Genomic DNA, 57,671 nt, shown 5'->3' with positions numbered 1-57,671 from the left:
GGATTTGTGGCCAGTCAATCCTACCGTTTGGCTTTCTATGGAAACGCATGTACATATGCGGTTTTTTTAATCCTGTTTCTGCGAATTGTGCAGGATCACCACCTGAAACGAACAGGAAAGGTTCAAGCGGAAGGGAACAGGCGAGGAACAACCGAAGGCAGAGAGCATCCCGGCGTAAACATCCGCGAGTGGGTGTCGTTCGGGATGCTGATTGCGGGCTTGATGCTGTTAGCGGTGACCTATACACAGTGGGCGACGACGCTTTCGACGTATGTCTATTCCCTCGGCATTCCTCTTTCATCGTACAGTATGTTGTGGACCGTCAACGGTTTGGTGATCGTGCTGTTTCAACCGGTTCTCACCTGGTTCATTCGAACCTTTTCGCTTTCGCTGAAGGCTCAAATCATCATTGGCGGTCTTTTCTTCACCCTCTCCATGTTGCTCATTTCGTCTTCCAGCGCCTATTGGGTATTCGTGTTGGGGATGGTGATCATTACCTGGGGTGAAATGCTGGTCTGGCCCGGCGTTCCGGCCATTGCTGCTGACATGGCTCCCGCGGGCAGGGAAGGCTTCTTTCAGGGGATTGCCACCACGGGACAATCGGTCGGCCGGATGGTGGGCCCGCTGTTGGGAAGCTTTCTCTATGAAACGTTTTCCCCGCAAACCATGCTGCTGGGGATGGTCGTCCTCACGCTGGTCGCAGCGATTTGCTTCAACGGTTTTGACCGAATTCAAAAAGGGAAGTCCGTGGTGACTCAAACCAAAAGCGCGGGTTAAGCTTAGAAACGAAAAAGCGGCCGGTCACGCAGACCGACCGCTTTCTTTTACCGTTTTTATACCCAGCGGAATGAGTCCGGCCCGGGAGCATCGTCCGTCGGGGGTCCGCCTGGCGGGAACCGGTCGTTCCCGTTCCGTTTCTTTCTTTTTCTTCGTCGCCGGATCAACACCACGACCGCGATGATCAATAAAATGAAACCGGCAATGATCAGGATTCCCCAGGTGATGGGGTTTGGAATCCGGATGGCCATATGGATCGGATTGTTCTCTCCGGGCTTCATTTTCCATGTCAGCGTTTTGCCCCCGTCCGATACAGCGGTGGCGTTATGTTCATCTACCTTGACCGGGAGGGTGAGGATCAAGTTTAAACGCATTTGATCCATAATCAACTGATTGAGGTCACCCCAACCATCCATTTTCTCATTCAGCCGGGTTAAATCAACATTGGTTTCAAAAAGCAATGTGGTGGTAAATAAGCTGTTTTCGACGCGAAACGGCTTGTCCAACCCTTGAAGAGGAGGCGCTTCGGCAACGAAGCGGGCATCTGTCCCCGATGTCGAGGCGGTTCCTCTGGTAAAGAATTGAAGGGCAGTGTTGGCCCCGTCTTGCAACTCTTTCCCGGGAGGTTCGTCCAAAACGCTTTCAACGTTTTTCACGGCCATCCAGCCCTTTTTTCCGCCTTGTTCAATCTCTTGCAGCTGATATCCTGCTTGCTGCAAGCGCTCCTTTAACTGGTCAAACTGGGGGAGAACCCATTCATTGGTCAGCACTTTGACTTCATAAGTACCCGAACCGTTCATGTTGATGGTAATGTGCATCGAGGCGTCGACACATCCGGTTAACAGAAGCGCCATAACCAGAGCAATCATCAAAGCCTTCCCTGTTTTTTTCCTATTTGTCATCGAGTGGGCAGCTCCTTTAACAGCCGTGATTTTCAATATCTAGTATAAAACAAATGGAGAGGGGAAGGAGGATGGATCTGTTCCCCGGCGAGATCGGACGGACACGAGAGTTCCACGGGTGTGGCTTGTCCAACCTGTCACTCCGGGCTTTACTCGCTACCGCAAGTTCATGCGAAATTCAAAAAAGCCCTCTCGTATGAGAGGGCCCCTGTTCAAGGTTGGTCGTTCAACACCCTGGTTAGACCGGACGCATTGGAACTGAGGTCAAAGAAGTATCTGCCGGTTCCGGAATAGGATTTGACGCGCAGTTTGTACGTTCCCGTTTTGGCGGGAGTAATGGTGATCGTTTCCTGACGTTCGATTCCTTCAGCTTTGGCAACTTCTGCTCCGCTTGGGTCATAAAGATAGACATCAAAGTCGGGGTCTGTCCAAAACCAGAATCCGGACCAATCCGGCATGATCATTGCGATGGAAACAGGAGCAGAGGTGGAGTTGACCTGGAAGGTCCATTCATCCTTATACCCTTCGGTCTGAATGGTGTCCTGGGCAAACAGATGATTGGGCAAGGCAGGGCCTGTACCGGTTAGGTTGCCGGAGACTTTCACGGCATCATATCCTTTTAAGTTCCCCCAGCCATAATCGACATCCTGTCCGGCCGGACCAAAATCGGTGGCAGTGGTAAACAGGTTGGACTTGACTTGATCCGGGGTGAGCGATGGGTTGGCATCCAGCATCAGGGCGACCGTTCCGGCGACAAACGGGGTCGCCATACTGGTTCCGCTGTAGGTGACATATTGAGTGGAACTGTTGGCTTTGGCGGCGGTGATGTTATATCCGGGAGCTGCGATGTCGGGTTTGATTCTGCCATCGGCAGTGGTTCCGCGGCTGGAGAAGGAAGCGATGTTAAATCCTTTTTCTCCCGGGTCAGCCATCGCTGCTACGGTCAGGCTTTTGGCAGCTGCACCGGGCGAGCCGATGGTTTGTTGCGCAGGTCCGCTGTTGCCTGCTGCCACGGCCACGACAATACCCGCATCATGAGCGCGGTTGGCAGCCTGAGAGGTGGCATCGCTTCCGTCAGAGCTTCCGGTCGTCCCCAAGCTCATGTTGATCACTTTGATTCCATACACATTTTTATTGGTTATACACCAGTCAATGCCCGCGGTCACATTGCTCATCGAACCGCTGCCCTGTGAGTCGAGCACTTTGACTCCGACAAGTGCCGCCCCGGGTGCGACTCCCTTGTAGGCAGCATTTGCATCACCGGTTCCCGCGGCAATCGAAGCAACGTGAGTTCCATGCCCTTGATCATCATAGGGAGTGGTTCGATTATTCACAAAATCTTTCCATCCGATCACTTTACCGCCATCCAAGTCTGCGTGCGTTGCATCAATTCCGGTGTCGATGACGGCAACGACGACATCATTTTTGGAATAGCTGGCAGGGGAGCCGTCGCGATCCCCGGTAACGCCGAAGTCCGTTCTCGATTTCGTTGTCCCATACCAGTAGTTGGCGGTTTGTGAGAAAGCGTAAACCGGTTCATCATATTCGATTTGCACGACATCAGGGGATGCTTCCAATGCTTGAATTTGCTGTTTGGTCAATTTGGCGGACATCAGCGGGAGGTTTTTGTAGACGTGTTGGGGGGTAAACGGTTGAAGCATGGCTTTTGCCTTCGTCAAGTTGGCTTGTTGGTTGAGGCTTTGGAAGGAAATGAGGACGGGTAATTTCTCGGAACTGCTCGCTTTTGACAGACGCTCATGTAAGTTGCTTAACAGTTTTGATCCTTTCACTTTGTGAATACGGTGCGTTTTCTCTTTCGCGGCTTGAGTTTTCACTGCCTTTCCGGAGGGCGGAGCGGCAAGGGCGACCGTGGCAAATCCGAAAAACAACGCAGTGGCCAGCGACAAAACCCGAATCATCCTCTTCATATACGTTCCCCCTGATTCAAATGGATTGATGTTAAATATAATAAATATAGTATAAATATTAATATTTTTCTGCTAATACGATCATAATATTCTCTTGCCCATTTCACAATAGTTCTTAGGACCTGTTTTTCTCTTGGATGAACCAAAGCTTTGCCCAAAATTTTAACTCGGTGGTTCCGGACGGAGATTCTCAACAGTAGAAAAACAGTTGAAGTAACCTTCATTCGCCGGGAAAACCGGTTGAAATAGGCTGAAGCCGGTGTGACAAGGAAAATAGGATGGAGTATAGAGAGGAGTAGGGGGAGGGGGGATTCTGGAGATCGTGACCAAAGCCGATCCAATTGGGGTTCAAGATTTTGGTTACTGAGTGGATGGAAGGCATAGGGAACCCTTTTCTTTGAAATCAAGAGTTAATTCGTTTAAAATAAGGTTTGTCTCGGAAAGGAATCGGACTTCGGATCCGTTGGAGTGTATTCACACTGTTCAGAAAAACGCTGGTTGGAGGGAATTATGAAGAGCCATATTGTTTTTGACTATTCAAGCGCCAAGGCCTTTTTGCGGGAAAATGAGCTGACACAGCTGGAGCCGGCGGTGCGCCTCGCGCATGAAATGTTACATAACAAAACAGGGGCGGGGGCCGATTTTCTCGGATGGGTGGACTTGCCGTCCCAGTACGATCGGGATGAGTTTGCCCGGATCAAGAAAGCGGCTGAGAAGATCCAGTCTGATTCGGATGCCCTGGTGGTCATCGGGATCGGCGGATCCTACTTGGGAGCGCGTGCCGCGATCGAAATGCTTTCCCATTCTTTCTATAACCAATTGCCCAAAGCAAAACGAAAAACACCGGAAATTTACTTCGTCGGCCATCACATCAGTTCCAATTATGTGGCCCACTTACTGGATCTCCTGGAAGACAAAAACTTCAGCGTCAATGTGATCTCCAAATCGGGCACGACGACCGAACCGGCCATCGCATTCCGCATTTTCCGCGATTATATGGAAAAGCGTTACGGGAAAGAAGAGACCCGACGCCGCATTTATGCGACGACGGACAAAGCCAAAGGAGCGCTCAGGAAGCTGGCGGATGAAGAAGGATATGAAACCTTTGTCATTCCCGATGATGTGGGCGGGCGCTATTCGGTCCTGACGGCGGTGGGCTTGCTGCCGATCGCTGTTGCCGGCATCGATATCGATCAAATGATGGCAGGGGCCCAAGCGGCATCTGAAGCGTATCGCATTCCCAGCTTGAGCGAAAATATGAGCTACCAATATGCCGCTGTGCGCAATGCTTTGTATCGGAAAGGAAAAACGACAGAGCTTTTGGTCAACTACGATCCTGCGCTCCAGTATTTCTCCGAATGGTGGAAGCAGTTGTTTGGCGAAAGCGAAGGAAAAGATCAGAAAGGCATATTCCCGGCATCTGTCAACTTCACTACCGATCTCCATTCGATGGGGCAATATATTCAGGAAGGACTCCGGAACATCTTTGAAACGGTTGTCTTTGTCGAGCGCTCTGAGAAGAAGGTTACGTTGCCGGCTGAAGAGGCCGATCTGGACGGCTTAAATTACCTGACCGGAAAAGACCTTGATTATATCAACACCAAAGCTTTTGAAGGAACCATGCTGGCCCATACGGACGGCGGGGTTCCCAACCTGGTCGTCAAGGTAAACGAACTGTCTCCTTACACATTTGGCTGGTTGGTTTATTTCTTTGAGAAGGCTTGCGGCATCAGCGGCTACCTGTTGGGAGTCAATCCGTTTGATCAGCCGGGAGTGGAGGCGTATAAGAAAAATATGTTTGCTCTCCTGGGCAAACCGGGATACGAAGCTGAAAGAGAACAATTGTTGCGCCGGCTCCAAAAATAAAAATCGCGGAAAAGCGGAAGTCCCATTGATTTCCTGTCCATTTCATGAAAATACCAATGAAAGCCCATGTGTTTCCCCTTCTCGGGGAATCATGGGCTTTTTTTGTTTGTGAAAAGATATAAGTCAGAGGGTGAATGGCAAGTTGTTTCCTTTTGCTGCGCTGCGGATTCTGCCGTCCGTCATGATCGCTTAACGAAAGTGCACTCATCACGTAAGTTTCATGCAATTCACTTGTCATATTGTCATGCTAGTATAGGGATAACCCAGCAGCCGGGAGGTGAACCCAAGGTGAGAAATTGCGCCATCTGCTTACTAGCCATGATGCTTCTATTGCAAGCTTGCGTTCCGCTGGACGAGATGATTTCTTCTCCGATGAAAAAACATGTTGCCATGAGCCGCATCAGCATCATGAAACAATTGGAGCAATCCGAACAGGAACAAGGACAGATCCGTTTGCTGGTTTTGGGGGATTCGGTCGCCTTGGGGAAAGGATCCACTCAGAATGGACGGGGATATGCCTGGTATGTGAGTAAATTTCTGGAGAGGCAACATCTCGATGTTCAATATATAAATCGGGCCGTCTCGGGACAAACGTCTGCCGATCTTCTTCATCGGTTACGAGTAGAGGAGAAGCTTCAACATGAAGTCGCGCAGGCAGATCTCATCTTAGTCACCATCGGAGGAAACGATTTGCTGCAAACCTTGCTGAAGGAAAAGAATCCGTGGAAGCTGGTGAAGCGCTTTCCGGCTATTCAAACCAGATACCGGGAAAATATGCATCAGATTCTGCAACTTCTTCACGCGCGGAACAGACATGCGGTCGTGATGCTGACTTCTTTGTATAACCCCGTTGATGCTGCATCCCCCTTTCACAATAAGGCGGATTGGTTGATCAGACGTTGGAACCATGGTTTGGAAGAAGTCGTATCTCCCTTCGATCAGACGATTGTGGTGAATTTAGAGGCGTTTCTTCCATCCTCTCAGCTGGCGGATCAAATTCATCCCAACGATCAGGGGTATCGCTGGATAGGGGCTAAATGTGTGCAGGCGTTAAAAACGAACACCATTCCCTCATCGACGGTTCAACCGGTGGTACACAGGAGGCAGCGGAGTGTCATTGATTTGTTGATGTTTTAAAGGGCGGTGCCTGGAAGACAAAAAATCCGGCCATATCAACCTGGTTGATCGCCGGATTTTTTGGCCGGTCCGTTTGACTCCGTTCACCCCTTGACGGTTATACAACAAGCTTCAACATTTCTTGTTTCATTTTCCGTATTTTTTGTGCTGCTTTCTCTTGATTCACGCCTGTTGCGCCGAAATAGAACTTGATTTTGGGTTCTGTTCCCGAGGGGCGAACCGCGATCCAGCTCCCGTCCGCCAGATGGATTTTCAGGACGTTGGCCGGCGGGAGTCCGTGCAGACCCGATTGATAATCTTCATTCAGCGACACTTTGATTCCGCCCACTTCTGTAAGCGGCTGCTCGCGAAGTTTGTTCATCCATGCATCCATCTTCTCTTTTCCTTCTTTTCCCTGAAAGGTGAAGGAGGTCAGGTCCTCTAGATAGGTGCCAAACTTGTCGAATAATTGTTGGAGCACATCTACGAGGGTAAGTCCTTGTCTTTTATAATAAGCAGCCATTTCACAGGCCATCATGGAAGCTTGAACGGCATCTTTATCCCGCACAAAATCTCCCAACAGGTAACCGTAACTCTCTTCATAGCCCATGACAAACGAATGACGGCCGCTGGTCTCATACTCCCTGATTTTCTCCGCAATATATTTAAAGCCGGTCAAAACATCCACCGTCTGTACGTCGTATTGGGAAGCGATCTGCCTTCCCAGCTCTGAAGTGACGATGGTCTTCAGCATGACACCGTTTTCCGGTAACGTACCCTGGAGCCGTTTTTGCTCCAGCGAATAGTAGAGGAGCAAAGCACCGATCTGGTTTCCGGTCAGGGCCACGTATTCATCTTCGTGCTTGACTATCACACCGACACGGTCGGCATCCGGGTCCGTTCCAATCAGAATGTCCGCATGGACTTGTTCCGCTAACCGAAGAGCCAGATCAAAAGCTTGCCTTTCTTCCGGGTTGGGCGAAGACACAGTGCGAAACTCCGGATCCGGTTGTTCCTGTTCCGGTACGACATGAACACGGGAAAAGCCGAGTTCTTTCAAGATCCTGCGAACAGGGATGTTTCCTGTGCCATGCAAGGGTGTGAACACGATGCCAAGCTGATCGCCCATTTCCTTGATCACTCCGGGGTGAAACGAGAGAGTGCGCAGCTTTTCTATGTATGCTTGATCGATCTCCTCACCGATCAGGTGAATCAGCCCTTTGGCCATTCCTTCATCGATGGACAAGACAGGAATGGACAATTCATCCTCGATCTGCTGAATTTCGTTTAAAATCCGGTTGGCCGGCTCAGGAAGCAATTGTGCGCCATCCGGGCCATATACCTTGTAGCCGTTGTATTCAGGCGGATTGTGGCTGGCTGTGATGACAATCCCGCCGGCGGCCTTCAGATGACGAACGGCAAATGAAAGCATCGGAGTGGGGCGCAGTTCCTTAAATAAATAAACACGGATGCCATAATAGGCCAGAACCCCCGCCGCTTCAGCAGCAAACTCCGGCGACTTGTGCCGTGAGTCGTAAGCGATGGCCACGCCTTGTCCGTGAGCTTGAGAATTGGTGTTCATTAAATATCGGGCGAAGCCGGCGGTTGCCCGTCGGACTGTATATTTATTCATCCGATTGGTGCCCGCTCCGATGATTCCTCTTAAGCCGGCCGTTCCAAAGGCGAGCGGCTGGTAAAACCGGTCCTCAATCTCTTTTTCATCTGTCAGGCTTTTTAATTCGGAAAGAATTTCGGGATCAATGAGCGGGTGATTGAGCCAGCGCAGGTAATCGTTCATGCCCTTCCCTCCACTTGGAAAAAGATGATGTTGAACCCACTGTTTTGATTATAACGTAAAACCCGGTCATGAAGAGGGTTTGAACCGCTATTTTACAAAATGGAAAGGAGTTGATCACCAACTGTACATATATACCAAAAAAGTCGGAACTTATTCATAAGAGAGCGCAATCTGACAAATACAAAAAGGTTTACACACAAATGAAAAAAGATTATGATTAATACATAATTAAATTATTTAATTAAGAGGAGGAGGACAGATGGAATTACGATATAACCCGTTGTTGGATGACTGGACGATGGTTGCTTCCAATCGCCAACATCGCCCCAACATGCCGAAAGACTATTGCCCGTTTTGTCCCGGTTCCGGCAAAGTGCCCGATCAATATGACGTATGGAAATACGACAATGATTTTCCCGCTTTGATGGAGCATCCTCCCGAGCCGGATCCGGTCGGGTCGGAATTGTATCGGACAAAGAAGGCTTATGGTAAATGCGAAGTCATTTTATACTCCCCGGAACATACCAAAACCCTTCCCGAGCTTTCCGTGGATCATATCGAGAAACTGGTGGATCTTTGGACCGAACGTTATGTCGAATTGAGCAAAAATCCTCGTCATCAATATGTGATGATCTTTGAAAACCGCGGGGAGGAATGCGGGGTCACCATGCCTCATCCGCACGGACAAATTTACGCGTATTCCCAAATGCCGCTCAAGATTCGCACCGAACTGGCGAACTGCAAAAAGTACTTTCAAGAGACGGGCAAGAATTTGTTTGAAGAGATGAACCGGGAAGAGCTGCGTTTTAAAGAGCGGGTGATTGCCGAAAATGATCATTTCTTAGCCTATATCCCTTTTTTTACTGATTATCCTTATGGATTGTTCATCGTCAGCAAGAGTCCCAAAACCGCTTTAAGCGATTTTAACCGTGCGGAAAAACGCAGCCTGGCGGAGATGCTCAAACGGATGACAGGGGCGATGGATACCTTGTTTGACCGGCTGTTCCCGTATATGATGGTGCTTCACCAGCGGCCGGTCAACGGGGAAAATGTAGAAGATTATTACCGCTTTCACATCGAGTTTTATCCCCCTCTGCGTGAACGGAATCGCATCAAATATTACGCCTCTTCGGAAATGGGAGCCTGGGCCGCCTGCAACCCGCTGGCGGTAGAAGAGACGGCGAAACGTTTGCGCGAAGCCTATCATCGGTATCTTAAAAAAGAGGAGCTGAATCAGTTTGATCAGGAAGCAGTCAGATCGGGAGCTGTTTGAAAAAACCTTCGGTGAAAGTGCGCAGGGTACGAGGCTCTTTTTTGCCCCCGGACGGGTGAACCTGATCGGTGAACATACGGATTACACCGGCGGTCTGGTTTTCCCTGCTGCCCTGAGCTTCGGTACCTGGGCGCGGGTACGCATGCGCCGGGACGGTCTGCTTCGCTTCGCTTCGACCTCCTTTGCCGGGCTGGTGGAATGTCAGATCGACTCGCTTACATACCGGATTGAAGATGGGTGGGCCAATTATCCCAAAGGCGTCATAAAGGAATTTCTGGATAAAGGGGTGCCTGTCACGGGATTGGACATCCTTTTCCAGGGAAATATTCCGCAGGGAGCCGGCCTCTCTTCTTCCGCATCGATCGAATTGGTGACAGCCGTGGCCTTGAATGAGATGTTCAACGCAGGATTCCCGATGCTCGAATTGGTACAATTGGCACGGCATGCGGAAAACCGGTTTGTCGGAGTCAACTGTGGCATCATGGACCAATTTGCAGTGGGAATGGGAAAAGCGGATCACGCTGTTTTGCTCAACTGCAACACCCTTTCTTTTTCGTATATCCCGCTCGTTTTGGGAGATTACCGGCTGGTGATCACCAATACGAACAAAGCGCGCTCTCTGGCAGAATCCAAATATAACGAGCGGAGAAGCGAAGTAGAGGAGGGGTTCCGGCTGATGTCCCCCTACCTGGACAAAGAAGAATGTTTGGGCCAAGTGGAACTTGCCGGTTGGGAGAAGGCACGCCATGCGCTTAACAGCGCCCCGGCTGTTGCCAGACGGGTGGAACATGTGGTCAAAGAGAATGCCAGAGTGCGGGAGTCCGCAGATGCCTTGCGCCTAGGTGATTTGCTCCGATTTGGAAAGCTAATGAACGAATCTCATGATTCATTGCGCGATTTGTATGAAGTGACCGGACATGAACTGGATACGTTGGTGAAGGTGGCCAGACAATCGGAGGGATGCATCGGATCGCGAATGACGGGAGCCGGCTTTGGCGGGTGCACGGTCAGTCTCGTTCATCGCGACCATGTGCAAGCATTTCAACATCAAGTAGCAAATGGCTATCACCGGGAGACGGGACTCACTCCTTCCTTTTATGTGGCGGAAATTGGAGACGGGGCCAGAGAGCTGGATGATTGAAAAGGAAGAGAGAAGAGTTGTGCAAATTTTTTCTACACAGAGGGATGAAACTATATTAAAATCAAAAAAGATGGACATATTTCAAAATGAGCGGGGTTGAAAGCGCTTCGGCAGAGGTGGGAAAGCATGAACTTTTGCATTAGGCAGAAAGGAGGTTCATATGCAAACAGGCAGTTTCCAATGGATGAAATCTTTGAATAAATCCACTATTCTCAATCTGGTTCGCTTAAAAGGTCCTATTTCCCGGGCGGAAATTGCCAAAATTACAAAATTAACTCCTCCAACGGTTACAAACATCGTCGCCGAATTGCTTGACTCAGAGCTGATCGTGGAAAGCGATCTGGGAGCATCGACCGGCGGCCGTAAACCGATCATGCTGAATATTAATTCATCCAGGTTTTATGTCATCGGCATTTACGCCAGAGCCAACAAAATCGATGCGGCAATTGCCAATATATGTGGAAAAATCATTTACCAACTGGAAGGAAATGTTCCGGAGTCACCGACAAAAGAACAATTTTTGGAAAGCCTGAAGGCAATGGTCGCCAAATGTGTCGAGTTGGCCCGGACCGACGGTCAGCCGGTTCTGGGCATCGGTGTGGGCATGCACGGGTTGGTCGATCCGCAGAAGGGAGAATCGATTTATGCCACCCATTTGAATTTGCGGCAAATACCGATCAAGCAGTTCCTTGAAACAGAGTTTAATATCCCGGTATTAGTGGAAAATGATGTCCGTGCTCTCGCGCTGGCTGAGAGTTGGTTTGGCCAGGGGCGCGATTTGGCCAATTTTATATGTGTCAATGTGAGTACAGGAGTTGGCGCCGGTATAATTTTAGATCATAAACTTTATCACGGCTCCTCCTTTGCTGCGGGAGAAGTCGGCCATATTCCCATCGATGTGGAGGGTCCCCAGTGCCGGTGCGGAAATTATGGTTGTCTGGAAGCATTCGCCAGCGGGCCCGGAATGGTGCTGAGAATGCAAAAGGCCATTCTCCTCGGAGAAAAGACAAGTGTATGGCAAAAAGCGAAGGGAGATCTCTCCCAAATTACAGGGGAAATGATTTATGAAGCGGCTTTGGAAGGAGACCGACCGGCCATGGAAGTTCTGGCGGACACCGGAAGGTATCTCGGCATTGGACTGGCTAACTTAATCAACCTTTTCAATCCATCGAAAATCATTTTGCACGGAGGAATTGCCCGTGCCGGATCCCTGGTGATCGATCCATTAAAAGAAGTTGTAATGGCCCGTGCTTTGACCGACTCTGTCAAACAGGTTTCAATCGTGACTTCCAATCTGGGAAAACAGGCGGCCGTAGTGGGAGCCTTTACACTGGTGTTAAAAAAATTGTTTACCCCCACCCCGGATTAAAAATGAAACCATCTTATGGTGGTTGAACATGACAATTCGATGATGACTCCCCATGATAATCATGGGGTTTTTTTCATGCCAGAACGATGTACGGATCGGGGGCGCTACGGACACCCGTACCCATATTCTGTTAAGCCCGGCCTCACATATAAAAATGAGAAAGGGGGAGAATTATTACTGCACCCAACCACAAAAGTGATACAGGCCAAATTCAACACGAAATGCGCAGATCGGTCGGATTATAACTGATCTCTGCGGCGCAAGGATGGGCAAGGATCTTCGGCATGAAAGCAGGTGATCAACGTTCCCGCCTTATCGGCTGTACTGGGAGATGGAACCCAATACCGTGGAAAGTCAAACACCATAATAAAAAAAGTTTTCTTGAATGATTCTAATTTTGAAAAAAACATTTGGATGGTTGGACATACTCTCCATGAGGGATTGTGAAAGATTGGTTAATTGGTTAAGTTTTATTTAATTGTAGAAAAAAATGGTGTTGACGCATAAATAACTCGGTGTTAAAATGACAACGGTTCTGAAAAAATCAACTAAATAGTCAGGGGAGGTAGAATTGTGCAACTATTTCGTACGAAAAACATTGCCGATCTGCTTCAAGAAGCCCAGGGCAAAAATAAATTAAAAAGAGACCTGTCTGCCTGGGATTTAACCTTGCTGGGGATCGGGGCGATCATCGGGACCGGGATCTTCGTTTTGACTGGAACGGGAGCGCTTACAGCAGGACCGGCACTCGTCATTTCATTTATCATTGCAGGATTAGCTGCTGCCTTCTCTGCTCTCGCTTACGCAGAGTTCGCTTCCATCGTTCCGGTATCCGGTTCTGTCTACACGTATAGTTACGCCACATTGGGTGAATTTATCGCTTGGATCATCGGATGGGATCTGGTGCTGGAATATCTGTTTGCGGTCAGCTCCGTATCCGTTGGTTGGTCCGGGTATTTCCAATCACTGTTAGCCGGATTTGGCATTCATTTGCCGACCGCGTTGACCGCTGCTCCGGGAGCCGTTCCAGGGGAGACAACCTATTTCAATCTTCCGGCGTTCCTGATCGTAATGGGAATTACCTTCCTGCTCGCACGGGGCATCACCGAGTCCAAAAAAGTGAACAACATCATGGTTATCATTAAAGTTCTCGTTGTGCTCTTGTTTATCGGTGTAGGGGTTGCTTATGTGAAGCCGGATAACTGGACGCCGTTTGCTCCGTTTGGTTCTACCGGGGTTTTTGCGGCTGCGGCCAGTGTCTTTTTTGCCTATGTTGGTTTTGACGCCGTCGCGGCAGCAGCGGAGGAAACCCGCAATCCGAAAAGGGACTTGCCGAGAGGATTGCTGTTCTCCTTGGGCATTTGTACCGCGCTCTATATTGTAGTGACGCTGATTATGACAGGAATTGTGCCTTATATGCAGTTTGCAAAAGACGTGTCCCACCCGGTGTCCCTCGCCCTGCAAATCGCGGGACAAAACTGGGTGGCAGGATTTGTCGACCTCGGTGCCATCCTGGGGATGACCACGGTCATGCTCGTCATGCTGTATGGACAAACACGCATCGCTTTCGCTATGTCTCGTGACGGCCTGATCCCCAAGAAGTTCTCCAATGTCCACCCGAAATATAAAACACCGTTTGGGACCACTTGGTTCTTGGGAATCGTTGCCGGTTTAATCGGGGCACTCATTCCGTTACAAAGGCTGGCCGAACTGGTCAACATTGGAACCTTGTTCGCCTTCACGCTGGTGTCGATCGGGGTGATCGTGCTCAGAAAAACGAGACCGGATTTGCCGCGGGTGTTCCGTTGTCCCGGAGTCCCGGTTATTCCGCTCTTGGCTGTAGCGTTCTGCTTGTTCCTGATGTCCAAGCTTCAACCCATTACCTGGACCGCATTCCTGATCTGGCTTGCGATTGGTGTTGTTGTCTACTTCACGTATGCAAGAAAGCATTCTGTCCTCAATCAGTCGGAAAATAAAGTCAACTGATATCATGAACAGAGCCCCGCTAACCAACGGATGTTTGGTTGAGCGGGGCTCTGTTTGGTTATTGTTGTCAGTGCTTCAGGTCCCTCACCTGGAGTCGGCGCGTCCGCATTTTTCTGGCAAGGGAATGGTGCGGTAAAAGGAACCGTAGCGGCTTTCACGTGCATGCGTTCCCCTTGTTTTTGTTCCCCGACTTTTCGTTTCCCCTTCAGTAGTTGTAATCAACGTGCTCAGTGACACCTCAATCAAAGGCCGGTGACGTACTATTTGGACAGGTTAATGATTTTTTCTGTAAATGTAGGTGCATTTTTTATCCTGTGAAATTTAAAGGAGTTATTATCGATCCGTTTAAAATGAAATAATTTTAATGGAAAAATGGTGTTAGAATGAACAGAAATCGTTTATTATTTTTAAAGCAGGTATAAACTTTTGTGTAAACCTTGAATTTTGGAAACGAGAGGAACACAATAATAGTATGGAAAAAAGAAACAAGCTCATGAGTATGACCGGATACGGTCGTGGAGAAATTGATAAGAACGGGATTCGTTATGTGACTGAGATTCGTTCTGTCAACCACCGTTTCTTGGAGATCGTCATCCGCCTGCCCCACGGATGGATGGGTTTGGAAGAGGCGATACGCAAACAGGTTCAACAGGTCGTCAAACGGGGCAGGGTCGATGTGTTTATTTCGTTGGAAGGCCAGCTTCAGCCGGAGCGAACAGTCCAAGTCGATTGGGGGTTAATCGAAAGTTTTATCCAAGTCGGCAGACAGGTGGAAGAAAGGCTGGGGATCGAGTCCCGCATCACGTTGGCGGACTTGATCAGCAAACCGGAGTTTTGGCTCATTGAAGAGCCGAAGTGGGAAGCGGATGACCACCGGGATGCCGTATTTCAGTCCGTTGAACGGGCTTGCCTGGATTTGAAAGAAATGCGGCAGCGGGAAGGTGAACATCTGGGAAACGATCTCATGCAGAGGGTGAAGGCCATCCTTGCTTTGGCGTCCAAAATGAAGGAGGAAGCGCCCCAGGCTGTCCGGCAAATGCAGAACCGCCTGCAGGACCGGATGAATGAACTGCTTCAAGGAAGGGAATACGATCCCGACCGACTGTTGATGGAAGTGGCTATTTTTGCCGATAAAGCGGATATCTCGGAAGAGCTTACCCGGTTGGAAAGTCATGCCAACCAATTTATGGATGCGCTTGGCTCCGCTGATCCCGTGGGAAGAAGGCTTGATTTTCTCATCCAGGAGATGAACCGTGAAGTCAACACCATCGGCTCCAAGGCAAATCTGAGGTCGATCAGTGCGCTGGTGGTCGATTGCAAGAGCGAGCTGGAAAAAATGAAAGAACAGGTGCAAAATATTGAGTAATCATTGATTCATCAGGGAAAACCGTCTAAAATAGCCTAGTAGGGTAAAAATGAAAAGAAACCGGGTATGAGCGATCATGATGATAGAATAATGGGCGAGGAGGTACTCGGATTTGGCTATTAAGTTAATCAATATCGGTTTTGGCAATATCGTCTCCGCGAATCGTATTGTTTCCATTGTCAGCCCGGACTCTGCCCCGATTAAGCGCATCATTCAGGAAGCGCGTGACCGCGGTGTGTTAATCGATGCTACATATGGCCGCCGGACGAGGGCTGTGATCATTACGGACAGCGACCATGTCATTTTGTCTGCCGTTCAACCGGAAACGGTTGCCCATCGTCTGGCAAGCAAGGAACATTCTGAAGAGATTGTGGATTAGAAAGGACTTATCATGAAAGCAGCTTATCAAAAGGAAGGTCTTTTAATCGTTGTTTCCGGCCCGTCGGGCGTGGGAAAGGGAACTGTTTGTTCCGCACTGCGCAAAAGGATGCCGGAACTGACTTACTCCGTGTCTGCGACGACCCGGGCGCCCCGGGAAGGGGAAAAAGAAGGGGTCAACTATTTCTTTAAAACGGTTCCCGAGTTCAAAAAAATGATTGAAAATGATGAGCTGATTGAGTGGGCTCAGTATGTGGGCAATTATTACGGCACGCCGCGCCGGTTTGTGGAAGAAACGCTCAAAGAGGGAAAAGATATTTTGCTGGAGATTGAAGTCCAAGGCGCTTTGCAAGTGAAACAGCGCTTTCCGGACGGTATTTTTGTCTTTTTGCTGCCCCCGACGATGGAAGAATTAAAGAAACGCATTTTGTACCGGGGCACAGAAACGGAAGAATCGCTCGCCAGCCGGCTGGGTGTGGCCGAAGATGAATTCAAGCACATCCATCATTATGACTATGTTGTCATCAACGATGTGGTGGAACAGGCCTGCGAGCGTATTCAGGCGATCATTACGGCTGAACATTGCCGGAAAGACCGTTTAATTTTGAGTGATTAGACAGGAGGGATCGACATGCTTTATCCATCCATCGACCTCTTGGTCAAAAAAGCGGACAGCAAATATTCGCTGGTAGTGATGGCTGCCAAACGCGCCAGACAGCTGCTGGATGGCGAGGAACCCCAATTACAGCCGAAATCAAAAAAATTTGTAGGGGTTGCCCTGGAAGAAATCGCTGCCGATATCCTTGTCGCAACGCCGCGCAATCAGGAAAAATAACAACCTCCTCCAGGTTGTTATTTTTCTATGTGGACGCCATTTGCCTCGAGAAGGAGGGGAATTTCCATGAGAGAAAAACGTGTGGTGCTCGGGATTACCGGTGGAATTGCCGCGTTTAAAGCGGCTTCCGTGGCCAGCCAGCTCACCCAGCGCGGAGCGGATGTGCGGGTGATCATGACGGAGTCGGCCACCCGGTTTATCACTCCGCTGACCCTGCAAACGCTGACCCGTCACCCTGTCGCTGTGGACACGTTTGACGAACGCGATCCGGCAGTGGTTTCCCACATTGACTTGGCCGACCATGCCGACCTGTTTGTGATTGCCCCGGCTACGGCCAATATCATTGCCAAATTGGCGCTGGGTTTGGCCGACGATATGTTGTCCACCACTTTGCTCGCCACCCGGGCCCCGATTGCGATCGCTCCCGCCATGAATGTACATATGTATGAAAATCCGGTCGTGCAGAAAAATATGGAAACGTTAAAGAAACGGGGCGTTCATTTTATCGATCCGGGAGTAGGCCAGTTGGCCTGCGGTTATGTGGGACAGGGAAGAATGGCTGAACCCGAAGAAATCGTATCCTGGGTAGAAAACTTTTTCGCCGCCCGCGGAGCGCTTGTGGGAAAGAAAGCTTTGATCACGGCCGGCCCCACCGTGGAGCCGCTCGACCCGGTCCGCTTCTTTTCCAATTACTCCTCAGGAAAAATGGGTTATGCGCTGGCAGCCGCCGCCCGTGAAGCCGGTGCGGAAGTCACGCTGGTAAGCGGACCGGTTTCCCTCGACGCCCCTGCAGGTGTTACGCGGATCGAGGTCAAAAGTGCCGAAGAGATGAAGAATACAGTTCTCGTCCATTTGCCCGATGCGGACGTAATCATAAAAGCGGCTGCGGTTGCCGATTACCGACCCAAGCATGTGTTCAAGCAAAAGATGAAAAAATCGGCGGATGAACTGACGATTGTGTTGGAAAAAACAGAGGATATTGCGTTGGAGGTCGGCCGGAGAAAAAGGCCGGACCAGCTTTTGGTCGGCTTCGCGGCAGAAACGGAGGAGATGGAGCGCCACGCCTTGTCGAAGCTGGAACGGAAGGGAATGGACCTGATCGTTGCCAATGATGTTTCCAAGCCGGGGGCCGGATTCGGATCGGATACCAATATCGTGTCCGTTTATGACCGGGAAGGACTCGTCATCTCCCTTCCCCGCATGAATAAAATAGAAGTGGCTCGTCAGATCATCGCCCTGATCGGAGAGCGCCTCGATGAGCATTGAGTACCATTCCGTCGCAGAAGTGATCGTTGACGTTCCCTCCAGTGCCACCGACCGTCCTTTTGATTACCTGATCCCGGAAGAGCTCGCTTCCGAAGTCCATGTAGGCAGCCGGGTTCAAGTGCCGTTTGGGCCGAGGAAATTGCTCGGCTATGTGGTGGGCCTGAAAGATCATTCCTCGTCCAGGCGTCTCAAGGCGATTGAAGACGTGATGGACCTGGTTCCCCCGCTGACACCGGAACTGGTCCGTCTGGGGATGTTTATGGCCGATGAATATCTCTGCCGTACGATCACGGCCCTGCAGTCGATGGTGCCGGCCGTCCTGAAAGGAAGATATCAGAAGGTGGTACGTCTCCATCCTGCCGGGAGCGAACGGGAACAGTCCCTGCTCAGCATTTCCGCCCATGAATTACTGGAGCGGCTGAACGGGAAGGGAGAGTGTACGTGGGAAGAAGCGCTTAAGATCCCCGGGATCAACCGGTCTTTGCTCCGGCAGCTTGAGGAAGCAAAAAGGATCGTCATCGAAGAGCGGATCGGAGACCGTGTCACCAGGCAAAAAGTGATCCGGGTGTGGCCGAAAGATTCCGGGCAGTTGCCAAATTCGCTGGAACAGCTCTCTCCGCGTGCGGTTCGGCAGCGTGAAGTGATCCGTTTCTTTATGGAGCATCCGGAAAAGATTGATCTTCCCGCTTTGCTCTCACAGGTGCAGGCAACCCGTTCCACCGTGCAAAAACTGGTCGAGCAGGGTTTATTGGCATGGGAAGAGCGGGAACAATACCGGGACCCTTATGGGGATCGCGCATTTACTCCCACTTCGCCTCTCCCGCTGACGGCCGAACAGCAGCGGGCTTTCGACGCGATTGTTTCACCTCTGAGGGAAAAGCGTTATCACCCGATTCTTCTTCATGGGGTGACCGGCAGCGGAAAGACGGAAATCTATTTGCAGGCGATTGACGAGGTGCTCTCCCTGGGCCGGGAAGCAGTCGTTCTGGTTCCGGAAATTTCGCTGACTCCCCAGATGGTGGCGAGGTTTAAAGGGCGGTTTGGCGCACAGGTGGCTGTTTTGCACAGCGGACTCTCGGGCGGCGAACGCTACGACGAATGGCGAAAGATCCGTTCCGGGGAGGTGAAGGTGGCAATTGGAGCCCGGTCGGCCATTTTTGCCCCGTTTCAAAATCTTGGACTGATCATTATCGATGAAGAACATGAATCCTCTTACAAACAAGAGGAAAATCCGAAATACCATGCCCGGGAGATTGCCCGCTGGAGAGCGAAGGAACACGGGGCCACACTGGTATTGGGGTCAGCGACTCCGGCCGTGGAAACGTACTACCTCGCCCGGACGGGAGGATATGAATGGGTGACGCTGACCGAACGGGTACATGGACGTCCCTTCCCGCAAGTGGAAGTGGTGGATATGCGTGAAGAGCTCAGACGGGGAAACCGCACCATGTTCAGCTCCCTTTTGCGCGATTCCCTCATCGAGTGCGTAAACCGCGGGGAACAAGCGGTGCTGTTTTTAAACCGGCGCGGTTTTTCCACGTTTGTCATGTGCCGGGAATGCGGGGAGACACTCATGTGTCCCCATTGCGACATTTCGCTTACCTACCATCAGACCAACCGGACGGTGCGTTGCCATTACTGCGGTTATGCGGACAGGATTCCCTCTGAATGTCCGTCCTGCCGAAGCCGTCATATCCGCCATTTCGGAGCCGGAACCCAGCGGGTGGAAGAGGAGTTGGCCCGTCGTTTTCCCGGCTTGCGGGTGATTCGGATGGATGTGGATACCACGAGCCGCAAAGGTGCCCATGAAAAACTGCTCACTGCTTTTGCGGAAGGGAAAGCGGATGTACTCCTGGGAACGCAGATGATCGCCAAAGGACTGGATTTTCCCAGGGTGACCCTGGTTGGCGTGATCGCCGCAGACACGATGCTGCACCTTCCCGATTTCCGCGCGGCGGAGCGGACTTTTCAGCTTCTGACCCAAGTGAGCGGACGGGCCGGCCGCCACGAGCAACCGGGAAAAGTGATCATCCAGACATACAGCGCCGATCACTACAGCATCGGGATGGCAGCAACCTACCAGATGGAAGATTTTTACCGCCGGGAGTGTTTGACCCGCAAACAGCATCATTATCCTCCTTTTTGCGGATTGTTTACCCTGCTGTTGAGCCATCCGGACCGTGTCATGTTGATGAAAGCGGGTCAGGAAGCGGCACAATTCATCCGTGGCCGGCTTCCGCAGGCTGCAGAGCTGCTCGGTCCCGTGCCAGCAGCCATCCCCAAGCTCAAGGACCGATACCGTTTGCAGATGTTGATCAAGTTTACTCCTTCCAATGAATCGCTGTCACAGTTAAAAAGCGTGTTAAAACAGCTGGAACAAGGTTTTGACGATGCTGAACTCCGCATCAGCATCGACCGTGAAGGCATCTGTCTACCCTCGTAAAGAAAGGAGCGAATCAGAAATGACGATTCGCAGAATCGTTCAGTATCCCGATCCCATCTTGAAGGAAAAAGCGAAAACAGTGACTAAATTTAACGAGCGTTTGCACAAACTGCTCGACGATATGGCAGAAACGATGTATGACGCTCCGGGAGTGGGATTGGCCGCCCCCCAGGTAGGGATTTTAAAACGGGTGATCGTCGTGGATGTGGGGGAAGGGTTGATCGAGATGGTCAATCCCGAGATCGTGGAGAAGTCCGGCGAACAAATTTCACCGCCGGAAGGATGTTTAAGCATTCCCAACCTATTGGGGGAAGTGCGTCGTTACAACCGCATTAAAGTGGTCGGACAAGATCGTTACGGCAACCCGATGGAAGTGGTGGCGGAGGGATATCTTTCCCGCGCGTTTCAACACGAAATCGACCATTTGAACGGTATTTTGTTTATCGATGTGGCGGAGCGCGTCTTTCGGCCGGAGGAGCAAGAGGAGGCAGACCAGTGAGAATTGTGTTTATGGGCACTCCTGATTTTGCCGTGCCCTCATTAGAGGCATTGGTTGCGGAAAATTACCATGTGGTTGGGGTCGTGACGCAACCGGACCGTCCGAAGGGCAGAAAGAAAGAGCTGACTTCTCCGCCAGTGAAAGTGGCAGCAGAGCAGCACCATATCCCTGTTTTTCAGCCCGTGAAGCTGCGTGATCCGGAAGCGGTTCAAACCGTGCTCGGTCTGAAGCCTGACCTGATTGTCACAGCTGCATACGGGCAGATTTTGCCTGAGGAGATTTTAAAAGCTCCCCGTTTCGGCTGTATCAATGTTCATGCTTCCCTCTTGCCCAAGTACCGCGGCGGAGCGCCGATTCACCGGGCGATCATGGAAGGGGAGAAGGAAACGGGTGTCACCATCATGTATATGGTCAAAGCCCTGGACGCAGGGGATATGATCGCTCAACGGGCCGTGCCGATCACCGAACGGGACCATGTCGGGAGCATGCATGATAAATTAAGTCGGGTTGGGGCAGACTTGCTGAAGGAAGTCCTGCCCCGCCTGATCAGGGGGGAGATCCAGGCCGTCCCGCAGGATGAAAGCCAGGCTACCTACGCCCCCAACATTCGCCGCGAAGATGAGAAGATGGATTGGACACGCCCGGCGGAAGAACTCGCCCGGCAAGTGCGGGGTCTTCACCCGTGGCCGGTCGCATTCACACTTTGGAAAGGGAAACCCTTTAAAATCTGGTGGGCGGAACCGTCAGGGGAACCGGCTGAAAAATCACCCGGAACCGTCAAACGGGTGGCAGAAGACGGAATTGCCGTAGCCACGGGAGAAGGAACCCTCATTCTCAAGGAAGTCCAACCTTCCGGAAAAAAACGCATGTCTGTCGAAGAATTTGTCCGGGGACGGCAAATGGAGGCAGGAGAACGGCTAGGTGATGAATGATGACAGCCCTGTCGGCACGTGAATGTGCTCTGGACATTCTGATAAAAATCGAACAAAACCAGTCTTACAGCAATCTTGCCCTCAACCGGTTTCTCGTGGCGAGCGGGCTGAACGAGCGGGACAAGCGTCTGGTCACCGAGTTGGTCTATGGTTGCATCCAGCGGTTAAACACCCTGGATTGGATTTTAAACCACTTGGTGAAAAAGGGAATCGATTCCCTTGAACCCTGGGTCAGACAAGTGTTGCGAATGGGAATCTACCAGTTGACTTATCTGGACAAGATCCCGGAACGAGCCGCGGTGCATGAGTCCGTGCAAATCAGCAAAAAAAGAGGGCACAAAGGGATTGCCGGCCTGGTGAACGGGGTGTTGCGTTCCTACCTGCGCCGGAAGGAAGAACTGGCTCCACCGGCGCGGCCCCAAACTCTTCAAGAGAAAGCGATCGCCTATTCCCACCCCGAATGGCTGATCAAGCGAATGGAACAAGCCTATGGGGAAGAAACGACCCGGCTGGCCCTCTTGGCCAACCATGTGCCGCCAAAGGTGAGCATCCGTGTCAACACCCTAAAAATCAACCGGGATGATTTTGTCGGCAAATGGAACGAGGAACAGGAAGGGGAAGCGGTTCCCTCTTCCGTTTCCCCTGAGGGTGTCATCATCAAACGCGGCGGCAACCCCGCTTACAGTCGTCTGTATGAGGAAGGTTATTGTACCATTCAGGACGAAAGTTCCATGCTGGTCGGGAGGGTGCTCGCTCCCCGGCCCGGAATGCGCGTGCTGGATGCCTGCGCGGCTCCCGGCGGAAAAACGACCCATTTGGCGGAACAGATGAACAATGAAGGATTGATTCTGGCTTGTGACATCCACCCGCACAAAATGGAGTTGATCCGGGAAAACGCCGGCAGGCTGGGGATTACCATCGTCGAACCTCAACTTGCGGATGCGCGGGAACTTCCGGGCAGGTTGCCGCCGGAAGCCGGATTTGATGCCATTTTATTGGATGCTCCCTGTTCGGGATTGGGAGTGATCCATCGGAAACCGGATATCAAATGGAGCAAGGAAGCCCGGGATATTGACGCTCTGGTCCAGGTGCAAAAGGAGTTGCTCGATGCCGCCGCTTCGATGTTGAAGCCCGGCGGGACGCTTGTTTACAGCACCTGCACCTGGGAGCCGCGTGAGAACCAGGAACAACTGGCCGCCTTTTTATCCCGTCATCCAGGGTTTAAACCGGATTTTCGTCTCGCGGAAGTTCTGCCGGAACAGGTACGGGGCAGCGCCGTGCTCGGTGAAGGGTGGGTGCAGATCTTACCGCATCATTTCCAGAGTGATGGCTTTTTTATCGCCCGGTTAGTCAAGAACGGGTAACAAGCAAGTGCATAACAGCAAAAACTGAACTTCGCCGGCGAAGTTCAGTTTTTTTATGGTCGAATGGAGAGGATGGCAGAGTCGCATATTAATGAATAAAAACAAGGGAAGTGTATCATGAAACGATTGGGTATCTTTTTTCTGGTTCTTTTCGTGGAAATGGCTGTGGCATTCGGATTAGACTTGATTCAGGGATTCAGCCTGGTAAAAGCGGCTCAACGTTTTTTTAATCCCTTCTGGGTGATCGGCCCCGTGGAAAAATTCTTTATCATTGCCTATTTTGTACTCACCTTTGTCTGGTTGGTCTGGCCGGTTCAGCGCAAAGCTTGATTAAGCGGAACCAGCCAGGTGTTGATCGCGTTTGTTAAACCGTTTTGTTAACAAACTGAGCATCCACAGAAAGAGGGGAACACCTACTTGTAAAGGAAGATGAACCACCCACGGGACAATGGCAAGCCCTTCCTGAATATGTTCCGAAAAATTACTGGCGATGATGAGAGATAAAAAGAATAAGATCGTTCCCATCGGATAGACGAGCCGGGACGGTTTTTTCACTTGAAACAATGAAGAGATCCCCATCAACGCTACATAAAAAAAGATCGCGACCTTAAAAAAACCTCCGACAATCAGGATAAACACGGCAATAATATCGATTCTTTGCAGAAATTCCGCAATGTCCACTTTGCCCAAGGTAGCTAAAAAAGGAAACGGAGCGCGTCCCACGACGTTTTCTCCCACAGTGGCAATATCCATCACAATTGCTGCGCTTAATATGAGAGCGCTGAAGATCATGGCCAAGAGCCCGGTTTTGACCGCTGCTTTTGGCTGCCTTACATAAGGGAGCAGCATGGTAAAGACAATCATTTCACCAAACGGAAAAGTGAGGATGAGCGGATAGGCCGTAACGAAGATCCGTTTCCAGTCCTCGGCCACAGGCCGGAGATTTTCCAGATTCACCAGCCCGGAAAAGAGGATGAGCAAAAGCGAAAGAAGGATGCTGAAAAGATAAAACGGGCAAAAAAACTCACCTGTTTTTGCCAAAACGCCGATCCCATGGTGCAAAACATAACAGATGGCCAGGACCGACATGCCGGTCAAGATCGTGAGCGGGGTTCGATCCAGCCAGGCAACAACAATCATGACACTCATATCGCGCAATACCCGAGCCGCTATGTAAAGAAAATAGATGACATAGATGAAAGCGACGGGCCAACCGAGAAATTTGCCGAGAATTCGCTGGATGATGCCGGTCAAAGGCAAATCGGGGAATTGCCGATGCAGGGAACCGTACACAAGAAACAGGAGAAGCCCCCCGATTAAACCGACCAGCACGGCAATCCAGGCGTCCTGTTTGGCCTTGATTCCCAAACCGACGATCACCGCACTTCCCAGTTCAAGCAAGATTATCAGACAAAACAATTGGTAGACGTTGATTCTGGCATTTTCCATTGTTTATCCTCCACCGTTCACAGATCTCTCCAGTTCGATATAGGAATTGGTGCGCAAACCGGTCCGCCGGATAAAAGTATGAACGTGAACCTCTATTTGAGCCGTGCTGAAGAGTTGGGGCCATTTTTTTTCATATTGTTTCCAGGCGGCCGGATTTTCATGGTGAAGCATTTCTCCCAATCCCAGAAAATCGCTCTTCACTTTTTGAGCAGTCCTCACCGCTGCGTTGATCTCTTCTGCGATGGTCCGGGATACTTTTTTTTCGAGAATTTCCAGGTTGGCCGGGTCTTCGAGGTTCATCGGGCAGTTCATCTCCTCAACGGCCGCTTCCCCATCGACACGGATACGGAACACAGGCTTGTTTTGCTTTACCTGTGCGGAGATTTGGGTGATGGACTTGATAAGATCAACCGTTGCTCCTTCGGATCGTTTTCCGCATTGGACGTAAACGGAAGTTGTGCTGATCTGGTCGCGGATAAAAGCAACACCGCGGGCCGTGGAGCCACTCAACCAGCGGATGAGCCGTCCGTTTTTAAAAACGGCGATTCCGTTGATGGACAATTGATAAGGTAAGCTTGATTTTTTAAGTATATCCTGGATCTGCGAACGGGTCGTGTCCCCGCTCAGTTTGATCCCGGGGATGAGAACAATCAAAGCCAGCACGATCCCGAACAGCCCAAAAACGGCAGCCAACAGAATCAGGGCGAAACGGAGGAGGCGGGCGGCGATCGCCATGTTGAACGAAGGGTTGACAAAATTGGCAATTGCGGTCGTCGCAACCACGATGACCGTCGCCGGAGTCACCATCCCGGAGCGAATGGCTGTTTCCCCGAGGACGATGGCGCCGACAATGGTGACAGCTGTACTGAGGGCTTTCGGGGCGCGCACTCCCGCTTCCCGGATCACCTCGAAAACGAGTTCCATGAGGAGCACTTCCACCACGACCGGAAAAGGAACCCCTTCCCGCTGTGCGGCAATATTGATGAGCAAATTGGTCGGAACCATCTCTTGATGAAAGGTTGTCAAGGCGATGTATACAGACGGAGTGAGCAGGGAAACCAGGAAAGCGGCGTAACGAATCAACCGGAGAAGGAGCGAGATATCAAAACGCTGATAGTAATCTTCTACCGATTGGAAAAAGAGAGGGAAGGTTGCCGGAACCGTGAGTACGTAGGGAGTATTGTCGACCAGAATGGCCACCCGTCCTTCCAACAGGTTGCCTGCTATCACATCCGGGCGTTCCGTCGAATAAAGGGTGGGAAACGGAGTAAAGGTTTTATGCTGGATAAACTCTTCAATATAACCCGACTCCAGGATGGCGTCGATCTCAATCGCTTTCAATTTTGTCAAGACTTTTTTGACGATATTTTCATTGGCAATTCCTTGTATATACATCACGGCAACTTCTGTTTTGGTCAGGCTTCCGATGAGCAGTTTGGTCATCCATAAATTCGGAGTTTTAATGCGCCGGCGAATGAGTCCGATGTTGATGTCGATCGATTCGGTGAAACTATCTTTGGGGCCGCGGATCACCGTTTGCGAAGTGGGCTCGGAAACGGGTTTGCTTGCCCCGCCTGCCGTATGGACGGCAATACAGCGGCTCCAGCCTTCCCCGAAGAGGACGGCGTTCCCGGTAAGGATGGATTCATAGACTTGGGCCCAGGAATCGAGCCATTCAATCTTACCGATCGTTAAGGCATTCTTTTTCAGCCATTCAAGTGCCGTTCGCTCGTCCTCGAGTTGTTCCAGGTGAACGGAATCGATCATCAGTGATTTCATCACCCACTCATGGATCGTATCCCTGTTCACCAGGCTTTCAATGTAGACAAGGGCCACCTGAATACCCGGAGAGCAGCCCGGTTCAAACGTGCGGATGATGCAATCCGGGCTCCCTCCAAATTCTTCTCTGATTTTGTTCATGTTTTCTTCCAGGCCGGAGAAGAGGGCAAATTCTGTTTTTTTCTCAGTGGGTTTCGCAGTTTCTTCGCTTTGTTTCTTTCCCCTGATCCTGAGCCGCCTCATGGCAGATTCGCCGTCCTTCACTGTGAATTCTATCCTTAATATGGGTTCTGTGTATTTTTTTATTCTTTTTTCCGTATTCACCTTTTCCCCGTGTATTTTTTAAAGCGGTTGGGGAGAAGTTAAGCGTGTGGTGATGACGAATGAAAAACGGGTCTTTTCGTATAATCAGACGCTCAAAAGATCGCAAGAAAAACAAAGTCCTGGAAGAAAGGTATCAACAAAAACTGGAAGAAACCGTCGGAAATACTGAAATTCACGAAAATCTGGACCAAAATCTTGAATATGTGAAAAAGGTGCTCGGAGAAAGCTATGATCTGATCACCCGCAAGCTGATCATCGATCAGACCGATGACCGGTATGCCGGCATTGTCTACTTGGATGATATGGTCAACAAAGATCTCGTCCATCAATTTATCATTCGTCCCTTAGTATCCATCGGAGAGTCGAAAGATGCGATGGATGATCTCTGGAAAGCCGCGGTTGACAAAATCGTCGAAGCGGGTGAAACGAAACCGGCCGACGGGATGAAATCGGTGATTGACGCGATTTTGAGCGGAGATACGATTCTGTTCATCGACGGCTATAAGAACGCTCTGATTATGGGCTCCAAAGGCTGGTATAACAGTTTAAGGGAGCCCCGGTCGGAGCATTTGGTCCGCGGATCCCGCGAAGGATTTACGGAAACACTCAGCTTTAACATTGGAATGATTCGTCACCGTTTAAAGGATCCCGACCTGCGTATCAAAATGCTCTCGCTGGGAAAGCGGACCAAAACCGTCGTCAATCTTCTTTATATTGAAGGGGTCGCTGATCCGAAAATCGTGAACGAAGTGGAACAGCGGATCAAACGAATCGAAATTGACGGTGTGTTGGAATCAGGATATATTGAAGAGTTTATTCAGGATCAGATATGGTCCCCGTTTCCGCAGCTACAGAATACGGAACGTCCGGACGCGGTAGTTTCCCATTTGCTGGAAGGGAAAGTGGCCGTACTGACGGACGGAACTCCCCATGCGTTAATTGCTCCGGCTGTTTTTACCCAGTTTTACTACAGCCCGGAGGATTATTATGAACGCTATCTGATCGCCACCTTTCTGCGCTTGATCCGCTTGATCAGTTTGTTTGCGGCACTGCTCTTGCCAGCACTTTATATCGCGTTTTCCTCCTTTCACCCTGAAATGATTCCCTCCAAATTTGCGCTTGCCATGGCCTCGGGCCGTTCCACCGTCCCGTTTCCGTCGATTGTTGAGGCACTGATGATGGAATTCAGCGTGGAAGTGCTCAGGGAAGCCAGTATCCGTCTTCCGGGTCCGATCGGTCCGACGATCGGAATCGTGGGCGCACTGGTGATTGGTGAAGCCTCCGTTTCGGCCGGCCTCGTATCTCCAGCGATGGTGATTGTGGTGGCCATTACCACGATCAGCTCTTATGCCAATCCCAGCTATAATGCCGCCATTTCGGTGAGGCTTCTGCGCTTTCCCTTGATGATCGCCGCTACGGTGTTCGGGTTGTATGGGATTATGATCGGGGTGATGCTGATCTTGCTGCATCTGGTGGAACTGCGCTCGTTTGGCGTTCCCTATGTGGCACCATATTCTCCTTTTCAGGGACAAGATTCCAAGGATAGCCTGTTCCGTGCACCTTGGCAGTGGATGAATAAACGACCGGTCATTTTCCGTCCGCAAAATGAACGGAGACAACCAGACATGGAGAGAGAAAAGAGGGAAGATCAAAGATGACCCGCCAAAAAACTACAGATGCTTCCAAACATACCATCACTCCCTTTCAGTCCGTGGCGATCATCCAATTAACGGTAATCGGAGTCGGCATATTAAGCCTTCCGCGTGCCTTCGCCCAAGCGGCCGGACCTGATGCCATCTGGTCCATCTTTCTATCGGCATTGATTATTTGGTTTCTGCTCGCCGTCATCGCCAACCTGATCCGGAGATTTCCCCATCAGTCATTGGAGGAGTATGTTCCCAAGATCCTGGGGTCAGCGAGAGACGACCGGACAGGGAAAGTTTTGGGAATCCCCGTTCTGTTAGCGTTTGCGGCAGTTTGGCTTTTAGGTATTTCCACGTCAGCCAGGGTGTTTGGGGAAGCCCTGTTATCGGCTGTTTTTAGAAACACTCCGCTGGAAGTTGTCATTTTGACGCTGATTGCGGGGAGCGCGATTGCCGCCGGCAGGGCACCGGGGGTGATTGCCAGATTAAATGGACTTGTTTATCCGCTTACCCTTGTTCCATGGATTCTCCTCGTGATCGGCCTGATTCAAAAAGGGGAGATCACCAATCTGCTCCCTTTGTTTCAGGCTGACTGGAGTGCAATCGGAAAAGGGATCATGGTCGGGTTGTTTTCCTTTGTGGGGTTCGAAGTTACCCTGGTATACGGGGGATATTATCAGCAGCCGAAGAAGGCGTTTCTCGCTCATTCCGCCGCGGTGGCGATTATCTCTCTCTTATATAGTCTGGCCTTTATCACCACGTTAAGTGTTTTTGGTGTAGAAGAGCTGATGCAGACGATATGGCCCTTCGTTGAGGTGGCTAAAGTGATCACCATTCCCGGAGCGGTTTTTGAACGGTTGGAGTCGGGGATTTACGCTATTTGGGTGGCAACTGTTTATATCTCCATGACGAATCTGTTTGCGGCCTTGGTGCACATGATTGTTAACTTTTTCAAGCTCCATGACCGATACAGTAAACCGCTGGCCTGGATTTTGGTGCCCATTATCTTTATGATCGCCATGTATCCGAGCAATTTTCAGGAAGTGTTTGAGTGGTCGAACCGTGTAGGGATGGCTATTTTCATCCTTGCTCTTACGTTGCCTTTTCTCTTGCTCTGCATCGCCGGGATCCGGAAGAAGAAGGGGGATGAAAAGGATGCGCCGGCCTCTTCTCTGTAAACTCATTTTTCTCACGCTCATCAGTCTGTTGATACCCGGCTGTTGGGATCGGGTCGATATTGAAGAGAGATTGTCGGTCGTATCGATGGGCATCGATAAGGCCCGCGACGGGTGGGAGATTTCCGTCCAGGTTCCCATCCCCAGGAATATTGTAGGCGGAGGAAGTGGCGGGGGAGGAGGCGGTGGCGGGGATCCGGTGCAAGTGTATTCCGGCACGGGCAAAACAGTGGTGGAGGCGTTGAACGAAATCGCTCGGCAATCGGACCGGCCCTTATTTTTTGGTAACTTGCAAACCGTCTTGTTCGGGGAAGAGATGGCCAGAGCTGGCATCAGCCCCGTGCTGGACCATTTTAGACGGGAACCTGAGATTCGCCGGGAATTGTGGACGGTTGTCGTCAAAGGAAGAGCGAAAGAGGTGCTCACGACCGAGACCAAACTGCAACAAGTCCCGTCCGACTTTATCAGGGAGATGTTAAAACACGGGACCCGAAGGGAAAACATTGCTGAAACAACGCTCGGAAAATTGTTGATTATGTTGGCCACCCCCGCGAAGCGGGCACCTGTTCTTAATTACTTAGAGAAAAAAGATGATGCTTTCCGGTGGATCGGGGCTGCAGTCTTTCGAAATGACCGAATGGTTGGTTTGTTAATGGATAACGAGGTAACCCCTCTGGTGCAAATGGCCGAAGCAAAGCAGGGGAGTCAGATCATCGCCCCCTGTCCCGGTCAGCCCGGAACGATCATTTTCAGACCTGACGGAATCAGAAGACAGGTGAAGGTGTCCGGGAGGCCGGCTGTCGATATAAATCTCGAACTGGAAGGATCCATCGTGGAAAAAACCTGTAATCTGGATTTAAGTAAGCCGCAGATGCTGACAGAGATCGGAGAAAGTCTGGAACGCGTGTACGAACAAAAAGCGAGGGCACTCATCGCAAAGTCACAAAAAGACTTCAAGGCGGACATCATCCAAGTCGGCAGGTATGTCCGCGCTTATCAACCCGTTGCATTCAAAAAAATGGCATGGGAACGGCAGTATCCGCGCATCCCGATCCGTGTTTCATACAAGGTGAATGTTCGCCGGATCGGCATGAGAGCCCAGTAACTTTGATAACAACATCGCTTTCTCTAAAATTGTTTTCAAACGGAACAGAAACTCCCTGTTCCGTCTCTTTTCTTTATCCTGATGTACTGATATAATAAGGAAAGTTTTGAACAGCTGATTGATGGTATTTATTCCCGTTATTCCAGGAAAGTTTTGGTGAGTTCACAAATGAAACCCTTTGTATATGACTTGACGGGTGAGCAATGGGAGAAATGGATGAGAGAACGGAATCAGCCCGGTTGGCGGGTCGGCCAGATGATGGATTGGCTGTATGTCAAACGGGTGGAGTCGTTTGAGGAGATGACCAATCTGCCGAAAACGCTTCGTGCCGAACTCTCCGAATCCTTCCGTTTTCGCCCGCTTGATGTGATTACCACACAACAATCCCAGGACGGAACGGTCAAATTTCTGTTTGGCCTTTATGACGGCCATGCCATCGAAACGGTGATCATGCGCCATAATTACGGAAACAGCGTCTGTGTCACAACCCAGGTGGGGTGCCGCATCGGTTGTACGTTTTGCGCCTCCACTCTGGGAGGGTTGAAACGAAACCTGTCGACCGGCGAGATTGTGGCACAGGTGGTCATGGCCCAGAAATATTTGGATCAGGCGGGAGAGCGGGTCCGATCGGTCGTCGTGATGGGTTCCGGTGAACCGTTTGAAAACTATGAAGCCACAATGGCGTTTATCCGAATCCTGAATGACGCCAAAGGGCTCCAGATCGGACAGCGCCATATTACCGTGTCGACCAGCGGTGTGGTTCCCAATATTTACCGGTTCGCCGATGAAGAGTGGCAAGTGAAGCTGGCGATTTCCCTGCATGCGCCCAATCATGATCTGCGTTCCAGCCTGATGCCGATCAACCGCAGATTCCCGCTTGCCGAATTATTGGATGCGTGCTGGTACTATCTGAGGAAGACGGGACGCCGGCTGACGTTTGAATATGCCCTGATCGGAGGGAAAAACGACCGGGCCGAACATGCCCATGAGCTGGGTAAACTCCTGCAAGGGATGAACTGCCTGGTCAATCTGATTCCGGTCAACTATGTTCCTGAAAGGAACTATACCCGTACGCCAAGAAATCAAATCTTTGAATTTAAACGGATTTTGGATTCATACAAGATTAATACGACCATCCGCCGTGAACATGGTCACGATATCGATGCCGCCTGCGGGCAGTTGAGGGCAAAACACAGCCAAATGATGGAGTCCTGAGCGAATAGGGATTCGCTCTTCTTGTGATCATATATCAATTCTCATTGATCCCGTATCAAACAACATTCGCGGTGATTTCCTCTTCGAACCGCCAACACAGTTACCACATCGGAAAGGGAAAGGGGTAACCGAACATGGAGATGGCACAGCGAACAGATATCGGACGGGTGCGCGATCTCAATGAAGACAGCATCGGACTGCTCCAGACAAAATCGGGTGCTGTCATTGCCATTGTCGCGGACGGTATGGGCGGGCATCAAGCCGGTGATGTAGCCAGCCGCACAGCCGTGGATACGATTGAAAAAGTGTTAAGCGCCGAGTCTCTGGATGCGTCAACTGAAGAAAAGAGCGACTTGCTGCTGCATGCGGTCGGTAAAGCCAATGAAACCGTCTATTCTCTAGCCTCCCAGAACAGCCAGTTCCAGGGCATGGGTACGACGGTTGTAGCTGCCATCGCGGATGAAAATGAAGTGGTGTTGGCCCACGTGGGCGACAGCCGTGCCTATATGTTGCATAAAGGCGGTCTTTATCAACTGACCGAAGATCATTCTTATGTAAATATTCTCAGGAAACACGGCCAGATTACGGCTGAAGAAGCGCGCAACCATCCCCAGCGCAATATGATTGTGCGGGCAGTGGGGACGAATGAGGAAGTTGAAGTGGATTTGATCAATACCCCTTGGGGAAGCGAAGATGTATTGCTGTTGTGTTCAGACGGTTTGACCACGATGGTGGCCGAGCGGGAAATCGGCTTGGTCTTGTCCTCTACCACGATGACATTGGAGGAAAAAGCGGATCGTTTGCTGCGGATGGCACTGGATGCCGGTGGTACAGATAATATATCCCTAATTCTTCTTAAACATACGGGTAGGTCAACCAGATCTTAACTCAGGGTCAAGGGAGGAACGAGGTGACCATGCAGATGGAAGGGAAGAAGCTGGGGGGACGTTACGAGATTGTCAGCCGTGTCGGCGGCGGGGGAATGGCCGTCGTTTACAAGGCGAAGGACTTATTACTGAATCGTTTTGTGGCTATTAAAATTTTAAGCGAATCCCTCAGTAATGATTCAGAGTTTATCCGTCGTTTTAGTCGGGAGGCGCAAGCGGCAGCCAGTTTGTCCCACCCGAACATCGTAAATGTGTATGATGTGGGCAGGGATGGATACACCCACTATATCGTCATGGAACTGGTGGAAGGGCCGACGCTCAAGCAGTATATCCAGGAACGGGGCCCACTGCCGGTCGAAGAAGCGGCCAATATCGCTGTGCAAATCTGTGACGGGTTGGCACATGCCCACGACAATCAGATTGTTCACCGTGACATCAAACCGCATAACATTTTATTGGGACCGAACGGCCGGGTGAAAGTGACCGACTTCGGGATCGCGCGGGCAGCCAGTTCGTCTACCATCACACAAACCGGTTCGGTGATGGGTTCGGTACACTATTTTTCCCCGGAGCAGGCACGCGGGGGCGTCATCGGCGAGAAATCGGATATCTATTCACTGGGAATTGTATTTTACGAGATGCTGACCGGTCACCTCCCGTTTGACGGAGACTCCGCCATCAGTATTGCGCTGAAACACTTGCAGGATCCGGTTGAGGATCCCCGCGAGCTCAACCCGGAGATTCCGGACAACGTCGCGGAAATCGTGCTTCGCGCTCTGGAGAAAGACCCGTCCATGCGTTATTCGTCGGCCAGGGCGATGATGCAGGACATTGTCTATGCGGTTCGGCTCGACCGCCGTCTGGAGGCGAACTGGGGAAATCACCGCCAGCCGCAACAGGATTTTTCCTACCAGACGATCCCGCTTGGCGCTGATGATGAGACAGGCAAAATTCCCGTCGCCACCGCGGTGGAGACGCCGCCTCCTTACAAGTCGCCAACCCAGCGGCCCGAAATCCGCTCAGGCAGCGTCCGCAACGAACCGCAGCGCCCGGTGAATCCGATCGGACAACAGACGATGGCCAACCTGGAGCGTTTAAGAAACCTGCCAAATGACAAAGATAAGACCATATTCCAGCGCACCGTCATCTGGCTGGAAAACGTTCAGGCCAACATGCCCTGGTGGCAAAAGTTACTGTTCGGTCTGTTTACGATCATTCTGATCGGCTCGTTAAGCATCTGGGGCTTTACTGCGATTTGGGGCCTCATTTCAAAAGGCGGAGAAGATGAAACCGGCGGTACGGAGGCCAATGCGACAAGTATAACTTTGCCTGCATTCAAAAGTGAGAAACAAGCCAGACAGTTTGCTTCTAAACATGGTTTATCAGAACCCAAGATAATATTTAAACCTGGTGAAGAAGGGGAAGTTCTAAGACAAGAACCAGCTGCGGGAGAGAAAATAGAAAAAGGCCAAAGCTTTACCATTTATGTAGGAGCTGGTGGTGTAAAAGTTCCAAATTACCGCGGAGAATTTGAAACATCTATTCAAAGAGAAATTGCAAAAGGTACTGACAAACTAGGCTACAAACTTGAGATGTATAGATGTGATGGCAGTGGTTCGGGATATAGGCGCGCTACCATGTATAAACAGATACCGGAACCAGGTAAAAGAGTGGAGAAAGGTGCAACGGTTAAGGTTTATTCAAATATCCCGGGATACCCGCTTTCTAAATGTGAAGAGGTCATTTACTCATCAAGTTAGGAGGTATGCCATGCCTGTTGGGCAAATCGTCAAAGCGATCAGCGGATTTTACTACGTGCGCTCGCCTGAAGGGGAAGAAATTCAGTGCCGGGCGCGCGGGGTATTTAAGTTTAAAAAAAAGAAGTTGACCCCGCTGGTTGGCGATTATGTACAATATGAAATGACGGGGCCGGGCGAAGGGTTTGTCACCTCCGTCGAGCCCCGTCAAACCGAGCTGCTGCGCCCACCCATCGCCAATGTTGATCAGGCGGTGGTTGTTTGTTCTTTGCGGGAGCCGGAATTTCAGCAGATGCCGGTCGACCGCTTTCTCGTGCACGGGGAGCGGGCGGGGCTGGATCTGGTCATCTGTCTGACCAAGCGGGATCTGGTCGATGATGACAGTGAGGTGGAACGGATCCGGGCCATCTATCAGACGGCCGGCTATCCGGTCATTGCGACCAGTATCCGCACGCAGGTGGGCATCGATGAACTGAAAAAATATCTGGCGGAGCGGACCTCCGTGTTTGCCGGGCAGTCCGGAGTGGGCAAATCATCGCTTCTCAATCAATTGCTACCCGACCGGAAATTGCAGACGGGTGCGGTAAGCCAGAAGCTGGGGCGTGGACGCCATACCACCCGTCAGGTGGAGCTGATCCCCTTGGGAAATGGAGGGCAGGTGGCGGATACGCCGGGATTTAGCCAGCTCACCTTTCAAGGCTTTGAACCGGAGGAGCTCAGCGACTGTTTTCCGGAGATGCGCGAGCGTTCCGCCCGTTGCCGTTTCCGGGGGTGTCTCCACTTGAACGAGCCCGGCTGTGCGGTGAAAGAAGCCGTAGAGAATCAGGAAATTCATGCCGGCCGCTACAACAATTATCTGCAGTTCTTGACGGAGATCAAGGAGGAACAGCAGAGGAGGTATTAACATGGTCAAAATTGCGCCCTCGATCTTGTCGGCCGACTTTTCACGGCTCGGGGAGGAGATCGCCGATGTGGAACGGGCAGGGGCCGACTGGATTCATGTGGACGTGATGGATGGTCACTTTGTTCCGAACATCACCCTGGGGCCGCTGATCGTGGAGTCGATCCGGCCGCATACCGGCCTGCCCCTCGATGTGCACCTGATGATTGAAGAGCCCGACCGCTATATCGAGGCGTTTGCCAAAAGCGGGGCTGACCTGATCTCCGTTCATCAGGAGGCTTGCCCTCACCTGCACCGTACCGTCCATCTCATCAAGGAACAGGGAGTGAAAGCCGGGGTCGTCATCAATCCGGCCACACCGGTTTCCCTGATCGAGCCCATCCTGCCGGATGTGGATCTTGTGTTGCTCATGACGGTCAACCCCGGTTTTGGGGGACAAACCTTTATCAGGAGCGTTTTGCATAAGATCAGGCAGGTGCGCGGACTTCTCGATGCCCAAGGATTATCCCATGTGGAAATCGAAGTGGACGGCGGGATCAATGTCAACACGGCTGCCGATGTGGCGGCCAGCGGGGCGACGGTTCTGGTGGCCGGTTCGGCCATTTTTGGCACAGAAAACCGTCAGGAGTCTCTCCTGGCGATTCGCGGGGCAGCAGCCGGGCAAACGGATAGGGAAGGGAGGAGACAGAAATGATCCAGAGCAGCCGCTTGATTACGATGATCGAAATTGCGGTCATGACGGCGATCGCCGTTGTGCTTGATCGATGGATTCTTTTTCAGATGCCGCAGGGCGGATCGGTTACGCTGGTGATGGTGCCGATTGCCATTCTGGCGTTTCGCCGGGGCCTGGTTCCCGGATTGGTCTGCGGCTTGTTGACTGGCATTTTACTGTTGATTTTTAGTGGTTATGTGGTTCATCCGGTGCAAGCCATTTTAGATTATCCGCTGGCGTTTGGATTGCTGGGACTTTCCGGTGTGATCCGGCTTCAAAGCTATGCGAGCCGGATAGCCAAGGTGCTGATGGCAGGCGCCGGTCTGCTGATCGCGGGGGGACTGCGGTTTCTGGCCCATTATCTTTCCGGAATCATCTTTTTTGCTTCCTATGCCCCCGAAGGGCAGCCGGTTTATTTGTACTCATTGATCTACAACCTCACCTATATTCTGCCGCAGATCCTGCTCTCCTTGATCGTGCTGGGACTATTGATCTATTCGGCCCCGCAACTGGTTTTAAAGCAACGTTAACTGGATGGATGGGTTGAAGGATGTCGAAGCGGACAGCTTTTGTTGTGGCAGGCGGGGATGTGGATGCGGAAGATTTGGCGTTGATCGATCCCGAACGGGACTGGGTTGTCGCTGCGGACGGAGGAGCGCTGACACTCCTGGATGCGGGAATTATCCCCCATCTGGTCGTCGGCGATTTTGATACGGTGGGCGAACACTTTGCGGCTCAACTAGCCGCCCGTGGCATTCCGATCCGGAAACTGCCGGCGGCCAAGGCGGAAACGGATACCCATTATGCCGCCCGTGAAGCGCTGCGCCAAAATCCGGATGAGGTGATCATCCTGGGTGCGCTGGGAGGTTCCCGCTTTGACCACACCCTGGCCAATCTGGGCCTTCTGGAGTGGCTGGATGAACAGGGAGTGCAAGGGATTCTCTATCATCGAAGTAACCGGATTCGGTTGGTTTCTGGGCCTGGGGAAGCAGTCCTGGCTGAAAGCAAATTTTCTTTTGTCTCGCTCATTCCCGTAACGGCGGCAGCGGAAGGAATTACGACGGTAGGCATGTTATATCCTTTGCGGGGAGAAACGCTCCTGCGGGGGATGACGCGGGGGATCAGCAACGAAATCGTCGGGAGAGAGGGCAAAATCATCATTGAAAAAGGCAAATGCCTGTTGGTGGAAAGCCGGGACTAATCCCGGTTTTCTGCGTTTTGTCCGGGTGCTTGTCCCGCTAAATAAGATCCGTTGTTCTAGGGACATATTGAACTCTATAGAATATAAATAAGTTGAAGGCACGATGCGGTATGAGTCGTGATCATATGATGACCAACTGGGGTAAGGGGTGAATCGGTGTGAAGTTTTATACCATCAAGCTTCCGAAATTCCTCGGTGGGATGGTTAAAGCCATACTAGGTGTGTTTAAAAAAGATTAAGCTCTTTGGCTCAAAAGAAAAAAAGCACCCCACAGGTGCTTTTTTCTTATCCATTTCCATTACACACGGGTAACTTTGCCGGATTTCAGTGCACGGGTGCTCACATACACGCGTTTTGGTTTCCCATCCACGAGAATGCGCACTTTTTGCACGTTCACGCCCCATTTTTTACGGGTTTTGCGGTTGGAGTGGCTGACTTTGTTTCCCATGTGTCCTTGTTTACCGGTGATAAAACAACGACGAGCCATCTTTGCACCTCCTATCTTGCGTCCGTCAAAGAACAACAGGCTCTGATTTCCAAAGGACAGAATTTCGCTCTCATATCCTAAACACCAGCCCATTTTAGCATACCTCATTCATCCTTGCAAGGAGACCTTTTATTCTGCTTGCTGTTATTGTACAATTGTCCTAGCTGACAGCCTATTGAAACCCCGATCAGGGAGGAATAACCATGAGCTTGGAAGTTTCAACAAACCTTGGACAAATCGAAGTTGCAAATGAGGTGATCGCGACCATTGCCGGAGTGTCGGCGATGGATTGCTACGGCTTGGTGGGAATGGCTTCCCGCAGCCAGCTGAAGGATGGAATCACCGAACTCTTGGGACGCGAAAACCTGAGCAAAGGAATCGAGGTGCGGACCGAGAACGGCGAAACGATCATTGATATGTACATTATCGTCGGGTATGGAACAAAGATTTCGGAAGTGGCTCACAATGTTCAAACCAAAGTGAAATATACCCTGGAGCAAATGACCGGGTTGAAAGTAAATCATGTGAACATCTATGTGCAAGGTGTTCGTTTGGTGAACGAAGAGTGAGGAGGAAAAGGCTTGTCACAGCAACATATTGATGCAGCGCTCTTTTTGCAGATGATGCGTGCGGGCGCACAATGCTTAAACAAACATGTGGAAACCGTCAACGCGTTAAACGTTTTTCCCGTGCCGGACGGAGACACGGGAACCAATATGAACTTGACACTGGCCTCCGGTGTGAGGGAAATGGAGAAAGCAGCCGCTTCGTCGGTCGGAAAATTGGCGGAAGCGCTATCAAAAGGTTTGTTGATGGGCGCGCGCGGCAATTCCGGGGTGATCCTGTCCCAGTTGTTCCGCGGTTTTGCCAAAGCCGTCTCCGATAAAGACTCGATCAACGCCCGACAACTGGCTGACGCCTTTCAGCGAGGCGTGGAGACTGCGTATAAAGCGGTGCTCAAACCGGTGGAAGGAACGATTCTCACTGTTGCCCGCGAGGCGGCAGACGAGGGGATGAAGCGTTCCTGGACGACGGAAGACCCGACGGCCATCATGGAAGCCGTTTTGAACGAAGCGCGCAGAACCCTTGCCCGCACTCCTGAGATGCTGCCGGTTTTAAAGCAGACAGGTGTTGTGGATGCGGGAGGGCAAGGACTTGTTTTTATCTACGAAGGAATGTTGGCTTTGTTAAGAGGGGAAACAGACACGGAGGAAAAAACTTCTTCAGCACTTCCCGATCCGGATTCCCTCGCGGCAGTGGCGCATGAACAAAATGCCCAGTCGCTCATTGATCCTGCTCAAATTGAACACGGATATTGCACGGAGTTTATCATTCAACTCAAAACGGATCGACGCCAGACGGAAGCCTTTGAAGAACATCAATTCCGGAAGGAAATGTCCCGTTTTGGCGATTCGCTGCTGGTTGTGGCGGATGATGAGCTGGTCAAAGTACATATCCATGCGGAGTATCCGGGGGATGCGCTTAATTTCGCCATGAAATTCGGGGATTTGACCCGGATCAAAATCGATAATATGCGTGAACAGTACGAGCATGTCACCGAAGGGAAGGGGCCGGCCCGCCCTGAACAGAAGCAGGCTGAACCGTCGAAGGAAAAGAAAAAGTACGGGATCGCCGCCGTGGCAACCGGTGAGGGGATCGCCGAGATCTTTCGCAGCTTGGGAGTGGACGTGGTCATCGAAGGGGGACAGACGATGAACCCCAGCACGGAAGATATTGCGAAAGCGATCGGGCAAATCTACGCCGAACACATTTTCATCCTGCCAAACAACAAAAATATCATTTTGACTGCGGAGCAGGTGGGAGAAGTGGTGGAGACCCCGGTGACCGTGCTGCCGACGCGAAACATCGCCCAGGGACTGGCTGCGCTCTTGGCTTTTTCCAATGAAGCCAGCCCGGAAACCAACCGGCAGAAGATGACCGAAGCGTATACCCATGTGCAATCGGGTGAAGTGACTTACGCCATCCGGGATTCCAACATGAATGGTCTCGCGATTAACAAAGGGGATTATCTCGGCATTCGCGACGGAAAAATCGAAAAAGTGGGGCGCGATTTAATCCAAACGGCTTGTGAACTGTTGGAAGCCATGGTGGATGACGGGGCCGATGTGGTTACCATTATTTACGGACAGGAAACCACAGAGGAACAGGTAAACCAAATTACCCAATTTATCGAAGAAAAATATCCGGACACCGAAGTGGAAGTACACGACGGGGGGCAGCCGCTGTACTATTTCTTATTCTCTGTGGAATAAATTGGAAGGGGTGTTTGGAGTGGCAAATGTTAAAATAATTACGGACAGTACCGCAGATATTCCCAAGAATTTGGCCGAAGAATTAGGAATTTCAGTGATTCCGCTCAAAGTGCATGTGGGTGGAGAGTCCTATCTGGACGGGGTTACCTTGAGTGCTGCCGAATTTTACGAAAAGCTTCGTGCGACTGAAGAACTGCCCACCACCTCGCAACCGTCTCCCCTTGATTTTGCCGAAGTTTACCGGGGAGCGATCCAAGAGGGGGCAACGGAAATTTTATCCATCCATCTCTCATCGGCATTGAGCGGAACGTATCAGTCTGCGGTACTCGCCAAAGGAATGATCGAAGAAGAACATCCGGGCGTCACGATCACCGTCTTTGACTCCAAAACAGCGACCTATTCTATCGGGATGATCGTCGTCGCTGTCGCGCGCGCAGCCAAACAGGGCAAAAAGATGGACGAGTTGGTCGCCATCGCGGAATATTACCGGGAAAATCAGGCGTTGGCAGCTCTGGTGGACACGCTCGAATACCTGCAAAAAGGCGGGCGGATTGGGAAAGCAGCGGCACTGGTCGGCTCTTTGCTGAGCATCAAGCCGATCATTTCCATCAACGACGACGGGGAAGTATATGCCATCGATAAAGCACGTGGGAAGAATAAAGCGGTGAGCAGGGTTTTTGAACTGCTCCAGGAAAAAGTCCCCGCCGGCTCGACGGTCACGGCTGCCGTATTGCATGCGGACCGCAAGGAACAGGCGGAAGAATGGATGGACAAATTGAAAGCGATTTATGATGTGCAGGAAGCCAACTTGATCGAGATTGGACCCGTGATCGGTACCCACGCGGGGCCGGGTACGATCGGCTGCTTGGTGGTGCCTTTGAAAGCTTAGACCCGTTGGTAGGAGGAAAACATGAAATATCGCACGGTTTTTGATATTATTGGTCCGATCATGATTGGACCCTCCAGTTCTCATACGGCCGGTGCGGCCCGGATTGGCCGTGCGGCCAGGAAAATCTTCGGTCGTAAGCCCAAACGGGTGATCATCACTCTCTACGGTTCTTTTGCCAAGACGTATCGCGGTCACGGAACTGACATTGCGCTGGCAGGAGGGCTGTTGGATTTCGATACCTTTGACAAACGGATCGTCAATGCCTTGGAAATTGCCAAGGAAGAAGGAGTTGACATCATCTTTCGCGAATCGGATGAATTGACCGATCATCCCAATACCGCGCGTCTTCGCCTTGAAGATGAAAAAGGAACCATGGAAGTGGTGGGCGTCTCGATTGGCGGCGGCAAGATGGAAATCATCGAATTAAATGGTTTTGAACTGAAATTATCCGGCAATGATCCCGTTTTACTCGTACTCCATCATGACCAGTACGGTGCCGTCGCACGTGTCGCGACTGTGCTCGCTTCTCACAAAATCAATATCGGTTTTATGCAGGTGTCGCGCAAGGAAAAAGGTTCCGAAGCGTTGATGTCGATCGAAACCGACCAACCTGTGGAGCCCGAAGTACAGAAAGAAATACAAGACCTTCCGGGCATCCTGGCCGTCACCATTCTTTAATCATTTGACTGAAAGCCGCCTAATCGTTTTAGGCGGCGGTTTTCTGTGAAGGTGTAAAGAAGGTCAGTCGTTCGTGAATGTTTTTGTGGAAAAGGAGCTAGTAGCCATGAAGTTTCGTACTGTTGCTGAGTTGGTAGAAATTGCTGAAACGGAAAACCTCAAAATTTCCGAAGTGATGATTTTACACGAAGCAGAGGTGATGAATCGTCCGCGGGAAGAGATTTTCGAGGAGATGGGGCGGAATCTCGATGTGATGGAACAGGCGATTCAGCGCGGCCTGACCGAGGACATCCGTTCCCACAGCGGTTTGACCGGCGGTGATGCGAAGAAAATTCGCGAGTATAAGGAAAAAGCCAATGTTCTGTTGTCCGGTCCGACAATTTTGGATGCGGTTTCACGGGCGACAGCCGTTTCGGAAGTAAATGCCGCCATGGGCACGATTGTAGCTACTCCGACGGCGGGAGCTTGCGGCATTTTACCCGGAACCATCTTTACCGCAGCCGAAAAGCTCGGTTCCGATCGGGAGACGATGATCCGCGCTCTGTTTGTCGCCGGTGCGGTTGGCTTTTGCATCGCCAACAATGCCTGCATTTCCGGCGCGGCGGGGGGCTGTCAGGCAGAAGTGGGCTCGGCGACAGCGATGGCTGCAGCGGCCGTGGTGGAGATGGCGGGAGGCACGCCGTCAATGTCTGCGGAAGCGATTGCCATTGCCTTGAAAAACATGTTGGGACTGGTTTGCGACCCGGTGGCCGGCCTGGTGGAGGCCCCTTGCGTGAAGCGGAACGCCATGGGAGCTGCCATCGCCATGGTGGCGGCAGACATGGCCATGGCAGGGGTGAAAAGCGTGATCCCCACCGATGAAGTGATTGAAGCCATGTACAAGATTGGACAGACGATGCCGGTCGCGTTAAAAGAGACTGCTTTGGGCGGATTGGCTGCTACCCCGACAGGACGTGCCCTGGAACGACAAATTTTTGGAACCATTGATAAAAAATCATGAATCTGTCCGAAGTCCCTGTAGATGTTTTGCCAGGGGTGGGGGAGCAGAAAAAACAGGCTCTGGCGGAGCTGGGAATCCGGTCCGTCGACGATCTGTTGCAATATTATCCTTACCGGTACGAGGATTATCGCCTCAGCGATCTGACACAAGCCCCACATGAAGCTAAAGTGACAGTCCGGGGGCGGATTTACGGAACACCCAGCGTCCGATGGTATGGAAAGAAAAAATCCCGCATGACCGTGAAACTGGATGCGGGGGGCATTCACATCAGTGTGATCTGGTTTAACCAGGCCTATCTCAAAGAAAAGCTTTCCCCGGGCCAAACGATCGTGGTCTCGGGAAAATGGGACCGGTACCGGTTGCAGGTGACCGCGGAACGTACACTGATCAGCGAAAGCGAGCAAGAAAAGCAGGTGGGACGCTTGGAACCCGTTTATTCGGTGACCGGTCCCGTCAAAGTCAATTGGTTGCGCAAACTCATCTATGAGGCATTTGTCCGGTACGGCAGACAGATCAGGGAAATTCTTCCCGAAGAACTCATCAGCCGGTATAAACTGATTCCCCGTGCCAAAGCGATGTTCTTGCTCCATTTTCCCAAGGGAAAAGAAGAGGGACACCAGGCGAGAAGGCGCATGGTTTATGAAGAACTCTTTTTGTATGAACTGAAACTGATGTGGCTGAGAAAGCTCCATCGCACTGAAGTCCAGGGAATCGCCCATACCTTTGATGAGGAGAAAGTGGAAACATTTATCTCCGACCTGGCTTTCCCGCTGACCGGGGCGCAACGGCGGGTGGTGCGGGAGATTTTGCAGGATATGCGCCGTCCCGGACAAATGAACCGTTTATTGCAGGGGGATGTGGGTTCCGGCAAGACAGTCGTCGCGGGTATTGCCCTCTATGCCAACTATTTGAGCGGGTATCAGGGAGCATTGATGGTTCCGACCGAGATTTTGGCCGACCAGCATACCGCGTCACTGTCCAAGCTGCTCACTCCTTACGGCGCAAGGGTCATTTCGTTAACCGGCAGCATGACAGCAAGAGAGCGTCGCGACGCGCTCGGGCAAATTCAAATGGGTTTGGCTGATGTGATTGTCGGGACACATGCTTTGATTCAAGAGCCGGTGACGTTTCGCAAATTAGGCTTGGTCATTACCGACGAACAGCACCGGTTTGGCGTCAAACAGCGCGCCCTGCTCCGGGAGAAGGGGGAAACTCCCGATGTGCTGTTCATGACGGCGACACCCATCCCCCGAACGCTGGCGATCACTGTTTTCGGCGAAATGGATGTCTCAACGATTGACGAAATGCCGGCAGGCAGGCAACCGATCGACACCTATTGGGTGAAAAAAGACGCTTGGCCGCGCATCGTCAAGTTTATCCAAAAAGAGTGCGGCAAAGGCCATCAGGCCTATGTGATCTGCCCCCTGATCGAGGAATCGGAAAAGCTGGATTTACAGAATGCTGAGCAGGTATTTGAACAACTGACGGTCGATTTGGCCCCCGTCCGGGTGGGCCTGCTGCACGGGAGAATGAACGCGGCGGAAAAAGAAGAAGTGATGCGAATGTTCGCCGAAAATCAGGTGCAGGTGCTGGTTTCCACGACGGTGGTGGAAGTTGGGGTGAACGTCCCCAATGCCACGGTGATGGTCGTGTATGATGCGGACCGCTTCGGGCTGGCGCAGCTGCACCAGTTGAGAGGACGTGTCGGTCGGGGCGGGGGAGCCTCCACCTGTATTTTAGTCGCTGATCCCAAGTCGGAAACGGGAGTGGAACGTATGCGGGTGATGACCGAAACGACGGACGGATTTGAAATCTCACGCCGCGACCTTGAACTGAGGGGGCCGGGCGACTTTCTCGGAGTCAAACAGAGCGGTCTTCCTGACTTCAAAGTGGCAGACCTCACGGAAGATTTCCGCGTGCTGGAGATCGCCCGTTCCGATGCGGCGAGAATCGTGGAGAGAGAAGATTTTGAGACCCATCCCGAAACCCGGCCGCTGTATGAATATCTGATGAATGAAGAGTTGGAATCAAGAAACTTTGACTGATGCAAATCGTTTGATCTGGACAAACCCGGTAACAGCAGATGAGTACCGGGTTTGTTTATTTTTTGCGATGTCATGTACACTCAGCCGATTCGCCGCATACAATAAAGCGTTCATGATTGGAGGTGGAAAACGGGTGGACAAGAACCAGGTTTATCAAGATGTGGTCCGCACGATTAACCAGACGGTGGGCAGAAAAGCAGTGACAGTTGAGCAAATCAAGTCCTTGGTCAACCAGGCGAAAATGATCCGGAGAACACGCGGGGTTACCGGTTTAATGTCCTTTGCTTCCCAGCTTCCTTACCGGATGTTTACCCAACAAGAAATTGAACGCTTACAACGGTCGCCCCGTTGGTACGAACTCTCCGGCAAGATGATCGATCTCATGGTTTATGAAGGGGTTATCACGCCGATGGAGGCCCGGATGTTGAAACAAAGGCTGTAAAAATAGGCCTCATTCAGTAGGCCATTGGCATGGACAGGGGAAATGGGTTGAACATAAGGTATTAGTGTTTAGACACAGGGATCTAAACTTTTGGATAAAGAAGGTGAAAAGATGAGCAAAAAGAGGAAGTATCGGTCACCCGGATTCCTTAGTGACAAAGGGTCAAAAATAGAGTCGCCACGTCAGTCCCAGCACAAAAAATCACCCGTTGATCAACCCTTCCCTCACGGATATATGGATGACATGTGGCTGGAGGAAGAGTATTTTTGGGCACAGAGAAAAGAGGGGCATCCCCAGGCGGGACCACCTTCCGGCCCGCCGCGGGAATGGGATCCATGGATGATGGAGGAGTGGATGCTGGAGAGGCCTCCAAACGATAAAGAAGCTCCGTGGGCAAAAACAGATGCCCCCATGGTTCGGCCGTTCGATCCCGAACACTTTGCCCATCCCCCATTTCCAAGAGATCCGTCGGGAAAAGGAGAAGTTGATGGAAACAAAGATGGCGAACCGTTTATGCCCGGACGGTTCCAGAGACCGGTCAAAGAACGGGAGAGAATGCCGGAAGCCTTCGATGAAACGGCCGGCCTCCATTCATTGCGCAGGAGTTCACGCAAGTCGGGTAAAGGCAGATACAGAAAATAAAAAAGTGGCTCGCGAATATTCGCGAGCCTATGGTATCTTGCACAACCATTGTGTAAGATACTAAATGGGAGAGGAGAAACCGGAGGAAGAGCTTATGGGGAAATGTAAGTCTTCTCCGCGGTTCGACAACATCAATCAAGATGCTGTCATCAGTTAGGATTGCCAACTTTTACTTCTTTATACACATCCTTCAATATTAATTTTCCTGCATCCGTGTTCCTTTTGTTTTTCAAGGAATTTGTGGTAGGATAAAAATGTTTAAATCCCGTTGATGATGTAGTGTGTAAGGAGGTCGGGTATGCGAATCATTGCTGGCACTGCGCGTGGCACAAGATTGAAAATGGTTCCAGGCAAGCATGTCCGGCCAACCGCAGACCGCGTTAAAGAGTCCCTGTTTCAGGTGATTGGCCCTTTTTTTGATGGCGGATGGGTATTGGACCTGTTTGCCGGAACCGGATCCCTTGGCCTCGAGGCTCTCAGCCGGGGAGCGGAACGGGCTGTTTTTATCGACCAGTCGCGGATCAGTCTTGATACGGTCCTCGCCAATGCGGAAGCAACCGGGATGAAAGATCGGGTCGAAATCTACCGCCGCGATGCGCGGGCGGCCTGCAGAGCGTTAATCAGGCGCGGGGTCCGGTTTCGCCTCATCTTTTTGGATCCCCCTTATCATGAAAATTTGATGCTTCCTGTGCTCACGATCATCGGCAGCAGTATGCTGTTGGCTGAAAACGGGACCGTGGCGGCAGAATATCCGAGCCGTGCGTCCCTTCCAATCCAGATCGGGCAATTAAGAGAGACGCGCCGACTCACTTACGGGGATACAACCATCTCGTTGTATCAGCGAGCAACGTCTGAAGGAGGATCCTGATCAGATGAAAATAGCTGTTTATCCAGGAAGCTTTGATCCCATTACATACGGCCATCTCGACATCATTGAGCGGGGGGCGAAGGTGTTTGACAAGATTATTGTAGCTGTTCTCATCAATTCATCCAAAAATCCCCTCTTTTCAGTCGAAGAGAGAAAAGAAATGATCCGCGAAGCGACACAAACGTTTTCGAATGTAGAAGTGGACAGTTTCGACGGCTTGTTGATCGATTATGTACATAAACAAAAAGCCAATGTCATTTTGCGTGGATTGCGCGCGATTTCCGACTTTGAATACGAGCTTCAGATCGCGTCGATTAACCGTAAATTGAGCGAAAAAGTGGAAACGCTTTTTTTGATGAGCAACAATAAGCATTCATTTATCAGTTCGGCCATGGTGAAGGAAGTGGCGAGCTATGGTGCGGATGTGAAAGATCTGGTTCCCGATCATGTCGCAGAAGCGTTAAACATCAAGTTTGGATTGGAAAAAACCCGCTGAAGCGGGTTTTTTAGCGTTTATAGGGCAAGAGCCCGTTATGACGGAAAAGGTGGCAAGCCGTCCAGCCCATCCAAATCACTGCCACCCCTGCGGAACCCATTTTTAAGAGACTCCACAGGGACACGGCAACCGGAATGAACGGGTCGGCCATGGCCGGAATCGCTGTTGGCAGAAGACTGAAATGAGGCTTCAGAAACGGAAAAATGATCAGAGTGATGACCCCGGCCAGACATCCGTGGAGGACCCGGGCACAGAAGTAGGGAAAATAGCGAATATCTGTCCGACTCAACATACTGGCCACCTGGGCGTGAATCGACAGTCCGTTCCAACCGATCATGACACTGACAATGGTCAATTTGTAAATGAGGGGGATACTGGCGGCAGCGGCGCTTGCCAACTGGGACCCCAGCGTAATTTCGAATATTCCTCCCAGCATAGGATCAGATAAAGCGGGTGGCAGGGCAAGGAGTGAAAACAGATTTGCGATTCCCTTTGCCAGGAACGAAGTGATTCCCACATAATTGACGAGATGAACGAGTACAGAAAACACCATGATAAATCCGCCGATCATCAAAAGTGTTTGGATGGCGGAGGAAACAGCATCGCCCAATAACCGCCCAAGAGGTCTTCCATCTTTCACGCGTGCCCGGTGCATCGCTCTGATGGCCCGAAATAAGATAAAACCGGTTTTCCGTTCTTGCGGAGGAGACGGGGGAGCTTGCGGTTCATAGAAGCGCATCACAAATCCCACCAGGATGCTGCTTAAGTAGTGGGCAAGTGCTAAAATGATGCCGACGGAAGTGTTCTCGAAAAAGCCGACGGCTACCGCTCCGAAAATGAAAGAAGGGCTGGCTGTACTCGTAAACGAGACCAATCGCTCCCCTTCTTCGCGCGAAACCAGCTGTTGTTCGCGGAGACGGGCAGTAAGTTTGGCTCCCATCGGATTCCCTGACACAAAACCTACAGCCATGACGAAGGCTCCGGCTCCCGGTACCCGGAAAATGGGCCGCATGAGAGGTTCAAGCAAGACACCGAGGAAATGGACGACTCCAAAGCCCATCATCATTTCAACCGTGATAAAAAAAGGCAACAGAGCAGGAAAAAACACATCCCACCAGATCGTGAGGCCTCTGAGTGAAGATTTAAATGCTTGCTCCGGGTACATGACCAGTATGCAGGCCATAAAAATGGCTGTGGAAGCCAGAGCCACGGATTTTAGGCGACTTTGGAGAAGGATTTGTGTGATTTGCATGCTCTCTCTCCTCAAGACTCTCTTGGTCAATAACATGTCTACGCTGGATGGCGTCCATTTAGACCCTTTGTCCGGGAGTGAATCGCAAAAGCAGGATATTCAAACGTAAGGGGTGGGGAAGATTGTCAAGGCCGAAGATAGGTTTAGCGTTAAGTTCGGGGGCCGCCCGGGGGCTGGCTCATATAGGGGTTCTGAAAGTGCTTGAGCAAGAAGGCATTCCCGTCGATTTTATCGCCGGAAGCAGCATGGGCAGCATTATCGGGGTTTTGTACGCGAACGGACTCAACTTGGATTTGTGCGAGCAGCTGGCCATCCGCCTGAAACGAAAGCATTGGCTGGATTTAACCGTGCCCCGGCGGGGATTTGTCATTGGCGACAAAGTGAAAGAGCTGATCGGCTTACTCACTCATCACAAACGCTTGGAAGAGTTGCGGATTCCTACGGCCGTCATCGCAACCGATCTGATCGCCGGGGAGCGGGTCGTGTTTACCAGCGGGCCGATCGATGAAGCGGTACGAGCCAGCATTTCCATTCCGGGAATTTTTGAACCGGTCAGGATCGGCGACCGGTTACTCGTCGACGGAGGGGTCATTGACCGGGTTCCGATCTCGGTCGTTCGCGAGATGGGTGCTGATTTTGTCATCGCTGTCGATGTGATTCCCCGAATCAGCCGGGTGCAAGTGGTCAATATTTTTGATGTGATTGCACAAACTTTGGGTATCATGGAAAGAGAGCTGTCCAATGGGCAGATTCGCTCGGCCGACTTTGTGATCCATCCTGACGTTTCCGATATCAGCCCGACGGCATTTACCCGCGTCGAAGAGTGTATCCGGCGGGGAGAAGACGAAGCAAGAGCTCAAGTCCGGCAATTGAAAGAGTTGATTCAGAACTGGCAAGGAGAGTCTGTCAATGAATTTCAGAATGCAGAGTAAACGCATATGGGGAGGGGTTCTCGGTGCTGTGATCTTCATCGCACTCGGAGTCTCCCTTCTTTTGCCCATTCCCTATTTTGCGATGGGACCCGGTTCGGCCATCGATGTGAGCCCACTCGTGCATGTGGGGACAAGCCAACCGGATGAAAAAGGAACCTTTTTGTTGACAACGATTTCACTAAAAGAAGGAAATGTTTTTGACTATCTCTATTCCAAAATAACGGGGCAGACCGAGCTGGTGCCCGAACGGGAAATCCTCGCCCAGGGGGAATCGGAAGAAGAGTATGCGAGGCGGCAGGCGGAGAACATGATCGCCTCGCAAAACAATGCGATTATTGCCGCATACAGACAAGCGGGCAGACCCGTTAAAGTAGAAGTTTCGGGAATCGAAATCTTTCAGCTGTTGAAGAACAGAAACACGGGCCTGAAGGAAGGGGATTTGATCAAAAAGGTGGATGGCCGGGCATTTTCGTCCACCGAGCAATTGATTCAATATCTCGGTACCAAAACACCGGGTGAAGTGGTCACCGTCAACCTGATTCGCGGGAAAAAGCAGATGGAAAAGAAAGTGGAGCTGGTGGAGCTTCCGGCCGCCCCGGGGGAGAAAAAAAGAGCCGGATTGGGAATCATACCCGTGGTGAGAGTAAAAGTGAACATTTCACCCCCCGCCGAAATCCATACGCAAAATATCGGAGGCCCTTCAGCCGGGCTCATGTTTTCTCTCGAAGTGCTCAACCGCTTGCTGCCGGAGGATTTAACAAAGGGTTACCGCATCGCGGGGACGGGAACCATTTCCCAAACCGGTGAGGTTGGCCAAATTGGCGGCATTCAGTATAAAGTGATCGCCGCTGACAGGGAGGATGCGGAAATTTTCTTTTGTCCCAGAGACAGGGAACCGGGAGATGAAAATGAAAAAACAGCCAGGGAGACGGCCGAAAAAATCGGTACACCGATGAAGATCGTTCCCGTCTCTTCGTTGCAGGAAGCGGTTCGCTATTTGCAACACTTGCCTGCCCGGAGTGCTTTCAAGTCAAAAACATTGACAGGGGCGGCGTAAGTGTCTTATAATAAGCCTGTTTTTACACAAGGAGTGGAATCATGCTCATTTCCCTGCAAAAGCTGAATCAAGAGGCGGATCAGCGGCTGACTTTCAATGAAACGATTCAGATGGACTCGCTTCTGAAGGAAGTTCCAGGTCTGATTCGGTTGGAGCCGGTCCAAGTCAAGGGTCAGGTGGTTAAGTTGGATTCACACCTGATCGAGGCGGACGTGGAACAGTCCACTCGCGCCGCCTTGACCTGTTCACGCTGTCTGACGGAGACGGAAGTCCCCGTGAACGTCAGATGGACGGAAAGATTTACCGATGTGGAGCACCTGGCTGGAGAAGCCGAGGAGAGGGAAATCCATTTCGTTGACAACGAGCTGGATCTCACTCCTTATGTTCGGGAAGCTCTTCTTCTCGCTCTTCCATATGCTCCGGTTTGCCGGGAAGATTGTAAGGGATTGTGTCCAAAGTGCGGAATCAACAGGAACGCCGAATCCTGCGAGTGCCAGATCGAGGCCATCGACCCGCGCCTGGCGAAACTGCAGGAGCTCTTAAAAGACAAATGAAAACTTCCCGTATTTGTGCTACATTCTTATAGGGGGTGAATTTCATGGCAGTACCTTTCAGACGGACTTCCAAAACTCGCAAACGCAAACGTCGTACCCACTTCAAATTGAGTGTGCCGGGTATGGTCAAATGCCCGCAATGCGGTGCAGCAAAACTCTCTCACCGTGTATGCAAAGAGTGTGGATACTACAAAGGCGCTGAGGTTGAAGGGGTTGTAAACGATTAATCCTCGCTTCAGCAGTTGAATGAAGAGTCGGCAGCCTGGTCGGCTCTTTTATTTTTACATTGCACTCGTATTCTTTTTTTTATATACTGTTTTAGGACTTGGTATTAATATATGGTCGTAAATTAAGGTGGTGAGCTCCGCTGTGCGCCTGCCGAAAAAAGAGAGACAGCGACTGATCAAGAAGGCATTTTCTGATGATCCCTTTATCACAGATGAGGAAATGGCCAAGAGGTGCGGGGTAAGTATCCAGACGATTCGTTTGGACAGGATGGAATTAGGGATCCCCGAACTGCGGGAACGGATCAAGCACATGGCGGAGAATAATTTTGACCGTGTACGATCACTCGCCCTGGAAGAAGTGATTGGTGAAGTGATCGACATTCAGTTGGACCATAGCGGCATTTCCATCTTTGAAATTAAGAAAGAGCATGTATTTGCGCGGAATCGGATTGCGCGCGGACATTATCTGTTTGCCCAGGCCAACTCATTGGCCGTGGCGATTGTCGATGCTGAAGTAGCATTGACCGCTTCGGCGGGAATCCGTTTTGTCCGGCCGGTGAGGTTGGGGGAAAAATGTATCGCATATGCACAAGTGTTCAATAAACAGTCCTCTCGTTTGCAAATCAATGTGCAGACAAAAGTGAACGGTGAAATCGTTTTTCAAGGTGTCTTCGACGTTTACCGAGCCGAAGAGGATGGGTGGGTAAAATGAAGGGGGAGCATGAATGCGTATCGCTTTTGATGCCCATGGAGGCGATCATGCGCCGGATGCAGTGACGGAAGCCGTTCGGCTTGCCGCAAGCGAGTGGCCGGATACCACGTTTATCTTGATCGGCAGGGATGAAAGTTTGTTGCCGGAAGGGGTCCCGAATCTGGAATTCCGCCGGGTGAGCGAGCAGATTGAAGCGGACGATGAACCGGTGAAAGCCGTCCGCCGCAAAAAGGATTCTTCCATCGTGGTCGGCTGCCAAATGGTGAAGAAAAGGGAGGCGGATGCTTTTATCAGCGGAGGAAATACGGGAGCGCTGATGGCCGCAGGCCTTTTCTACACCGGACGGATCAAGGGAGTGGACCGTCCGGCATTGGCCCCCGTTTTTCCGACCCTGTCCGGCAAAGGAATGTTGGTGCTGGATGTGGGAGCCAATCCGGAAGCACGGCCTGAACATCTGCGCCAATACGCATGCATGGGAAGTATTTACGTCGAAAAGGTGCTGGGTTATACCAAACCACGGGTTGGCCTCTTAAACATCGGCACTGAAGTAGGCAAAGGAACAGAGCTGGCCAAAGAGGCATTTGCTCTCTTAGAAAAGGAAAAATCCATTCATTTTATCGGAAACATAGAGGCGAGAGATGTTCTGTCCGGCCCTTGCGACGTCCTCGTTTGCGACGGGTTCAGCGGAAATATTCTGCTGAAAAATACGGAAGGCGTCGCCAAAGCCATTTTTGACCGCTTGAAACAGGAGTTTACCAGGAACCTGTCGGCCAAGTTGGCTGCTGCCATCTTAAAGCCCCGGTTGAAGCGATTTAAAGAGGAAATGGACTACACAGAACATGGCGGAGCACCGCTCCTGGGGCTTGCCGGTCCTGTGATCAAGGCGCATGGCTCTTCAGACGCCAAAGCATTTTTTAATGCTGCTCGTCAGGCCCGCCTCTTTGTTGAACGGGGTGTGATCGCAGAAATCGAACATGAACTCACACAGCAAGAGGAGTTGACCAGCAAATGAGACCGGTAGGAATTTTGGGGACGGGCGCTTTTCTTCCCGAACAGGTAATGACGAATGCCGATTTGGAAAAAATGGTAGATACCAGTGATGAATGGATCGTTTCCAGGACGGGGATCCGAGAGCGGCGGATCGCCGGCCCCGACGAAGCATCTTCTGATCTGGCAGTAAAAGCAGCCGAACAAGCCCTCCGACACGCGGGAATCTCCGCAGATGAAATCGATCTGATCATTGTGGCCACCGTCACGCCGGACATGTCTTTTCCGGCAACGGCTTGCCTGGTCCAAGACCGGCTGGGCGCATCCAAAGCGGCCACCTTTGACCTGTCGGCAGCATGCACGGGATTTTTGTACGGGGTGACTACGGCAGCGCAGTTCATCACCACAGGCGTGTATAACTATGCCTTAGTGATCGGCGTGGAATGTCTATCCCGCATTGTGGACTGGACCGACCGCAACACCTGTGTTTTGTTCGGCGACGGAGCCGGAGCGGCTGTCCTCGGGCCTGTCGGGGAAGGCTATGGTTTTCTCTCTTTTGAATTGGGCGGAGACGGCTCCGGGGCAGAGCTGCTTAAACTTCCGGCAGGGGGTTCCCGTCTCCCGGTTTCGGAGGAGACGCTCAACCAGCGGCTGCACACGCTTTCCATGTCCGGCAGGGAAGTCTTCAAATTTGCTGTCCGCGTCATTGGAGCATCCACGGAAGAAGCGCTCAAAAAAGCTGGCCTGAGCAAAGAAGATATAGATTTCCTCATCCCTCATCAAGCCAACATCCGGATCATTGAGTCCGCGATCAAGCGGTTTGGCCTTACCGAGGATAAAGTGGTGATCAACTTGGATCGCTACGGGAACATGTCCTCCGCCTCAATCCCTGTGGCACTGGACGAAGCGGTGAAACAGGGCCGCATAAAAAAGGGAGATATCCTGGTATTGTGCGGGTTTGGGGGAGGACTCACCTGGGGCGCAACGGTCTTGAAATGGTCGATTGACTAAATCGCAATATTTTGGTTGAAAATACCAGGGAGGTACAACATGGGGAAAATTGCTTTCATCTTCCCGGGACAGGGTTCACAGAAAGTCGGAATGGGCCGAGAGATCGCAAGCGTCCATCCGAACGCTGAACAGGTATTTGCCGAAGCGGATAAAGTGCTGGGCTTCTCTTTGTCGAAGCTTTGCTTTGAGGGACCGGAGGAAGACCTGCGCTTAACCGCCAATACCCAGCCGGCCATTTTGACCACCAGCATCGCCTTGTTTCGTGTTTTTCAGGAAGCGGGAATTGAGCCTGCATATGTGGCCGGGCACAGCCTGGGAGAGTATTCGGCACTTGTGGCCGCCGGTTCCCTTTCTTTCCGCGAGGCCGTGAGCACTGTACACAAGCGCGGTACATATATGGAGGAAGCGGTCCCGGCCGGGTTGGGGGCCATGGCTGCCGTCATGAATCTGGACCGCGGTGAACTGGATGAAATCTGCAAAAGTGTGACGCGGGAAAATCACGTGGTGGAACCGGCCAACTACAACAGCCCCGGCCAAATTGTGATCTCCGGTCATCGCGATGCCGTAAAAGAAGCGGGAGAAAAAGCGGCTGAAGCCGGAGCGCGGCGGGTGATTCCGCTCTCCGTCAGCGGTCCCTTCCATTCATCGCTCATGAAACCGGCTGCCGAGCGGCTGGCTCAAACACTGAATGAAGTCGATATCAAGGATGCCGCTGTGCCTGTTGTCGCCAATGTATCGGCCGCTCCGGTAATCCGATCGGATGAAATCCGCCGGTCGCTGATCGAGCAAGTGGCTTCTCCCGTCTTGTGGGAAGACTCGGTACGTTGGATGCTCGCGCAGGGTGTCGACACGTTTGTGGAAATCGGAGAGGGAACCGTCTTATCCGGTTTGGTGAAAAAAGTGGACCGCAAGGTTAAAACTTTATCCGTGCAAGACTCCGAAACCCTTAAGCAAGCAGTGGAGCAGTTAACATAACATCGTGCAACGTGGCTGAAACGGACGAAGCCCGATCCACCATCACGGGAATGGTTTCACAGAAAAGATCCCTATGACAAGAAGGGAGAGAATGGTCGATGCTAACCGGTAAAGTTGCCGTTGTCACAGGCGGTTCCAGAGGAATCGGCCGGGCGGTCGCCATTACGCTGGCCCAGGCTGGAGCCGATGTAGCCATTTTTTATGCGGGCAACCGGGCGGCTGCTGAACAAACCATCGCAGAAATCGAAAAAGCAGGCCGCAAAGGGTTGGCTCTTCAAGTGGATGTTTCCATGGCCGAGCAGGTAGAATCCGCCATGAAGGAGGTAATGGCCTCCTTTGGTAGAATTGATATCCTTGTCAATAATGCGGGCATCACCCGGGATAACCTGCTGATGCGCATGAAAGAAGAGGAATGGGATCAAGTGATCGATACCAACCTCAAAGGCGTGTTTTTGTGCACCAAAGCGGTTACCCGCACCATGATGAAACAGAGAAGCGGACGCATTATCAATATCAGCTCCGTCGTCGGAGTGATGGGCAATCCCGGCCAGGCCAATTATGTGGCCGCCAAAGCGGGTGTCATCGGTCTCACCAAAACGACAGCCAAAGAGCTGGCCAGCCGCGGCATCACGGTAAATGCGGTAGCGCCGGGCTTTATCGAAACCGATATGACCGCCGTGCTGGAAGAGGATTTAAAACAGCAGATGTTGGGGGCCATTCCGCTCGGCCGCTTCGGCTCTGCGCAGGATGTTGCGGAGGCCGTCAAATTTCTCGCCTCGGATGCCTCCGCCTATATCACCGGCCAGACCATCCATGTGGACGGCGGAATGGTGACTTCCTGAGTGAAAAAATTGCTTGTCCAAACTTGTTTCCGTATAATACGAAAGGGAGGTGATAGACATGGCTGATACGTTGGAACGCGTAAGAAAAATTATTGTAGACCGCTTAAACGTAGATCCTTCCGAAGTAACTTTGGAAGCAGGGATCAAAGAAGACCTCGGTGCAGATTCCCTCGATGTGGTAGATCTCATCATGGAGCTGGAAGATGAGTTCGAAATGAGCATCGAAGACGAAGATGCCGAAAAAATCACCACTGTTGGCGATATCGTTGAATACATCAATAAAAACAAATAGTTTTTTTCCCGTACTTAACTAAAAAGTCCCGTATTCACGCGGGACTTTACATCCTTCTGTCAGCTTTGTGGAGAAAGGCGGTGGGCCAGATGACAAATCGGGTAGTTATCACCGGTCTTGGAGTCATCTCTCCTATTGGTAATGATCATACTACTTTTTGGAACAACTTAATTGAAGGAAAATCCGGCATCGGTCCTGTGACCCGTTTTGACGCGAGCGATTACCCGGCCAAAATTGCAGCAGAAGTCAAGGACTTCGATCCTCTCTTGTATATGGACAAAAAAGAAGCCAGAAAAATGGATCGCTTTACCCAGTTTGCCATCGCTGCGTCCAAAATGGCGATGGAGCATGCCGGACTGGATATGGAAAAAGAAGATCCCCGCCGTGTCGGCGTTTATATAGGTTCGGGAATCGGCGGCTTGGGAACCCTTGAAGAGCAGCACAAAACCCTGATCCAGCGCGGTCCGAAACGGGTCAGCCCGTTCTTTATCCCGATGATGATCGCCAATATGGCTTCAGGGCAGGTATCCATTCATATTGGTGCGCAAGGGCCAAACAGTTCAGCCGTCTCTGCTTGCGCGACGGGTACGCACAGCATCGGCGACGCCTTCAAAATCCTCCAGCGTGGCGATGCCGACGTCATGATCGCCGGGGGGGCGGAAGCAACCATCTTGCCGATGGCTTTTGCCGGTTTCTCTTCCATGGGGGCACTTTCCACAAAGTTCAATTATCAGCCGGAAAAAGCCAGCCGCCCGTTTGACCTGGACCGCGATGGATTTGTGATGGGGGAAGGGGCAGGCATTCTCGTCATGGAAACCCTGGACCATGCTCTCAAGCGGGGTGCCAACATCATCGCCGAGATGGTTGGCTACGGCATGACGGCTGATGCCTATCATCTGACCAGTCCGTCGCCGGATGGTGAAGGAGCGGCTCGCAGCATGTTGCGGGCGATCGAAGATGCCGGCCTGAAACCGGAAGATATCGATTATATCAACGCTCACGGTACTTCCACACCGCTCAATGATAAATTTGAGACGATGGCGATTAAAAGCGCCTTTAAAGACCATGCATACAAACTGGCGGTCAGCTCCAATAAATCGATGATCGGCCACTTGTTGGGGGCGGCCGGCGGAGTGGAAGCTGTTGCCACTGCGTTAACCCTTAAGGAACAAATCATTCCCCCAACCATCAACTTAGAAACACCGGACCCCGAATGCGATTTGGATTATGTGCCAAATGAGGCGCGCAAGGGACGGGTGCGGGCAGCTCTCTCCAATTCCCTCGGGTTTGGCGGCCACAACGCGACGATCGCAATGAAAGTCTACGAAGATGCGTGAAACTGTTCAGGTGGTGAACGAGAATGGATTTAACCGAATTGGAACAGGCGACAGGGCTCACCTTTCGCAATAAAAAACTGTTCCAACAGGCATTCACCCATACCTCTTTTGCTCACGAACGGAAAAATCACGGCGCTCACCCGGATAACGAGCGGTTGGAGTTTCTCGGCGATGCCGTTTTGGAACTGGCCGTGTCGGAATATCTCTTCAGCCGCTTTCCCGGCATGAGCGAAGGTGAGTTAACACGGACGAGAGCACGCGTCGTTTGTGAGCCTTCTCTCGCATC

57 protein-coding genes (2 of these 57 cut by a window edge) are annotated in these 57,671 nt (G+C 51.5%); 50 read left to right on the top strand and 7 right to left on the bottom strand.

Annotated elements, in window-relative coordinates; translation table 11 throughout:
* Positions 1 to 777, top strand: the 3' portion of a protein-coding gene (locus tag BMW55_RS08825) for an MDR family MFS transporter (RefSeq protein ID WP_089967469.1). Its footprint begins 462 nt before the window's first position; 777 of the gene's 1,239 nt are visible here — the last part of the coding sequence; its start codon lies beyond the left edge, outside the window; it ends in the stop codon at positions 775 to 777.
* A gap of 56 nt (positions 778 to 833) precedes the next feature.
* On the opposite strand, the gene BMW55_RS08820 is transcribed toward BMW55_RS08825, so the two are convergent.
* Both BMW55_RS08820 and BMW55_RS08815 read right to left on the bottom strand, forming a co-directional pair.
* A complete protein-coding gene (locus BMW55_RS08820) occupies positions 834 to 1,679 on the bottom strand; it encodes a DUF3153 domain-containing protein (RefSeq protein ID WP_089967467.1) in 846 nt (281 codons plus the stop codon).
* Positions 1,680 to 1,891: 212 nt separating this feature from the next.
* Entirely contained in the window at positions 1,892 to 3,607 is a 1,716-nt protein-coding gene (locus BMW55_RS08815; protein ID WP_089967464.1) for a S8 family serine peptidase, read from the bottom strand.
* Positions 3,608 to 4,117: 510 nt separating this feature from the next.
* Between BMW55_RS08815 and BMW55_RS08810 the strand changes: the two genes are divergently transcribed.
* Positions 4,118 to 5,473: a glucose-6-phosphate isomerase gene (locus BMW55_RS08810; protein WP_089967461.1), complete on the top strand. Its 1,356-nt coding sequence runs from the start codon at positions 4,118 to 4,120 to the stop codon at positions 5,471 to 5,473.
* 288 nt (positions 5,474 to 5,761) lie between these two features.
* A complete protein-coding gene (locus tag BMW55_RS08805; protein WP_170839830.1) occupies positions 5,762 to 6,610 on the top strand; it encodes a GDSL-type esterase/lipase family protein in 849 nt (282 codons plus the stop codon).
* 97 nt (positions 6,611 to 6,707) lie between these two features.
* Here BMW55_RS08805 and BMW55_RS08800 read toward each other — a convergent pair whose 3' ends face one another.
* Entirely contained in the window at positions 6,708 to 8,387 is a 1,680-nt protein-coding gene (locus tag BMW55_RS08800; protein WP_089967455.1) for a phospho-sugar mutase, read from the bottom strand.
* 259 nt (positions 8,388 to 8,646) lie between these two features.
* Between BMW55_RS08800 and galT the strand changes: the two genes are divergently transcribed.
* The 14 genes from galT to BMW55_RS08730 all read left to right on the top strand — a co-directional run bounded on the left by galT (position 8,647) and on the right by BMW55_RS08730 (position 23,569).
* Entirely contained in the window at positions 8,647 to 9,660 is a 1,014-nt protein-coding gene (gene galT, locus BMW55_RS08795) for a galactose-1-phosphate uridylyltransferase (RefSeq protein ID WP_089967452.1), read from the top strand.
* Positions 9,626 to 10,801, top strand: coding sequence for a galactokinase (locus tag BMW55_RS08790; RefSeq protein WP_089967449.1), 1,176 nt, complete (start codon positions 9,626 to 9,628; stop codon positions 10,799 to 10,801). Before galT ends, BMW55_RS08790 begins: the two co-directional genes overlap by 35 nt.
* A 184-nt stretch (positions 10,802 to 10,985) precedes the next feature.
* Positions 10,986 to 12,170 carry an ROK family transcriptional regulator gene (locus tag BMW55_RS08785; RefSeq protein ID WP_244527507.1) on the top strand — a complete coding sequence of 395 codons (1,185 nt, stop codon included), beginning with the start codon at positions 10,986 to 10,988 and terminating at the stop codon, positions 12,168 to 12,170.
* A 573-nt stretch (positions 12,171 to 12,743) separates the two neighbouring features.
* Entirely contained in the window at positions 12,744 to 14,156 is a 1,413-nt protein-coding gene (gene bcaP / locus BMW55_RS08780; RefSeq protein WP_089967443.1) for a branched-chain amino acid transporter BcaP, read from the top strand.
* A gap of 472 nt (positions 14,157 to 14,628) precedes the next feature.
* Positions 14,629 to 15,522, top strand: a complete 894-nt coding sequence (locus BMW55_RS08775) for a YicC/YloC family endoribonuclease (RefSeq protein ID WP_089967440.1) — start codon at positions 14,629 to 14,631, stop codon at positions 15,520 to 15,522.
* Between the two features lie 112 nt (positions 15,523 to 15,634).
* Positions 15,635 to 15,901, top strand: a complete 267-nt coding sequence (remA, locus tag BMW55_RS08770) for an extracellular matrix/biofilm regulator RemA (protein ID WP_089967437.1) — start codon at positions 15,635 to 15,637, stop codon at positions 15,899 to 15,901.
* Positions 15,902 to 15,913: 12 nt separating this feature from the next.
* Entirely contained in the window at positions 15,914 to 16,516 is a 603-nt protein-coding gene (gene gmk, locus BMW55_RS08765) for a guanylate kinase (protein ID WP_089967434.1), read from the top strand.
* 15 nt (positions 16,517 to 16,531) lie between these two features.
* Positions 16,532 to 16,735 carry a DNA-directed RNA polymerase subunit omega gene (gene rpoZ, locus BMW55_RS08760; protein ID WP_089967431.1) on the top strand — a complete coding sequence of 68 codons (204 nt, stop codon included), beginning with the start codon at positions 16,532 to 16,534 and terminating at the stop codon, positions 16,733 to 16,735.
* 66 nt (positions 16,736 to 16,801) lie between these two features.
* The gene (gene coaBC, locus BMW55_RS08755) at positions 16,802 to 18,001 is read left to right on the top strand and encodes a bifunctional phosphopantothenoylcysteine decarboxylase/phosphopantothenate--cysteine ligase CoaBC (RefSeq protein WP_089967428.1); all 1,200 of its coding nucleotides are present in this window, start codon (positions 16,802 to 16,804) and stop codon (positions 17,999 to 18,001) included.
* Positions 17,991 to 20,444, top strand: coding sequence for a primosomal protein N' (priA, locus tag BMW55_RS08750; protein ID WP_170839829.1), 2,454 nt, complete (start codon positions 17,991 to 17,993; stop codon positions 20,442 to 20,444). Before coaBC ends, priA begins: the two co-directional genes overlap by 11 nt.
* Before the next feature lie 19 nt (positions 20,445 to 20,463).
* Positions 20,464 to 20,943 carry a peptide deformylase gene (gene def / locus BMW55_RS08745; protein ID WP_089967425.1) on the top strand — a complete coding sequence of 160 codons (480 nt, stop codon included), beginning with the start codon at positions 20,464 to 20,466 and terminating at the stop codon, positions 20,941 to 20,943.
* An 11-nt stretch (positions 20,944 to 20,954) separates the two neighbouring features.
* A complete protein-coding gene (fmt, locus tag BMW55_RS08740) occupies positions 20,955 to 21,875 on the top strand; it encodes a methionyl-tRNA formyltransferase (protein WP_089967613.1) in 921 nt (306 codons plus the stop codon).
* Complete coding sequence (gene rsmB / locus BMW55_RS08735; protein ID WP_089967611.1) at positions 21,875 to 23,239, top strand: 16S rRNA (cytosine(967)-C(5))-methyltransferase RsmB; 1,365 nt, start codon at positions 21,875 to 21,877, stop codon at positions 23,237 to 23,239. Before fmt ends, rsmB begins: the two co-directional genes overlap by 1 nt.
* 117 nt (positions 23,240 to 23,356) lie before the next feature.
* Positions 23,357 to 23,569 carry a YczF family membrane protein gene (locus tag BMW55_RS08730; RefSeq protein WP_089967422.1) on the top strand — a complete coding sequence of 71 codons (213 nt, stop codon included), beginning with the start codon at positions 23,357 to 23,359 and terminating at the stop codon, positions 23,567 to 23,569.
* Here the strand turns inward: BMW55_RS08730 and BMW55_RS08725 are convergent, their stop codons facing one another.
* Both BMW55_RS08725 and BMW55_RS08720 read right to left on the bottom strand, forming a co-directional pair.
* Positions 23,570 to 24,688 (bottom strand): GerAB/ArcD/ProY family transporter, encoded by a 1,119-nt coding sequence (locus BMW55_RS08725; RefSeq protein ID WP_089967418.1) that lies wholly within the window; start codon positions 24,686 to 24,688, stop codon positions 23,570 to 23,572.
* A 3-nt stretch (positions 24,689 to 24,691) separates the two neighbouring features.
* On the bottom strand, positions 24,692 to 26,731 hold the full coding sequence (locus tag BMW55_RS08720) for a spore germination protein (RefSeq protein WP_089967415.1): 2,040 nt from the start codon (positions 26,729 to 26,731) through the stop codon (positions 24,692 to 24,694).
* A 119-nt stretch (positions 26,732 to 26,850) separates the two neighbouring features.
* On the opposite strand from BMW55_RS08720, the gene BMW55_RS08715 reads away from it, so the two are divergent.
* The 11 genes from BMW55_RS08715 to spoVM all read left to right on the top strand — a co-directional run bounded on the left by BMW55_RS08715 (position 26,851) and on the right by spoVM (position 37,626).
* Positions 26,851 to 28,449 carry a spore germination protein gene (locus BMW55_RS08715; RefSeq protein ID WP_089967412.1) on the top strand — a complete coding sequence of 533 codons (1,599 nt, stop codon included), beginning with the start codon at positions 26,851 to 26,853 and terminating at the stop codon, positions 28,447 to 28,449.
* Positions 28,446 to 29,612, top strand: a complete 1,167-nt coding sequence (locus tag BMW55_RS08710; protein WP_089967409.1) for a GerAB/ArcD/ProY family transporter — start codon at positions 28,446 to 28,448, stop codon at positions 29,610 to 29,612. Before BMW55_RS08715 ends, BMW55_RS08710 begins: the two co-directional genes overlap by 4 nt.
* Positions 29,590 to 30,714, top strand: a complete 1,125-nt coding sequence (locus tag BMW55_RS08705; RefSeq protein ID WP_170839828.1) for a Ger(x)C family spore germination protein — start codon at positions 29,590 to 29,592, stop codon at positions 30,712 to 30,714. The genes BMW55_RS08710 and BMW55_RS08705 overlap by 23 nt, the downstream gene beginning before the upstream one ends.
* Positions 30,715 to 30,882: 168 nt before the next feature.
* A complete protein-coding gene (rlmN, locus tag BMW55_RS08700; RefSeq protein WP_089967403.1) occupies positions 30,883 to 31,929 on the top strand; it encodes a dual-specificity RNA methyltransferase RlmN in 1,047 nt (348 codons plus the stop codon).
* Between the two features lie 134 nt (positions 31,930 to 32,063).
* The gene (locus BMW55_RS08695) at positions 32,064 to 32,816 is read left to right on the top strand and encodes a Stp1/IreP family PP2C-type Ser/Thr phosphatase (protein ID WP_089967400.1); all 753 of its coding nucleotides are present in this window, start codon (positions 32,064 to 32,066) and stop codon (positions 32,814 to 32,816) included.
* 35 nt (positions 32,817 to 32,851) lie between these two features.
* Entirely contained in the window at positions 32,852 to 34,576 is a 1,725-nt protein-coding gene (gene pknB / locus BMW55_RS08690) for a Stk1 family PASTA domain-containing Ser/Thr kinase (protein WP_089967608.1), read from the top strand.
* Positions 34,577 to 34,586: 10 nt separating this feature from the next.
* The gene (gene rsgA / locus BMW55_RS08685) at positions 34,587 to 35,477 is read left to right on the top strand and encodes a ribosome small subunit-dependent GTPase A (RefSeq protein ID WP_089967397.1); all 891 of its coding nucleotides are present in this window, start codon (positions 34,587 to 34,589) and stop codon (positions 35,475 to 35,477) included.
* Position 35,478: 1 nt separating this feature from the next.
* Entirely contained in the window at positions 35,479 to 36,168 is a 690-nt protein-coding gene (rpe, locus tag BMW55_RS08680) for a ribulose-phosphate 3-epimerase (RefSeq protein WP_089967395.1), read from the top strand.
* Entirely contained in the window at positions 36,165 to 36,716 is a 552-nt protein-coding gene (thiT, locus tag BMW55_RS08675) for an energy-coupled thiamine transporter ThiT (protein WP_244527501.1), read from the top strand. The genes rpe and thiT overlap by 4 nt, the downstream gene beginning before the upstream one ends.
* Before the next feature lie 20 nt (positions 36,717 to 36,736).
* Positions 36,737 to 37,387: a thiamine diphosphokinase gene (locus tag BMW55_RS08670; protein ID WP_089967392.1), complete on the top strand. Its 651-nt coding sequence runs from the start codon at positions 36,737 to 36,739 to the stop codon at positions 37,385 to 37,387.
* A gap of 158 nt (positions 37,388 to 37,545) precedes the next feature.
* The gene (gene spoVM / locus BMW55_RS08665; RefSeq protein WP_139179475.1) at positions 37,546 to 37,626 is read left to right on the top strand and encodes a stage V sporulation protein SpoVM; all 81 of its coding nucleotides are present in this window, start codon (positions 37,546 to 37,548) and stop codon (positions 37,624 to 37,626) included.
* Between the two features lie 59 nt (positions 37,627 to 37,685).
* On the opposite strand, the gene rpmB is transcribed toward spoVM, so the two are convergent.
* Positions 37,686 to 37,874 carry a 50S ribosomal protein L28 gene (gene rpmB / locus BMW55_RS08660; RefSeq protein ID WP_089967386.1) on the bottom strand — a complete coding sequence of 63 codons (189 nt, stop codon included), beginning with the start codon at positions 37,872 to 37,874 and terminating at the stop codon, positions 37,686 to 37,688.
* 203 nt (positions 37,875 to 38,077) lie between these two features.
* On the opposite strand from rpmB, the gene BMW55_RS08655 reads away from it, so the two are divergent.
* From BMW55_RS08655 to coaD, 10 genes are all read left to right on the top strand, one after another.
* Positions 38,078 to 38,443, top strand: coding sequence for an Asp23/Gls24 family envelope stress response protein (locus tag BMW55_RS08655; RefSeq protein ID WP_089967384.1), 366 nt, complete (start codon positions 38,078 to 38,080; stop codon positions 38,441 to 38,443).
* A 12-nt stretch (positions 38,444 to 38,455) separates the two neighbouring features.
* The gene (locus tag BMW55_RS08650; RefSeq protein WP_089967381.1) at positions 38,456 to 40,147 is read left to right on the top strand and encodes a DAK2 domain-containing protein; all 1,692 of its coding nucleotides are present in this window, start codon (positions 38,456 to 38,458) and stop codon (positions 40,145 to 40,147) included.
* A 19-nt stretch (positions 40,148 to 40,166) separates the two neighbouring features.
* Positions 40,167 to 41,036 (top strand): DegV family protein, encoded by an 870-nt coding sequence (locus BMW55_RS08645; RefSeq protein WP_089967378.1) that lies wholly within the window; start codon positions 40,167 to 40,169, stop codon positions 41,034 to 41,036.
* Between the two features lie 21 nt (positions 41,037 to 41,057).
* Entirely contained in the window at positions 41,058 to 41,714 is a 657-nt protein-coding gene (gene sdaAB / locus BMW55_RS08640; RefSeq protein WP_089967374.1) for an L-serine ammonia-lyase, iron-sulfur-dependent subunit beta, read from the top strand.
* A gap of 106 nt (positions 41,715 to 41,820) precedes the next feature.
* A complete protein-coding gene (gene sdaAA / locus BMW55_RS08635) occupies positions 41,821 to 42,714 on the top strand; it encodes an L-serine ammonia-lyase, iron-sulfur-dependent, subunit alpha (protein ID WP_089967602.1) in 894 nt (297 codons plus the stop codon).
* A complete protein-coding gene (gene recG / locus BMW55_RS08630) occupies positions 42,711 to 44,759 on the top strand; it encodes an ATP-dependent DNA helicase RecG (RefSeq protein WP_170839827.1) in 2,049 nt (682 codons plus the stop codon). Before sdaAA ends, recG begins: the two co-directional genes overlap by 4 nt.
* Positions 44,760 to 44,892: 133 nt before the next feature.
* Positions 44,893 to 45,201: a hypothetical protein gene (locus tag BMW55_RS08625; protein ID WP_139179471.1), complete on the top strand. Its 309-nt coding sequence runs from the start codon at positions 44,893 to 44,895 to the stop codon at positions 45,199 to 45,201.
* A 111-nt stretch (positions 45,202 to 45,312) separates the two neighbouring features.
* Positions 45,313 to 45,843, top strand: a complete 531-nt coding sequence (locus BMW55_RS08620; RefSeq protein WP_139179470.1) for a hypothetical protein — start codon at positions 45,313 to 45,315, stop codon at positions 45,841 to 45,843.
* Between the two features lie 298 nt (positions 45,844 to 46,141).
* Positions 46,142 to 46,711 carry a 16S rRNA (guanine(966)-N(2))-methyltransferase RsmD gene (gene rsmD / locus BMW55_RS08615; RefSeq protein ID WP_089967361.1) on the top strand — a complete coding sequence of 190 codons (570 nt, stop codon included), beginning with the start codon at positions 46,142 to 46,144 and terminating at the stop codon, positions 46,709 to 46,711.
* A gap of 4 nt (positions 46,712 to 46,715) precedes the next feature.
* Entirely contained in the window at positions 46,716 to 47,207 is a 492-nt protein-coding gene (gene coaD / locus BMW55_RS08610; RefSeq protein WP_089967358.1) for a pantetheine-phosphate adenylyltransferase, read from the top strand.
* 10 nt (positions 47,208 to 47,217) lie between these two features.
* On the opposite strand, the gene ylbJ is transcribed toward coaD, so the two are convergent.
* On the bottom strand, positions 47,218 to 48,459 hold the full coding sequence (ylbJ, locus tag BMW55_RS08605) for a sporulation integral membrane protein YlbJ (RefSeq protein ID WP_244527500.1): 1,242 nt from the start codon (positions 48,457 to 48,459) through the stop codon (positions 47,218 to 47,220).
* 122 nt (positions 48,460 to 48,581) lie between these two features.
* Here ylbJ and BMW55_RS08600 point away from each other — a divergent pair, with 122 nt between their 5' ends.
* From BMW55_RS08600 to rnc, 12 genes are all read left to right on the top strand, one after another.
* Entirely contained in the window at positions 48,582 to 49,391 is an 810-nt protein-coding gene (locus tag BMW55_RS08600) for a patatin-like phospholipase family protein (protein WP_089967355.1), read from the top strand.
* Entirely contained in the window at positions 49,369 to 50,448 is a 1,080-nt protein-coding gene (locus tag BMW55_RS08595) for a SepM family pheromone-processing serine protease (protein ID WP_089967353.1), read from the top strand. Before BMW55_RS08600 ends, BMW55_RS08595 begins: the two co-directional genes overlap by 23 nt.
* A 41-nt stretch (positions 50,449 to 50,489) precedes the next feature.
* On the top strand, positions 50,490 to 51,002 hold the full coding sequence (locus tag BMW55_RS08590; protein WP_089967351.1) for a YceD family protein: 513 nt from the start codon (positions 50,490 to 50,492) through the stop codon (positions 51,000 to 51,002).
* 44 nt (positions 51,003 to 51,046) lie between these two features.
* Positions 51,047 to 51,229, top strand: a complete 183-nt coding sequence (rpmF, locus tag BMW55_RS08585; protein WP_089967347.1) for a 50S ribosomal protein L32 — start codon at positions 51,047 to 51,049, stop codon at positions 51,227 to 51,229.
* Between the two features lie 148 nt (positions 51,230 to 51,377).
* On the top strand, positions 51,378 to 51,941 hold the full coding sequence (gene fapR, locus BMW55_RS08580) for a transcription factor FapR (RefSeq protein ID WP_089967596.1): 564 nt from the start codon (positions 51,378 to 51,380) through the stop codon (positions 51,939 to 51,941).
* A gap of 13 nt (positions 51,942 to 51,954) precedes the next feature.
* Complete coding sequence (gene plsX, locus BMW55_RS08575; protein WP_089967344.1) at positions 51,955 to 52,953, top strand: phosphate acyltransferase PlsX; 999 nt, start codon at positions 51,955 to 51,957, stop codon at positions 52,951 to 52,953.
* On the top strand, positions 52,950 to 53,939 hold the full coding sequence (locus tag BMW55_RS08570; protein ID WP_089967341.1) for a beta-ketoacyl-ACP synthase III: 990 nt from the start codon (positions 52,950 to 52,952) through the stop codon (positions 53,937 to 53,939). Before plsX ends, BMW55_RS08570 begins: the two co-directional genes overlap by 4 nt.
* A 39-nt stretch (positions 53,940 to 53,978) precedes the next feature.
* On the top strand, positions 53,979 to 54,914 hold the full coding sequence (fabD, locus tag BMW55_RS08565) for an ACP S-malonyltransferase (RefSeq protein WP_089967338.1): 936 nt from the start codon (positions 53,979 to 53,981) through the stop codon (positions 54,912 to 54,914).
* A gap of 98 nt (positions 54,915 to 55,012) precedes the next feature.
* Positions 55,013 to 55,756: a 3-oxoacyl-[acyl-carrier-protein] reductase gene (gene fabG / locus BMW55_RS08560; protein WP_089967335.1), complete on the top strand. Its 744-nt coding sequence runs from the start codon at positions 55,013 to 55,015 to the stop codon at positions 55,754 to 55,756.
* 58 nt (positions 55,757 to 55,814) lie between these two features.
* Positions 55,815 to 56,048 (top strand): acyl carrier protein, encoded by a 234-nt coding sequence (acpP, locus tag BMW55_RS08555; RefSeq protein WP_089967332.1) that lies wholly within the window; start codon positions 55,815 to 55,817, stop codon positions 56,046 to 56,048.
* 89 nt (positions 56,049 to 56,137) lie between these two features.
* Entirely contained in the window at positions 56,138 to 57,385 is a 1,248-nt protein-coding gene (fabF, locus tag BMW55_RS08550; protein WP_089967593.1) for a beta-ketoacyl-ACP synthase II, read from the top strand.
* Positions 57,386 to 57,408: 23 nt separating this feature from the next.
* Positions 57,409 to 57,671, top strand: the start of a protein-coding gene (rnc, locus tag BMW55_RS08545) for a ribonuclease III (RefSeq protein WP_089967329.1). The gene runs 427 nt beyond the window's last position; only the first 263 of its 690 coding nucleotides appear in the window; the start codon lies at positions 57,409 to 57,411; its stop codon lies beyond the right edge, outside the window.

This window comes from Lihuaxuella thermophila, from assembly GCF_900110165.1.
GTDB lineage: Bacteria > Bacillota > Bacilli > Thermoactinomycetales > Thermoactinomycetaceae > Lihuaxuella > Lihuaxuella thermophila.
This window is presented reverse-complemented; position numbering and strand designations above follow the sequence as displayed.

Excerpts from the sequence above, each read along its gene's own strand:
- BMW55_RS08820 (WP_089967467.1), bottom strand. The coding sequence starts at position 1,679 with ATGACAAATAGGAAAAAAACAGGGAAGGCTTTGATGATTGCTCTGGTT.
- BMW55_RS08815 (WP_089967464.1), bottom strand. The coding sequence starts at position 3,607 with ATGAAGAGGATGATTCGGGTTTTGTCGCTGGCCACTGCGTTGTTTTTC.
- BMW55_RS08810 (WP_089967461.1), top strand. The coding sequence starts at position 4,118 with ATGAAGAGCCATATTGTTTTTGACTATTCAAGCGCCAAGGCCTTTTTG.
- BMW55_RS08800 (WP_089967455.1), bottom strand. The coding sequence starts at position 8,387 with ATGAACGATTACCTGCGCTGGCTCAATCACCCGCTCATTGATCCCGAA.
- galT (WP_089967452.1), top strand. The coding sequence starts at position 8,647 with ATGGAATTACGATATAACCCGTTGTTGGATGACTGGACGATGGTTGCT.
- BMW55_RS08785 (WP_244527507.1), top strand. The coding sequence starts at position 10,986 with ATGAAATCTTTGAATAAATCCACTATTCTCAATCTGGTTCGCTTAAAA.
- BMW55_RS08775 (WP_089967440.1), top strand. The coding sequence starts at position 14,629 with ATGGAAAAAAGAAACAAGCTCATGAGTATGACCGGATACGGTCGTGGA.
- gmk (WP_089967434.1), top strand. The coding sequence starts at position 15,914 with ATGAAAGCAGCTTATCAAAAGGAAGGTCTTTTAATCGTTGTTTCCGGC.
- rpoZ (WP_089967431.1), top strand. The coding sequence starts at position 16,532 with ATGCTTTATCCATCCATCGACCTCTTGGTCAAAAAAGCGGACAGCAAA.
- coaBC (WP_089967428.1), top strand. The coding sequence starts at position 16,802 with ATGAGAGAAAAACGTGTGGTGCTCGGGATTACCGGTGGAATTGCCGCG.
- priA (WP_170839829.1), top strand. The coding sequence starts at position 17,991 with ATGAGCATTGAGTACCATTCCGTCGCAGAAGTGATCGTTGACGTTCCC.
- def (WP_089967425.1), top strand. The coding sequence starts at position 20,464 with ATGACGATTCGCAGAATCGTTCAGTATCCCGATCCCATCTTGAAGGAA.
- fmt (WP_089967613.1), top strand. The coding sequence starts at position 20,955 with ATGGGCACTCCTGATTTTGCCGTGCCCTCATTAGAGGCATTGGTTGCG.
- rsmB (WP_089967611.1), top strand. The coding sequence starts at position 21,875 with ATGACAGCCCTGTCGGCACGTGAATGTGCTCTGGACATTCTGATAAAA.
- BMW55_RS08730 (WP_089967422.1), top strand. The coding sequence starts at position 23,357 with ATGAAACGATTGGGTATCTTTTTTCTGGTTCTTTTCGTGGAAATGGCT.
- BMW55_RS08725 (WP_089967418.1), bottom strand. The coding sequence starts at position 24,688 with ATGGAAAATGCCAGAATCAACGTCTACCAATTGTTTTGTCTGATAATC.
- BMW55_RS08715 (WP_089967412.1), top strand. The coding sequence starts at position 26,851 with ATGAAAAACGGGTCTTTTCGTATAATCAGACGCTCAAAAGATCGCAAG.
- BMW55_RS08710 (WP_089967409.1), top strand. The coding sequence starts at position 28,446 with ATGACCCGCCAAAAAACTACAGATGCTTCCAAACATACCATCACTCCC.
- BMW55_RS08705 (WP_170839828.1), top strand. The coding sequence starts at position 29,590 with ATGCGCCGGCCTCTTCTCTGTAAACTCATTTTTCTCACGCTCATCAGT.
- rlmN (WP_089967403.1), top strand. The coding sequence starts at position 30,883 with ATGAAACCCTTTGTATATGACTTGACGGGTGAGCAATGGGAGAAATGG.
- BMW55_RS08695 (WP_089967400.1), top strand. The coding sequence starts at position 32,064 with ATGGAGATGGCACAGCGAACAGATATCGGACGGGTGCGCGATCTCAAT.
- pknB (WP_089967608.1), top strand. The coding sequence starts at position 32,852 with ATGGAAGGGAAGAAGCTGGGGGGACGTTACGAGATTGTCAGCCGTGTC.
- rsgA (WP_089967397.1), top strand. The coding sequence starts at position 34,587 with ATGCCTGTTGGGCAAATCGTCAAAGCGATCAGCGGATTTTACTACGTG.
- rpe (WP_089967395.1), top strand. The coding sequence starts at position 35,479 with ATGGTCAAAATTGCGCCCTCGATCTTGTCGGCCGACTTTTCACGGCTC.
- thiT (WP_244527501.1), top strand. The coding sequence starts at position 36,165 with ATGATCCAGAGCAGCCGCTTGATTACGATGATCGAAATTGCGGTCATG.
- BMW55_RS08670 (WP_089967392.1), top strand. The coding sequence starts at position 36,737 with ATGTCGAAGCGGACAGCTTTTGTTGTGGCAGGCGGGGATGTGGATGCG.
- rpmB (WP_089967386.1), bottom strand. The coding sequence starts at position 37,874 with ATGGCTCGTCGTTGTTTTATCACCGGTAAACAAGGACACATGGGAAAC.
- BMW55_RS08655 (WP_089967384.1), top strand. The coding sequence starts at position 38,078 with ATGAGCTTGGAAGTTTCAACAAACCTTGGACAAATCGAAGTTGCAAAT.
- sdaAB (WP_089967374.1), top strand. The coding sequence starts at position 41,058 with ATGAAATATCGCACGGTTTTTGATATTATTGGTCCGATCATGATTGGA.
- sdaAA (WP_089967602.1), top strand. The coding sequence starts at position 41,821 with ATGAAGTTTCGTACTGTTGCTGAGTTGGTAGAAATTGCTGAAACGGAA.
- recG (WP_170839827.1), top strand. The coding sequence starts at position 42,711 with ATGAATCTGTCCGAAGTCCCTGTAGATGTTTTGCCAGGGGTGGGGGAG.
- BMW55_RS08620 (WP_139179470.1), top strand. The coding sequence starts at position 45,313 with ATGAGCAAAAAGAGGAAGTATCGGTCACCCGGATTCCTTAGTGACAAA.
- rsmD (WP_089967361.1), top strand. The coding sequence starts at position 46,142 with ATGCGAATCATTGCTGGCACTGCGCGTGGCACAAGATTGAAAATGGTT.
- coaD (WP_089967358.1), top strand. The coding sequence starts at position 46,716 with ATGAAAATAGCTGTTTATCCAGGAAGCTTTGATCCCATTACATACGGC.
- ylbJ (WP_244527500.1), bottom strand. The coding sequence starts at position 48,459 with ATGCAAATCACACAAATCCTTCTCCAAAGTCGCCTAAAATCCGTGGCT.
- BMW55_RS08595 (WP_089967353.1), top strand. The coding sequence starts at position 49,369 with ATGAATTTCAGAATGCAGAGTAAACGCATATGGGGAGGGGTTCTCGGT.
- BMW55_RS08590 (WP_089967351.1), top strand. The coding sequence starts at position 50,490 with ATGCTCATTTCCCTGCAAAAGCTGAATCAAGAGGCGGATCAGCGGCTG.
- rpmF (WP_089967347.1), top strand. The coding sequence starts at position 51,047 with ATGGCAGTACCTTTCAGACGGACTTCCAAAACTCGCAAACGCAAACGT.
- plsX (WP_089967344.1), top strand. The coding sequence starts at position 51,955 with ATGCGTATCGCTTTTGATGCCCATGGAGGCGATCATGCGCCGGATGCA.
- BMW55_RS08570 (WP_089967341.1), top strand. The coding sequence starts at position 52,950 with ATGAGACCGGTAGGAATTTTGGGGACGGGCGCTTTTCTTCCCGAACAG.
- fabD (WP_089967338.1), top strand. The coding sequence starts at position 53,979 with ATGGGGAAAATTGCTTTCATCTTCCCGGGACAGGGTTCACAGAAAGTC.
- fabG (WP_089967335.1), top strand. The coding sequence starts at position 55,013 with ATGCTAACCGGTAAAGTTGCCGTTGTCACAGGCGGTTCCAGAGGAATC.
- acpP (WP_089967332.1), top strand. The coding sequence starts at position 55,815 with ATGGCTGATACGTTGGAACGCGTAAGAAAAATTATTGTAGACCGCTTA.
- fabF (WP_089967593.1), top strand. The coding sequence starts at position 56,138 with ATGACAAATCGGGTAGTTATCACCGGTCTTGGAGTCATCTCTCCTATT.